A 43,037-nucleotide genomic window follows, 5' to 3' on the forward strand; every position below is an offset into this window, starting at 1 on the left:
GGGCGGGATCATTTATTTTTTTTGGGGCCGCGTTAATATCCCCGGGGGCGCCCCGTGGGGGGCCACCCCTGACCCCAATCTACAAATAACCACCCTTGTAGGAGCGAGGCTTGCCCGCGAAGGCGTCCTCCCCGGCGACACAGAATTCGGAACCTCCAACGCAAATGAAACATAAAAAATCCCAACTGCCCTGGCACGTCCTGACCGTTCTCGTGCTCATCGGCCTGGCCGGCGCGTTGTATTACGCCACCTCGCTGATGTCGTACGAATGGCGCTGGAACCGTGTGCCGCAATACTTCGCCTACCATGCCGAAGAATCCCAGCGCGCCGCCGACATCTCCACGGTCAGCGAACTGGTGCGCCAGGGCGAGAAGGCCGACGTCACCCTGCGCAATGACGCCGGTGATGAACAACACCTGACCGTCGACGAAAACAGCCTGCAAGTTGCTCAGGGCGATGACGTGGCGGAAGGCGACGTGATCGGTGTCACCCGGCATTGGGCGGCCGGACCGCTGCTGTGGGGCCTGTGGACCACGTTGTGGCTGTCCGTGGTGTCTGGCGTGCTCGGGCTGTTGATCGGTCTGGCCACCGGCCTGTGCCGGCTGTCGAACAACCCGACCTTGCGTGACCTCTCGACCATTTACGTCGAACTGGTGCGCGGTACGCCGTTGCTGGTGCAGATCTTCATTTTCTACTTCTTCATCGGCACGGTGATGAACCTGTCCCGGGAGTTCGCCGGGATCGCCGCGTTGTCGCTGTTCACTGGCGCCTATGTGGCAGAGATCATCCGTTCCGGCGTGCAGTCGATTGCCCGTGGCCAGAACGAAGCGGCGCGCTCCCTGGGTTTGAGTGCCGGCCAATCCATGCGCCACGTGGTTCTGCCGCAAGCGTTGAAACGCGTGCTGCCGCCGCTGGCCGGGCAGTTCATCAGTCTGGTGAAAGACACCTCGTTGGTGTCGGTGATCGCGATTACCGAGCTGCTGAAAAGCGGCCGCGAAGTCATCACCACTTCGTTCTCGCCGTTCGAAATCCTGTTCTGCGTGGCCGGGCTGTACCTGTTGATCAACCTGCCGCTGTCGAAAATCGCCAGCCGGCTTGAGCGGAGGCTCGCGCAAAGTGATTGAAGTCCGCGATCTGGTAAAAGTCTTCGACACCCGTGGCCAGGTGGTGCGCGCGGTGGATAACGTGTCCACGACCGTGGCCAAGGGCGAAGTGCTGGTGGTGATCGGCCCGTCGGGCTCCGGCAAATCGACCTTCCTGCGCTGCCTGAATGGCCTGGAAGAATTCGATTCGGGCTCGGTGAGCATCGACGGCTTGCAACTGGCCGACCCGAAAACCGACGTGAATGCCTATCGCCGGGAAGTCGGCATGGTGTTCCAGCACTTCAACCTGTTCCCGCACATGACCGTGCTGGAAAACCTCTGCCTGGCCCAGAAAGTCGTGCGCAAACGTGGCAAGAAAGAGCGCGAGGCCAAGGCCATGGAACTGCTGAAAAAGGTCGGTATCGCGCAGAAGGCCAACGAGTTTCCGTCACGCCTGTCCGGCGGCCAGCAACAGCGTGTTGCCATCGCGCGGGCATTGGCGATGGAGCCGAAGGTCATGTTGTTCGATGAGCCGACCTCGGCGCTGGACCCGGAGATGGTCGGTGAAGTGCTGGACGTGATGAAAACCCTGGCCGTGGAAGGCATGACCATGGTCTGCGTCACCCACGAAATGGGCTTTGCCCGGGAAGTGGCGGATCGGGTGCTGTTCTTCGATCACGGCAAATTGCTGGAAGACGCCTCGCCGGCCGAATTCTTCGATACGCCGAAGGATCCTCGGGCGCAGGCTTTCTTGCGGCAGGTTTTGTAGCTTCGGCGCCTGTTCGGACGCTTTCGCGGGCAAGCCTCGCTCCTACAGATTTGAGGTGTTACGCAATTACGCGGCACACACAACCCTGTAGGAGCGAGGCTTGCCCGCGAATGGGCCGACTCGGTCTTAAACCTTGAACCGCCCAACCAACATCTGCAAATGCGTGCCCAACCGCGCCAGCTCAACGCTGGACGCCGCGGTCTCTTCACTCGCCGCCGAGGTCTGCTCGGATACATCGCGCACGTTCAGCACGCTGCGGTTGATCTCTTCAGCCACTGCACTCTGTTGCTCAGCCGCCGCAGCGATCTGCTGGTTCATCGACTGAATCGCCGACACCGTGCGGGTAATGCTTGCCAGCGAACCACCGGCGCGGCGGGTCAGTTCGACGCTGCTGTCGGTCAGGCTGCGGCTGTTGTCCATGATGGTCGCGACTTGCTGGGTGCCGGTTTGCAGGCCGACAATCAGCTCTTCGATTTCTTCGGTGGACTTCTGGGTGCGTTGCGCGAGGCTGCGAACTTCGTCGGCGACCACCGCAAAGCCACGTCCGGCCTCACCGGCACGCGCGGCTTCGATGGCGGCGTTGAGCGCCAGCAGGTTGGTCTGTTGCGCCACGGACTTGATCACGTCGAGCACGCTGCCGATCTTGTCGCTTTCGCGCTTCAGGTCACTCATGGCGACGGTAGAGTTGCCGACTTCGAGGGCCAGGCGTTCGATCTGGGCGATGGCTTCACCGACAACCTTGTCGCCTTCGCGAGCCTGTTGATCGGCGGCGACCGCAGCTTCGGAAGCTTCTTCGGCGTTACGCGCGACTTCCTGCACGGTGGCGGTCATCTCGTGCATGGCGGTCGCGACCTGATCGGTTTCCACCTTCTGGCTGTTGACCCCGGCGCTGGTTTGCTCGGTGACGGCGGACAGTTCTTCGGCGGCGCTGGCGATCTGCGTGACGCCGTCGCTGATTCCGCCGATCAACTCGCGCAGGCCCAGGGTCATGCTTTGCATGGCGCGCTGGAGCTGGCCCAGTTCGTCCTGGCGTTCGGAGATCAGGTTGTGAGTCAGGTCACCAGCGGCCACGCGTTCGGCGACTTTCAGGGTCTGGCTCAGCGGGATGACGATCTGGCGGGTGATCGCCCAGGCCGCGAGCAAGCCAAACGCCAGGGCGAGAAGGCTGGCCATCAACAGCAGGTTCTTGGCGTGGGCCGCATCGGTGTCACGCACGACGGTTTGCGACACGGTCAGCTTCTTGCTCACGTCGGCCAGGATCTCACCCTGTTCGGTCATACGCTTGAGGGCAGCGGTGCTGGCCACCTGGGAGTCGCGGTACTGGCTGACGGCGGCGCGATAAGCCTTGAGGGATTCGGTGGCCTGTTGCAGGTTGGCGGCGAATTGTTCCGGCACTTTGCCCGGCAGGCTTTCGAGGTTTTTCAGGGCGTTGTCGATGGCGTCCAGTGCAGGCTGTTCGGCCTCGGTCTTGGCGCTGTAGGTGTAGCCGCGCACCTGGAAGCGCGCTTGCTGGATCAGTTTGCTCAGGTCGACCACATTGTTGAACTGGGCAACGCTGTCGCCTTGCAGCAGGGCTTTCTCCACTTCCGATACCTTGGCCACGGCGTTGTCGGCAGTGGCGCCGAGTTTGCTGCGCGCGTCTTCGCGATTGGCGCCGGCCTGGGTCATGGCGATGAAGGCTTGCTTGTACTGGCTGACCGCGGCCAGTTGCTGATCGATCATCGCGATGTCCGCGGGTTGTTCGATCAACTTGCGTGCGGTTTGCAGGCCGGCGTCGAGCTGGCCCAACAAGTCGTTGACCGCGCCGGGGCCTTGCTCGCCACGGCGCATTTCGTAGTCCAGGCGCGCCAGGCGCAAGTCTTTGGTCAGGTCATTCAGGCTGGCGATGAACCCGAGCTTGTCGCCACGGCTCATCACACCCGTCAGGCCAGTCCAGCCGGTGAAGGTGATCAATAGGGTCAGGAGCAGGACGAGACCGAAGCCGACACCCAGTTTGCGATTAACGCTTACGTTTCCCAGTTTCTCGGCTAGCCAACGGTGCATGCTGCTACTCCCCTGAACCACAATTTGGTTTTATGGGGACTTTATCGGCTGAGAAATGGGGATCTGTAGGCGTAAACGTTGGTCGGGACGACGAAATTTCCTGTGGGAGCGGGCTTGCTCGCGATGGCGGTGGGTCAGTCAACACATGAGTTAACTGGCAGTCCGCTATCGCGAGCAAGCTCGCTCCCACAGGTATTGTGTATCGCAGGAGGGTGTCTGGGGTTAGAAGAGGCGGGCGAGCAGGGCAGTAACGGCGGTTTCGACCCGCAGGATTCGATCGCCCAACTGCACCGGTTGCAGGCCAGACTTGCCCAGCAATTCGATTTCGTAAGGAATCCAGCCACCTTCAGGGCCAATCGCCAGGGTCACCGGTTCGTCCAGGCCACGGGGGCAGGGCGGGTAATTCCCGGGATGGCCAACCAGACCGAGTGTGCCTTCAGTAATAGCCGGCAATCGGTCTTCAACGAACGGCTTGAAGCGTTTCTCGATGACGACTTCTGGCAACACGCTGTCCCGGGCCTGCTCCAGACCAAGGATCAATTGCTCGCGAATCGCCTCGGGCTCCAGGAATGGCGTTTGCCAGAAGCTCTTCTCGACGCGATAGCTGTTCACCAGCACTATGCGCGGCACACCCATGGCGGCCACGGTCTGAAACACCCTGCGCAGCATTTTCGGGCGTGGCAGGGCCAGCACCAGGGTCAGTGGCAGCTTGGTCGGTGGTGGTTGATCGAGAACGACGCGCAATTCAGCTTCACCGGCGTCCAGGCGCAGCACCTCGGCTGAGCCCATCAACCCACCGATCCGGCCAACGCGCATGCTGTCGCCGACTTCGCAGCGATGGACTTCCTGCATATGCGTCAACCGCCGATCACGCAGGATCACCCGGTCAGCCGCAATGAAATCGGCTTCTTCGAGCAGCAGCAGATTCACGGCTGGGTCGCTGGCGGCTGGTCGTTGTGATCGTCAGCAGGCTGGTCGTCCGGGTGTTCGCCGCGCTTGCTGACCAGACCACCGAAGAGGATGCCGATCTCGAACAGCAGCCACATCGGTACGGCCAGCAGCGTCTGGGAGAAGATGTCCGGCGGGGTCAGGATCATGCCGACCACGAAACAGCCGATGACCACGTACGGACGGATCTTCTTCAGGTATTTGACGTCGACCACGCCGATCCACACCAGCAGCACCACGGCTACCGGGATCTCGAACGCCACGCCGAAGGCGAAGAACAGCGTCATGACGAAATCGAGGTAGCTGGTGATGTCGGTCATCATTTCCACGCCGGCCGGGGTGGCGGCGGCGAAGAATTTGAAGATCAGCGGGAACACCAGGTAATAGGCGAACGCCATGCCGGTGTAGAACAGCATGATGCTGGAGATCAGCAGCGGCACCGCGATGCGCTTCTCATGCTTGTACAGGCCCGGCGCGATAAAGCCCCAGATCTGGTGCAGGATCACCGGGATCGCCAGGAACAGCGAGACCATCATCGTCAGCTTCAACGGCGTCAGGAACGGCGACGACACGTCGGTGGCGATCATCGTTGCGCCGGCGGGCAAGTAAGCCCGCAGCGGCGTCGAGACGAAGGTGTAGATCTGCTGGGTGAACGCGAACAGCCCGGCGAAGATGATGAAAATCGCCGCTACACAGCGCAGCAGGCGGGTACGCAACTCGGTGAGGTGCGAAACCAGCGGCATGTGCTGGTCGTTTTCAGGAAGTTCGCTCATGGGGCTCGCGGCGGCAGTGTTGGGTCGTGAGGAGCCGGCGTTGTCGGCGCGGCGGCAGGCGCAACAGGTTCTACGGGCGTCGGTGTGGGGATCACAGGCGCGGGCTCGACACCGCCCATGGTCGGCACGGATTCGGTGCCCGGCGCATGAATTGTCGGCTCGGCCCCCGGTTGAACCGGTGGCACCGGCGTGGGCTCCTGCTGGGTCGGCGTGAAAATCTTCCGCGCCTCCTGCTCCAGCGACAGAATGTGCTCGTTGTGCAGTTGCCGACGAATTTCGTCGGCACCGATTTCACGTTCAACTTCCTGTTTGATCGCGTTGAAGCTGCGCTTCAGCCGTCCGATCCACAGACCGGCGGTGCGCGCAGCGCCCGGCAAACGCTCGGGGCCCAGCACCAGCAGGGCAACGAGGCCGACGAGCAGCAGTTCAGAGAAGCTGATACCAAACATTAGTCAGTGCTCACACGTCTTTGCGGATCGGCTCTTCGACTTTCTGTGCCTGCACGTCGATGGTGTGCGGCTGGTTCAGTGGCGAGGTCGTGGTTGGTTGAGCAGGTGGCACCGGTTGGGCCGGGGTCACGGTTGGATCGGCCGGTTTTTCATCATCGTTCATGGCTTTGCGAAAGCCCTTGATCGACTCGCCGACGTCAGTGCCGAGGTTTTTCAGTTTCTTGGTGCCGAACACCAGCACCACGACAACCAGGATGACGATCCAGTGTTTCCAGTCAAAAATGCCCATGTTACTGCTCCTCTCAAATAGTTATTCAGGCGGACGGACGCGAGGCTTTCTCGGCGTGTCCGGACAGACCGAAGCGACGGTCCAGTTCATCGAGCACAGCCTGTGGATGCTGCCCCAGTTGGGCGAGCATGACCATGCTGTGGAACCACAAATCGGCGGTCTCGTAGATCACGTCGCTGCAGTCACCGCTGATGGCGGCGTCCTTGGCGGCAATGATGGTCTCGACCGATTCTTCGCCGACTTTTTCCAGAATCTTGTTCAAGCCCTTGTGGTACAGGCTGGCGACATACGAACTGTCGGCAGCGGCGCCTTTGCGCTCTTCCAGCACTTGAGCCAGACGGGTCAGAGTGTCACTCATGTGTGTGTCCTGCGGAATAGATGGCGTGCGGATCTTTCAGGACCGGGTCGACGGTTTTCCAGTCGCCGTTCTCGAAGACGCGGTAGAAGCAGCTCTGGCGGCCGGTATGGCAGGCGATGTCGCCGATCTGCTCGACCATCAGGATGATCACGTCGGCGTCGCAGTCCAGGCGCATCTCATGCAGGGTCTGTACGTGGCCGGACTCTTCGCCCTTGCGCCACAACTTGCCACGCGAACGCGACCAGTAAATGGCGCGGTTCTCGGCAGCGCTCAGTTCCAGCGCTTCGCGGTTCATCCAGGCCATCATCAGGACGCGCCCGGTCTTGTGGTCCTGGGCAATCGCCGGCACCAGGCCGTCAGCACCCCACTTGATCTCGTCCAGCCAGTTTTTCATCTTCGACTCCGACAGCGGGCCCGACACTTCATTAGTCGGGCAGGCGTTGAAACAGTGTGCCAGCGTGCGATGGCTCTGGCTATCGGCGAACGACCAGATACAAACCGACAATCATCATGATCCCGGCCGGCCAATGCCCCAGTTCATTCAGTGGGCCACCGGCGGCGAGTACCGCGCCACCGCCCAGGTGCGCGCAACCGAGCAGGCGCAGGAACCAGTCGTCCTTGCGTCGATGCCACGGTGGCGGCGGGTCATAGGCGTGAGGTTGGGACATGCGTTCCAGCAGGTCACGGGCCATGTTGGCCAGGTGCGGCAGTTGTTCGAATTGGCTCTGCACGTTGCCGATCAAGGCTTTCGGGCTGACGCGCTCGCGCATCCAGCGTTCGAGGAACGGCTGGGCGGTGTTCCACAGATCCAGGTCCGGGTACAGCTGACGGCCGAGGCCTTCGATGTTCAACAGGGTTTTTTGCAGCAGCACGAGTTGCGGCTGCACTTCCATATTGAAGCGTCGAGCGGTCTGGAACAGGCGCATCAGCACCTGGCCGAAGGAAATATCTTTTAACGGTTTTTCGAAAATCGGTTCGCAAACGGTACGAATCGCCGCTTCGAATTCGTTGAGTTTGGTTTCCGCCGGCACCCAGCCCGAATCGATGTGCAGTTGCGCCACACGCCGGTAGTCACGCTTGAAGAAGGCGAACAGGTTGCGCGCCAGGTAATCCTGGTCTTCCGGGGTCAGGCTGCCGACGATGCCGCAGTCGATCGCAATGTACTGCGGGCTCCACGGGTTCACGGTGCTGACGAAGATGTTGCCCGGGTGCATGTCGGCGTGGAAGAAACTGTCGCGGAACACTTGGGTGAAGAAAATCTCCACGCCGCGTTCGGCGAGCATTTTCATGTCGGTGCGCTGGTCGGCCAGGGTCGCGAGGTCGGTGACCTGGATCCCGTAGATGCGCTCCATCACCAGCACTTTCGGCCGGCACCAGTCCCAATAGACTTGCGGTACGTAAAGTAGGTCTGAACCTTCGAAGTTGCGCTTCAACTGGCTGGCGTTGGCCGCTTCCCGCAACAGGTCGAGTTCGTCGTAGATGGTTTTTTCGTAGTCCTGAACCACGTCCACTGGATGCAGCAGACGCGCATCGGCTGAGAGTTTTTCAGCAGCGCGGGCGAGGATGAACAGCCACGCCAGATCCTGGGCGATGATCGGTTTGAGTCCCGGGCGGATCACCTTGACGACGACTTCTTCGCCGGTTTTCAGTTGCGCGGCATGCACCTGCGCCACCGAGGCCGAGGCCAGCGGCTCAACGTCGAAACGGCTGAACACTTCGCTGATCTTTTTGCCGAGCTGCTCTTCGATCAGTTTGATCGACACCTGCGAGTCGAATGGCGGCACCCGGTCCTGCAGTTTCATCAGCTCATCGGCGATGTCTTCCGGCAGCAGGTCGCGGCGGGTGGACAGGATTTGCCCGAACTTGATGAAAATCGGCCCCAGGTCCTGCAAGGCCAGGCGCAATCGCGCGCCACGGCTCAGGTCCAGGGTCTTGCGCGGGAACCAGCGCCACGGCAAGGCATAGCGCAGCGCCAGCAGAAACCAGGGCAGCGGCAGGGCGAACAGCAGGTCATCGAGGCGGTAGCGGATCACGACGCGCTGGATGCGCAACAAACGGCGGACGGCAAGCAGCTTCATGCGTTATCGCTTGGGTCGAGGGATCGGGAAAGGCGCTCGAAACGCGCCTCGAGACGTTCCAGATCGAGTTTGATCTGGTCCAGTTCACTGAAACGGGCTTCGGCTTCGCGCTGCCCGACGAGGGTGCGCGATTCTTCGGCCAGGTATTCGCCAAGGTTCTGGTTCAGGCTGGCGAACCCTTGCTGATAAAAACGCGCGCGGCTGCGCAGGTGACCGCCGACCAGTTGCGTGGCCACCGGTCCGAGCCAGCGCGAGAGTTCGTACTCCCAGTCCAGCTCAAGGTCTTGCAGGATTGCCGCCAGCTCCAGCAGCACGCCGCTTTCGCCGTCGAGCTCGACTTCCGGGCCGTGCAGCACGGAGGTCTTGTCCTTGCTCAGCGCCAGTTTCAACAGGCTCGAGGCCGGTGCACGCAAGGTGCAATCGGCGCCGGTTTCCCACTGGGAGGCGAGCATCAGGCCTTCATCACTGGGCAGGATGAACAGCTGTAACGCCGGGCTGCGGCAATCGACGGCAATCACCCGGCCGCTCAAATGCGCCAGCCGCGGCAGTGCCGTGCTGTCGAGACGCAGCACCCGGTTCAGACCGAGTTCAACGCTGGCGAGCAGGCCGGCCAGCAACATCAGGGTTTGATGCCGCGGTGCAGGGCGACGATGCCTGCGGTCATGTTGTGGTAGGTCACGCGGTCGAAACCGGCCTCGACCATCATCGACTTCAGGGTTTCCTGATTCGGGTGCATGCGGATCGATTCGGCCAGGTAGCGATAGCTTTCCGAGTCGTTGGTGATCAGCTTGCCCATCAACGGCATGAAGGCGAACGAGTAGGCGTCGTAGGCTTTGGACATCAGCGCGTTGGTTGGCTTGGAGAATTCCAGCACCAGCAAACGGCCGCCCGGTTTCAGCACACGCAGCATCGAGCGCAGGGCGTCTTCTTTATGCGTAACGTTGCGCAGACCAAAAGCGATGGTCACGCAGTCGAAATGGTTATCCGGGAACGGCAGCTTTTCCGCGTCGGCCTGGACGAATTCGACGTTGCCGGCGACACCGAGGTCCAGCAGGCGGTCACGACCGACCTTGAGCATGGATTCGTTGATATCGGCCAACACCACCTGGCCGGTCGGGCCCACGAGGTGCGAGAACTTCTTGGTCAGGTCGCCGGTACCGCCGGCGATGTCCAGCACGCGGTTACCGGTGCGAACGCCCGACAGTTCGATCGCGAAACGCTTCCACAGACGGTGCATGCCGCCCGACAGGAGGTCGTTCATCAAGTCGTACTTGGCGGCTACCGAGTGGAAAACCTCAGCGACTTTTTCCGCTTTTTGGCTTTCCGGAACGTTTTTGAAACCGAAGTGAGTGGTGGGTTCGGCATCGCTGCCTTTGCGCTGATCAGTCATATCGCTGTCACCAGAAGAGAATGCGGGACATTCTAATCCCGGTGGCCTGCTTTGTCTTGGCAACACTGAAGGTAAGATAGGCAACCGCCGGGACGTTTTGCCGCAGAGACGGTCAAGATGCTTCAGGAAAGTATCCATAAAGCAGGAGTCATTCGATGGCCCGAATTAGTGTTGAACGTGCCCACGGCCTGGGCAAGGAAGCAGCCCGCGAGAAGGCCAATCTGTTGGCGCAGAAACTGTCCGAGCAATATGGCATGGAGCCGTCGTGGTCCGGCGACACCTTGAACCTCAAGCGTTCGGGAGTGAAAGGCGCGGTGTTGGTGGGCGAGGATTCGATCAAGATCGATGTCGAGCTGGGCCTGTTGATGTCGGCCATGAGCGGCACGATCAAATCGGAAATCGAAAAGGCGCTGGATAAAGCGTTGGTGTGATTAATACCTGTAGGAGCGAAGCTTGCTCGCGAAGAGGCCGGTACATTCACTGCTTTTTCTTTGGCAGGAACTCCGCCTTCGCGGGCAAGCCTCGCTCCTACAGGTTTCATGGCACGCAAATGTTGCGGTTGTTAGGGTGCCGTTTCTAATTTTTCTGCCTACTTTGTGCATGAGCCCGACACTTTCGCGGGCAGTTCCTCAAACCTTCTGCGCGTGAGGTGCACCATGGCCAAAGTTATTTTGAAGAAAAAAATCGACGCATCGACCACTGCTCTGGGCGACGTCAAATCCTATGCCCGCAAGATCTGGCTGGCAGGCCTGGGGGCCTACACCAAGGTCGGCCAAGAGGGCAGCGAGTACTTTCAAGAGTTGATCAAGGCTGGTCAAGCTGTTGAAACCAAAGGCAAAAAAGCAGTTGCCGAGAAACTTGAAGCCGCTAACTCAGAGATCGAAGAAGCCAAGAGTGAAGTGAGCACTTTCAAAGGCAAGGTCGAAGTTCAACTCGACAAGGTCGAGAAGGCTTTTGACTCGCGTGTCGCAAGTGCCTTGAATCGTATCGGCATTCCGTCTAAACATGACGTTGAGACACTCTCTGCTAAGCTCGATGAGCTGACGGCATTGCTCGAACGCGTCGCGCGTAAATCTTAAGGAGAACGGGATGGCTGGTAAAAAGAACACCGAAAAAGAAGGCAGCTCGTGGATCGGGAAAGTCGAAGACTACTCCCGCAAAATCTGGCTGGCTGGTTTAGGCGTGTACTCGAAGATCGACACTGACGGCAGCAAGCTCTTCGATACATTGGTTAAAGACGGCGAGAAAGCCGAGAAGCTCACCAAGAGCGCTGTCGGCAAGAAAGTCGATGACGTCAAGGATTCCGCTTCGTCGGCCAAGTCGCGCATCAGCGGCGTGAAAGATCGCGCACTGGGCAAGTGGGATGAGCTGGAAGGTGCTTTCGACAAGCGTCTGAACAGCGCCATTTCGCGCCTCGGTGTTCCGAGCCGCAACGAAGTCAAAGCGCTGCACAGCAAGGTCGATACCCTGACCAAGCAAATCGAAAAACTCACCGGCGCCAAGGTTGCGCCTGTTGCGGCGAAAACCGCGGCGGCCAAACCTGCTGCTAAAACTGCGGCCGCCAAACCGGCAGCCAAAACCGCTGCCAAGCCACTGGTGAAGGCCGCTGCTAAAGCAGTTGCCAAGCCTGCGGCTAAAGTCGCTGCCGCTAAACCGGCTGCCAAGGCCGCTGTCAAAGCAGCCGCCAAACCGGTCGCCGCCGCCAAGGCCGCAGCCAAACCTGCGGCTAAACCGGCTGCCAAAACCGCAGCAGCCAAACCAGCAGCCAAGCCAGCGGCAAAACCTGCCGCCGCTAAAAAGCCTGCTGTGAAAAAACCGGCCGCTCCAAAAGCAGCCGCTCCAAAAGCAGCCGCACCAAAACCAGCAGTGGCTGCCGCCAAACCGGCAACCCCGGCCACAGCAGCGAACTCCGCTGCAGCGCCGACCCCTGCTGTGACCCCGACTGCCGCGCCAGCTCCATCGACGCCAACCAGTCAGTCCTGATTCTCAGGGCTCAAGAAAACGCCCGGCCTGCAAAGGTCGGGCGTTTTTTTATGCGCGATTCCATGAACACCGCAGATTCCCATGTGGGAGCGAGCCTGCTCGCGAAAGCGGTGTGTCAGTCGGCATCACTATTGAAAGAAAAACCGCATTCGCGAGCAGGCTCGCTCCCACAAGGGGTTAGTCGTGCTCCTCTAGATACTGCAACGCCAGCTGCTCAGTCGCAGCCTTGATCTGCGGCAGCAGATGCGGCGCCACCAGCATCATGATCTGGTACACCACCAATCTCACTTCCCCCTCGCGATCCAGAATCCGCTGATAGTCCAGCGAGAACAGCAACGTCATGGTGATCTGTTCCACCAGTTGCCCCAAGGCCTGGGTGTCGCTGACCAACTGCCCCTGAGCCTGGAGCCGCGCCAACAATGACGCCAGTGTGCGCTTCAAGGCATTGAGCAAATTGCGGATGCCCTTGGCCAGTTTCGGCAGGCGCCCGGCCAGGTTCGACAGGTCCTGGAACAGGAACCGGTAATGCGCCAGGCGTTCGACGATCAGGTGCAGGAACAACCAGTAATCTTCAGGGCCCAGTTCCACGTCGGAGGGTGGATCAAGCAGCGGCGCCAGCTCATTCTGGAAGCGTTCGAACAACCCCAGAATCAGCGGTTCCTTGCCGTGGAAGTGGTAGTAGAGGTTGCCGGGGCTGATCCCCATTTCATTGGCAACTTCCATGGTGGAAACGTTCGGTTCGCCCTTGCAGTTGAACAATTGCAGGGCACATTCGAGGATCCGGTCGCGGGTTTTCATCCAGTCTTCTTAATGGTCGGGTCATGCCACGGCCGACGTAGGCCGTGGTTGGTTGAGCGTCAGCGCACGCGAACGTAAGTGCCGGGTGCGGCTTCCATCGGTGGATAGTTCGGGTTGCCGAGGGCCATGTGGGTTTCTTTCTGTGCGCCGGAGCGTTCCTGAATCCAGGTCAGCCATTGGGTCCACCAACTGCCATCGGTTTGCTTGGCATCGTAATACCAGGCCCGTGGGTCGCTGCTCAGTTTCGGGCTTTCGACGAAGTTGGCTTTCGGGTTGGAAGGCGGGTTGAGGATGCTCTGCACATGACCGCTGTTGGACAGCACGAAGCGCCGCTCGCCACCCAGCAGCAGGGTCGAGCGATACACCGCGTCCCACGGAGTGATGTGATCGTTGATGCCGGCCACGCTGAAACTGTCGACCGTGACTTTCTGCAAATCGATCGGTGTGCCGCACACTTCCAGGCCGCCCGGATGGCTCAGCGGGTTGTGCTTGAAGAAGTCCAGCAGGTCGCCATGGAACGCCGCGGGCAGGCGCGTGTTGTCGTTGTTCCAGTAGAGAATGTCGAACGCCGGCGGCTCCTTGCCGAGCAGGTAGTTATTGACGAAATAACTCCAGATCAAATCGTTGGGACGCATCCAGGCGAACACCTTGGCCATGTCGCGACCGTCCAGCACGCCCCTCTGATAAGAGCGGCGCTTGGCTGCTTCCAAAGTCTGCTCGTCGGCGAACAACGTGGCCGGGCTGTCCATCTGGCTATCGAGCAGGCTCACCAGGTAAGTCGCGCTCGACACTCTTCGCAGTTGTCGCTTGGCCTGCAGATGCCCCTGCAACGCGGCAATCGTCAGCCCGCCAGCGCAGGCGCCCATCAGGTTCACTTCCCGCGCGCCAGTGATTGCCCGGCACACGTCCATCGCTTCCTCAACCGCTTCAACGTAGGTCGACAGACCCCATTCGCGATGGCGCACATCCGGGTTGCGCCAGCTGATCATGAAGGTTTGCAGGCCGTTCTTCAGGGCGAACTGGACGAAACTGTTGTGCGGGCTCAGGTCGAAAATGTAGTACTTGTTGATCTGCGGTGGCACCACCAGCAGCGGCTTGGAATACTGTTTTTCGCTCATCGGTTTGTACTGGATCAGCTCCAGCAACTCGTTGCGAAACACCACGGAACCGGTGGTGGTAGCGACGGTTTTGCCGACCTCAAAGGCTTGCTTGGTAACCTGCCGGGGCAGCCCATCGTTGTGCAGGAAATCATCGATCAGATGCCCGACACCGCGCACCAGGCTGTGGCCGCCGGAGTTGAATATCTCCTTGATCGCCAGCGGATTGAGCAAGGTGTTGGACGGCGACACCGCATCGTTGAGCAGGGCGAAAGCGAAGTGAGCGCGGGCGCGATCGTCCGGGCTCATGTTGCTCTCGTCGATCCAGCTTTTGACCTGTTTCTGCCAGCTCAGGTACGCCTGCAAACTGCGTCGGTAAAACGGGTTGAGGCTCCATGACGGGTCGGCAAAGCGACCGTCCTGCGGGTTGGTCGGATGCAGGGTTTCGCCCAGCAACACACGGCCCAACTGGCCACCCAGTTTCAAGGCGTGCCGGGCACTGTGCACCGGGTTGCGCAAACCGTGGGCGGCCACGCTCCGCAGGGTCGAAAACAGATCCCGACCGCGTAGACCGGTAATCGCACTCTGTGCGTTGATGAACGCGGCGGGAGTGGGTAAAAAATCCCTCGCTGGCTTTTCGCGCATGAATCAACACTCCTTCGTCTTCAGGCCAAAAACAAACACACCGAACCAGAACACCATAGACGCTGTTGCGGGTTGTTGCGCGGAACGGCGTCCTGCCGTCCGACATTGGGTTGATTAGCTGCCCAATGGTGACGGCTGCGGATGCATCACTGCCCGCTGACGCTCTTCCTCGAGGAATTTCATGATGATCGGTGCCACCGCCTCGGCGCGGGTGATCAGGAACAGATGCCCGTCATCGATGATGTGCAACTGGGCGTTGGGGATTCGCCAGGCAAGCATGCGCATGTTGATCAGCGGGATCAGCGGATCGTCATCGCCGGCTAGCACCAGGGTCGGCTGGTGAATCTTGTGCAGCCAGTGAATGCTGGTCCAGCCGAGGCCGGCGAACAGCTGCCAGTAGTAACCGAGCTTGCCCGCCGAACGCACCTTCGCCGCGTGGCTGGCGGCCAGCGTCGGGTCACGACGGAATGAGCCGCCGTAGATCATCGGCGCAATCCGAATCACGTGGGATGGCTGAATGTAGCGTCGGGGACTGGCCATCATCCACAGCACTTTCGGCTTGCCCGGCACCATCACCGCACCGGCGGCCGTGGCGGCGAGCACCAGTTTTTTGCAGCGCTCGGGGTAGTCGTAGGCGAATTGCTGCGCCAGCGCGCCGCCCCACGACACGCCGATCACGTTGACCTGTCCATAGTCCAGATAGTCGAGCATCCGTGCCGTCAGTTTCGCCAATCCCGGAAAGCGATAGGGCCGATTCGGCGTCGACGAACCGCCGACACCGGGAACGTCGAAGGCAATGACCTCCAGGTCCGGGTCCAGCGCCGCGACGAACGGAAACACCAGCTCAAGGTTGGCGCCGATGCCGTTGAAAATCAGCAAGGGCGTCAAGTGAGGCTTGCCGGGGCGTACCGCGGTGCGGAGGGTCTGGCCATCCAGGTCGACGGTACGAAAAATGAACGGTTGCGGCATGCTTCAGGCCCTGTGGGTTAATTCATCCCCAATCCCATGTGGGAGCGGGCCTGTGGCGAGGGGGCTTGCCCCCGTTGGGGTGCGAAGCGCACCTAAAACCAGTCAGCACGATCTATGGTCAGAAAGTGAAGACTGGTTTACGACTGCTTCGCAATCGAACGGGGGCAAGCCCCCTCGCCACACAAGCCCGCTCCCACAGGGGTGATGGGGTGTGTCAGTTACCGCTCATGCACGTAGGTACCCGGCGCAGCTTCGCCCGCCGTGTAGGTTTTGTTGCCCAGTACGGTCGGGGATTTCTTCAGCTTGCCCGAACGCTCGGCTTGCCATGCCTGCCAGTGTAGCCACCAGGAATCCGTGTGTTTGGTGGAGTTCTCTTGCCAGTCCTCGGCCTTAACCGGCATCTCGGTGCTGGTCATATAGCGTGACTTCGGATTACCTGGCGGGTTCAGAATGCTTTGGATGTGCCCGCTGCTGGACAGCACGAACTCAACCTTGCCGCCAAACAGCTGCGCCGACTTGTAGCAAGACTTCCACGGCGTGATGTGGTCGTTGGTGCCGGCGAGGGAAAAGATATCGGCGGTGACCTGCTTCAGGTCAATTGCTGTGCCGCACACTTCGAGGGCGTTGGGGCGGATCAGTGGATTGCTTTTGAACATCTCGATCAGGTCGCCGTGGAACGCCGCCGGCAACCGTGTGGTGTCGTTGTTCCAGAACAGGATGTCGAACACCGGCGGCTCGTTGCCCAGCAGGTAGTTGTTGACCCAGTAGTTCCAGATCAGGTCGTTGGGGCGCATCCAGGCGAAGACTTTCGCCATGTCGCGGCCTTCCAGCACACCCGCCTGGTAGGAATGGCGCTTGGCGGCTTCGAGGGTCTGCTCGTCGACGAACAGAGCCACGTCGCTGTCCAGAGTGGTGTCCAGCACGCTCACCAGCAAGGTCAGGGCGTTGACCTTCTTCTCGCCGATCGCGGCGTAGTGGCCCAGCAGGGCGGTGCAGGTGATGCCACCGGAGCAGGCACCGAGCATGTTCACGTCTTTGCTGCCAGTGATCGCCATGACCACATCGACCGCTTCCTTGAGCGCCTCGATGTAAGTGGACAGGCCCCACTCGCGTTGTTCCTTGGTCGGGTTACGCCAACTGACGATGAAGGTCTGCACATTGTTGCGCAGGCAGAAGCGCGCCAGGCTCTTGTCCGGGCTCAAGTCGAATACGTAGAACTTGTTGATCTGCGGCGGCACCACCAGCAATGGGCGCTCGTGCACCTGCTCGGTGATCGGCCGGTACTGGATCAGCTCCAGCACGTCGTTGCGAAACACTACAGCGCCTTCGGTCACGCCTAGGCTCTTGCCGACTTCGAACGCGCCCATGTTGACCTGGCTCGGCATGCCGCCGTTGTGCACGATGTCCTTGGCCAGGTGAGAGAGACCGTCGAGCAGGCTCTTGCCGCCGGTTTCGAAGAAGCGTTTGACTGCCGCAGGGTTGGCCGCACTGTTGGTCGGGGCCATGGCTTCGGTCATGAGGTTGATCACGAAGTGCCCGCGGGCGACGTCTTTGGGCGACAGGCTGCTGTCGTCGATCCAGTCGTGGAGTTCCTTGCGCCACGCCAGGTAAGTTTGCAGATAACGTTTGTAGAGCGGGTTCTGGCTCCAGGCCGGATCGTTGAAGCGACGGTCATCGCCCGGCGGTTGCAGCTCGGATTTGCCGAACAGCACGTTCTTGAGTTCGAGGCCGAAATGAGCGACATGCTTGACGCTGTGAATCGGTTGTTTGATGGCCTGCCTGAGCACCATCCGAGCAGACGCCAGTAGATCCTTGCCACGCAGTCCAACAACAGGATTAAGCCCCAGGGTGTTTTCCGAGGCTTGATACTTCAGGTCATCGTTGTTCTTGTTACTCATCTACGACGCTCCATTGTCCTGAGACGAGTACCCGGGCCCAGCCGTGTAGTCACACAACCAATACCAGGTACTGCTGCTCGGGTGACCGTTAATACTGCATCGCTGCTTTTTCAACACAACGAGCACTGCAGGGAACTTGCCAGTTCCATTGGTTACCCGAGTTTAATTTTTTTCGCAAGCGGGCCGATCCTCGACGCCGCAGCGGAGCATTCAAACAGATGAAATTAGAAAATGCCCTCTAAAGAGCAAGAGGCCTGACCTAGAGCATCAGCTTGACGACGGACTGGCTCGGATCGCGGGTTTTGCCAGCCGCTTTCAGCTCGGCAAGATAATCGTTCCAGAGATCCTCTTGGCGCACCGCCAACTGATAGAGATATTCCCAAGTGAACAGGCCGCTGTCGTGGCCGTCGTCGAAGGTCAATTTCAGTGCGTACTGACCGGCCGGTTCTACCTTGCTCAGGCCGACGGCGATCTTGCCAAATTGCAGGATAGGTTTGCCGTGGCCCTGGACCTCGGCGGAAGGAGAGTGCACGCGCAGGAACTCGGCGGGCAGGTGAAATTCCTCGCCGGACGCATATTTCAGCGACAGGGTTTTCGAGGCTTTGTGCAGCTTGATGTCGGTGGGGAGTTGGGTCATGGAGCCAGCCTACAAGCTTCAAGCTTAAAGCTGCAAGCGGTAGGTGACCGACTTGCAGCTTGTGGCTTGTAACTTGTCGCTCTACAGAATGTAGCGGGACAGGTCTTCGTTCTGCGCCAATTCGCCGAGGTGGCTGTTGACGTAGTCGGCGTCGATCAGGATCACCTTGTCGTCGTGGGCGCTGGCCAGATCACCGGCGCTGAACGACACCTCTTCCAGCAGACGCTCAAGCAGCGTGTGCAGGCGACGGGCGCCGATGTTTTCGGTTTTCTCGTTGACCTGCCAGGCGATCTCGGCGATGCGCTTGATCCCGTCCGGCTGGAATTCGATCGCCAGGCCTTCGGTTTTCAGCAGCGCGCAATATTGCTCGGTGAGCGACGCATGCGGTTCGCTGAGAATGCGCTCGAAGTCTTCCGGGGTCAGCGCCTTCAGTTCAACGCGGATCGGCAGGCGACCTTGCAGCTCAGGCACCAGGTCGCTCGGCTTGCTCAAGTGGAACGCACCGGAAGCGATGAACAGGATGTGGTCGGTCTTGACCATGCCCAGCTTGGTGTTGACGGTGCAGCCTTCGATCAGCGGCAGCAAGTCACGCTGCACACCTTCACGGGACACGTCGACACCGCCGGAGTTGCCGCGCTTGGCGACCTTGTCGATTTCGTCGATGAACACGATGCCGTGCTGCTCGACCGCTTCCAGGGCCTTGGCCTTCAACTCTTCTTCATTGACCAGACGCCCGGCTTCTTCGTCACGCACCAGTTTCAGCGCTTCCTTGACCTTGAGCTTGCGAGATTTTTTCTTGCCCTTGCCCATGTTGGCAAACAGGCTCTGCAACTGGTTGGTCATCTCTTCCATGCCCGGCGGCGCGGAGATATCGACACCCGCCACTTCGGCGATTTCGATTTCGATCTCTTTGTCATCCAGCTGCCCTTCACGCAGGCGCTTGCGGAACAGCTGACGGGTGTTGGAGTCGGACGCGGAGGCCGAGTCCTCGTTGCTGAAACCCATGCGTGGCGGTGGCAGCAGCGCGTCGAGGATACGGTCTTCGGCGGCGTCTTCGGCGCGGTGGCGAACCTTGGTCATTTCCTGTTCGCGCAGCAGCTTGATCGCGGCGTCGGCGAGGTCACGAATGATCGATTCGACGTCACGGCCGACATAGCCGACTTCGGTGAACTTGGTCGCTTCGACCTTGATGAACGGCGCGTTGGCCAGTTTTGCCAGGCGACGGGCGATCTCGGTTTTACCGACACCGGTCGGGCCGATCATCAGGATGTTCTTTGGCGTTACTTCAACACGCAGCTCTTCCGGCAGCTGCATCCGGCGCCAGCGGTTACGCAGCGCGATGGCGACGGCGCGCTTGGCATCGTCCTGGCCGATGATATGGCGATTGAGTTCGTGGACGATTTCACGGGGAGTCATGGACATAGTAATTGGCGGTCCTCTGGCAAAAGTGAGCCGTGGCGCTAGGCCGAAACAGGCTTACTCGGCGAGGTCCTGCTCCTCAATGGTGAAGGTGTGGTTGGTGAATACACAGATGTCGCCGGCGATGCCGAGCGCGGTTTCGACGATTTCCCGGGCCGACAGATCGGTCTTCTTCAGCAAGGCGCTGGCTGCCGCTTGAGCGTAGCCGCCGCCGGAACCCATGGCGATCAGGCCTTCTTCGGGTTCGACCACGTCACCGTTGCCGGTGATGATCAAGGAGGCGTCTTTGTTGGCGACCGCGAGCATGGCTTCGAGGCGGCTCAGGGAGCGGTCGGTGCGCCATTCTTTGGCGAGTTCGACAGCGGCGCGAACCAGGTGCCCCTGATGTTTTTCGAGCTGGCCTTCAAAACGCTCGAACAGGGTGAAGGCGTCGGCGGTGGCCCCGGCAAAACCGGCGATGACCTGACCGTGGTACAGGCGACGAACTTTCTTCGCGTTGCCTTTCATCACGGTATTGCCGAGAGAAACCTGGCCGTCGCCGCCCATGACGACTTTGCCGTGGCGGCGAACTGAAACGATGGTGGTCAAGGGAGAGTCTCCACGCAGCGGGGCGAAAATGCCTTATGCCAACTCATATGGGGGTGGTGGAGAATTTTTCAACTGCGGGGCGCGAGAGGGGACGAGCGGTGTTATGCGGGGAAGGATGTGTTGTTAGTGCTGGCGCCTTCGCGGGCAAGCCTCGCTCCTACAGGGAATGCATCGTGTGGACGACGTAAACCTGTAGGAGCGAGGCTTGCCCGCGAAGAACGATAACGCGGTACCACTGACGAAATCAGCGGCTCTGGCGTTGTTGTAACAACAGGTTGCTGAAACCGCTGCCAGCCAGTTGTTTCTGCGCCGTGGTCAGTTGTTCGCGGTTGCTGAACGGCCCGACCAATACGCGATACCAGGTCTCATCCTTGACCATGCCGGACTCAACCGCCACCGCCTGACCGAGCAGGATAATCTGCGCACGTACCTTGTCGGCATCGGCTTCCTTGCGGAACGAACCGGCCTGCAAGAAGAACTTGGTCACTGGCGCCGCTTTGGATACCGGTGGCGGTGGTGGCGGTGTAATCCCCGCCAGCGCAGCCTGGGCCCGCGCGGTGTCGATTTTCGCCGCCTGCTCCGGCGTCACCGGGGTCGTCGGCACGGTCGGCACTTGTGGTGTCGGCAGGGTTTTCTCCGGCACCGCGTCTGGCGGCACGATCACTTCCGATTCCGGCAGCAAGGTGTAGAAGTCGTACTTCGGCTTCACCGGTTGCGTTGGGCTCGGCGGGGTCTTGTTGGCCTCGGCGATCTTGGTGGCTTTCTGCTGTTCGATCTTCTCGCGCTTGACGCTTTCGCTGCCCTTGCCCGGCTCCAGCTTCATCAGGAACACGATAAACGCGCCGACCGTCAGGCCGATGGCCATCCACAACCAGCCCGGGATCGGCTGCTTGGCAGGAGCGGTGTAACGACTGGCGCCGCGCTTGGGTGCAGGTTTTTTCTTGGCAGCCAACTTACATACGCTCCAGAGTTTCCAGACCCAAGAGTTCCAGGCCTTGCTTGAGTGTGCGACCGGTCAGCGCGGCAAGGCGCAGACGGCTCTGCATTTGCGCCGGGGTGTCGGCAGTGAGGATCGGGCAGTTCTCGTAGAAGCTGGAGAACAGGCCGGCGACATCGTACAGGTAGGTGCACAGGATGTGCGGCGTTCCTTTGTCGGAAACGTTGTTCAGCACTTCGCCGAACTGCGCCAGTTTGGCCGCCAGTTCATGTTCGTGCGCGGCTTCGAGAACGATCTGGCCTTCGACTTCGCTGAAGTCCTTGCCGAGCTTGCGGAACACACCGGCTACGCGGGTGTAGGCGTACAGCAGGTACGGCGCGGTGTTGCCTTCGAAGTTCAGCATCAGGTCGAAGTTGAAGCTGTAGTCGCTGGTGCGGTGCTTCGACAGGTCGGCGTATTTCACCGCACCGATGCCCACGACCTTGGCGATGTTGCGCAAATCGTCTTCGGCCAGCTCCGGGTTCTTCTCTTTCACCAGGGTGTAGGCGCGGTCCTTGGCTTCGTTCAGCAGGTCCACCAGTTTCACGGTGCCGCCATCACGGGTCTTGAACGGACGGCCATCGGCACCGTTCATCGTGCCGAAGCCCATGTGCTCCATTTCCATCGGGTGCGTGACGAAACCGGCCAGGCGCGCGACCTGGAACACTTGCTGGAAGTGCAGGGCCTGACGCTGGTCGACGAAGTACAGCGCGCGATCAGCCTTCAGTTTGCCACTGCGGTAACGCACAGCCGCCAAGTCGGTGGTGGCGTAGAGGTAGCCGCCATCAGCCTTGACGATGATCACCGGCAGCGGGTCGCCGTCGGCGTTCTTGAATTCGTCGAGGAACACGCACTGGGCGCCGTTGCTCTCGACCAGCAGGCCGGCAGCCTTGAGGTCGTTGACCACGTTGATCAGGTCATCGTTGTAGGCGCTTTCGCCCATCACGTCGGCCATGGTCAGTTTGACGTTCAGTTGTTCGTAGATCGCCTGGCAGTGGGACAGCGAGATATCGCGGAAGCGCGACCACAGCGCCAGGCACTCGGCGTCACCGGCCTGCAGCTTGACCACCAGGCCACGGGCGCGGTCGGCGAACTCTTCGGAGCCGTCGAAGCGCTGCTTGGCGGCGCGGTAGAAGTTTTCCAGGTCCGACAGCTCGTCGCTGGTGATCGGGTTTTCTTGCAGGTAAGCCATCAGCATGCCGAACTGGGTGCCCCAGTCGCCGACGTGGTTCTGGCGGATCACGGTGTCGCCGAGGAACTCCAGCACTCGGGCCACGCCGTCGCCGATGATGGTCGAGCGCAAGTGGCCGACGTGCATCTCTTTGGCCAGGTTGGGTGCCGACAGGTCAACCACGGTGCGCTGCACCGGGCCAGCCTTGCGCACACCGACGTGGTCGTCGGCCAGGGCGGCGTCCAGACGCGCGGCCAGGGCTTGGGTGTTCTGGAAGAAGTTCAGGAAGCCCGGGCCGGCGATTTCGGTCTTGGTGACGTTTTCGTCAGCCGGCAGGGCAGCGATGATTTTCTCGGCCAGGTCGCGGGGCTTCATGCCCGCCGGTTTGGCCAGCATCATCGCGATATTGCTGGCGAAGTCGCCGTTCTTCTTGTCGCGGGAGTTTTCCACCTGGATCGCCGGCGACAGGCCTTCAGGCAACACACCTTCGTTGACGAGTTGGGTGATGGCTTGTTGGATCAGCTGGCGAATGGTGTCTTTCATGGTGTTCTCTTTCGACCGCAAGCGCGGCGGCGCCTGGATGCGCTAGTGGAAAAACTGGGCATTATCCGTGGCATAGACGTGCTTGCCAACTATAGCGGGCAGGTTATGGATATGTGGTGACAATTAGGCCGCCATCGCGTGTAGGAGCGAGGCTTGCCCGCGATGGCAATCTCAAGGGCCCTATCGCGGGCAAGCCTCGCTCCTACACGCGGTGGCGATCTTTCAATATAAATCCACAGGATCCACATCAAGCGACCAGCGCACCGCCCGCCCGCTCGGCATCTGCTCCAGCGCCAGCAACCAACTGCTCAGCAATCGATGCAGCGGCGCCCGTGCCGCCGCCTGCAACAACAACTGCGCGCGATAGCGCCCGGCCCGACGCTCCATCGGTGCCGGCACCGGCCCGAGCAACTCGATACCGCTCAGATTCTGCTCAGCCAGCAATCGTTCCGCCTCGCTGCACGCTTCATCGAGAAAACCTTCGGCTTGCCCCGGCTTGTGCGCTTCGGCCCGTAGCAGCGCCAGATGCGCAAACGGCGGCAAACCGGCGGCGCGACGCTCGCTCAAAGCCTGTTCGGCAAAGGCGAAGTAACCCTGTTCGGTCAGTTGCACCAGCAATGGATGGTCGGCCAGGTGGGTCTGGATGATCACTCGACCCGGCTCTTCGGCCCGGCCCGCGCGGCCTGCGACCTGGACGATCAGCTGCGCCATGCGCTCGCTGGCGCGGAAGTCGCCGGAGAACAGCCCGCCGTCGGCATCCAGAATCGACACCAGCGTCACCCGAGGGAAGTGGTGTCCTTTGGCAAGCATCTGCGTGCCGACCAGAATGCACGGCTGACCTTTCTGAATCGTCGCGAACAGCTGATTCATCGCGTCCTTGCGCGAGGTGCTGTCGCGGTCAACCCGCAGCACTGGCACATCCGGGAACAGGATTGCCAAGCGTTCCTCGGCGCGCTCGGTGCCCGCGCCCACAGGTCGCAAATCGACCTTGCCGCATTTCGGGCAATGCCGGGGCACGCGCTCGACGTAGCCGCAATGGTGGCAGCGCAATTCGCCGGAGCGCTGGTGCACGGTCATCCGCGCATCGCAGCGCTGGCATTCGGACATCCAGCCGCAATCGTGGCAAAGCAAGGTCGGCGCGAAGCCACGGCGGTTCAGGAACACCAGGACTTGCTGGCCGGCCGCCAGGGTCTGGCCGATGGCTTGCTGCATCGGCCCGGAAATGCCGCTGTCCAGCGGACGACTTTTCACATCCAGACGCAGGAAACGCGGCTGCTTGGCGCCACCCGCGCGCTCATTCAGGCGTAGGAGGCCGTAACGACCTGTGTACGCGTTGTGCAGGCTTTCCAGCGAAGGCGTGGCGGATCCGAGCACGATCGGGATGTTTTCCTGCCGCGCGCGGACCAGCGCCAGGTCTCGGGCGTGATAGCGCAAGCCTTCCTGCTGCTTATAGGAGCCGTCGTGCTCTTCGTCGATGATGATCAGGCCGGGGTTTTTCATCGGCGTGAACAGCGCCGAACGGGTGCCGATAATAATGTCGGCGTCACCGTCACGGGCGGCGAGCCAGGCTTCCAGGCGCTCGCGATCGTTGACTGCCGAGTGAATCAGGGCGATGCGCGCGTTGAAACGCTGCTCGAAGCGCGCCAGGGTTTGCGGGCCGAGGTTGATCTCCGGGATCAGCACCAGCGCTTGCTTGCCGGCCTCCAGGGTTTCGCGGATCAGCTGTAAATAGACTTCGGTCTTGCCGCTGCCGGTGACGCCCGCGAGCAGGAACGCGTGATAACTGTCGAACCCGGCGCGGATCGCTTCATATGCGGCGCGTTGTTCCGGATTGAGCGGCAACTCCGGTTGGGCCAGCCAATGCTCATGGCGGGCGTCGGGTGCGTGCTTGCGGATTTCGACTTGCACCAGATCTTTGGCCAGCAGCAGGTCGAGGCTGTCTTTGCTCAGCATCAGTTTGCTCAGCAACTGATGAGCTACGCCGTGGGGGTGCTGCGCCAATGTCGCCAGGGCTTCACGTTGGCGCGGGGCGCGGGCGATGCGCGGATCATCCAGGCTGGCGCCGGGCGCTGCCGACCAGAACCGTTCCTGGCGCGCTTCGGCCAGTTCACCTTGGCGCAACAACACCGGCAGCGCCCAGCTCAAGGTGTCGCCGAGGCTATGTTGGTAATACTGGGACGTCCACAGGCACAGCTTGAACAGCGCGGGCGGCAGCGGCGGTGTGGCATCGAGCAGGGCCAGGGCTGGTTTGAGCTTTTCCACCGGGACTTCGCTGGTGTCGGTGACTTCTACCAGAATCCCGATCATCTCCCGCCGACCGAACGGCACTCGCAGGCGCATGCCCGGTTGCAACTGGGCGCGCAGGACCCCGGCCGGGGCACGGTAATCGAACAGGCGGCGCAGCGGCGAGGGCAGGGCGAGGCGCAAAATGGCGTCGGGCACGCGGGGGGATCTCGATAAACGGAAAAATTAACAGCAGAGCCATGACCTGTGGGAGCGAGCCTGCTCGCGAAAAGGGAGTGTCAGTCAGCATTTATGGTGTCTGATACAACGCTTTCGCGAGCAGGCTCGCTCCCACAAGGGCGGCGATTTGGTCGGGAGCCTAGCAGACGGTCGGTAGAAGGGACAGCTTGCGTGATTGTCATTGTCTGGTAGAATCCGCGGCCTAATTACGTGCGGTATTCAACAATAGTGTTGAGTGGCGGCACGCTAGCCCGAGGAATACACCATGAAAGCCGATATCCATCCAACATACGAAGTCACCGCAGTTACCTGCAGCTGTGGCAACAAGTTCGAAACTCGTTCGAACCTGGCCAAGCCTCTGGCGATCGACGTATGCAATGAGTGCCACCCGTTCTACACCGGTAAGCAGAAGACTCTGGATACTGGCGGCCGTGTACAGCGCTTCGCAGACCGTTTCGGTGCCTTCGGCAAGAAACCTGCTGCAGCAGCAGAGTAAGGTTCCCAAGCCCTATGGGCTTTACCTTGCTAACGAAAAAGGCGTCCCTTGCGGGCGCCTTTTTTGTGTCCGCGATTTGGCTTTCTGGCGCCCAGGCCTTTTGCCCGGCGCCGAGTGGTTTGACGCCGGCCACCGTGCAGCGGGTAGTGGACGGTGACACCCTGCGCCTGAGCGATGGCCGCAGTGTGCGCATGATCGGCTTGAACACCCCGGAACTGGGCCGACAGGGTCGCACCGACGAGCCGTTCGCCGTGGCGGCGCGCAAACGCCTCGAAGCGCTGGTGGCTGCCAGTGATGGCCGGGTGGGTTTGTTGCCGGGTAAAGAGACCAAGGATCGCTACGGCCGCACCTTGGCGCATGTCTATAGCGCCAATGGCGCCAACCTGGAAGCGCAGATGCTCGCCGAAGGCCTCGGTTTTCAGGTCGCGATGGCGCCGAATATTGATTTGGTCAGTTGCCAGCAATCAGCGGAACGCGCGGCTCGACAGGCCGGCCTCGGGCTGTGGCGCCAGTCACCTGTGCTGAAAGCGGATCAGATCAAGGTCTCCGGTTTTGCTGTGCTCGGCGGTCGTGTGAGCAAGGTTCAACGCAATCGCGGCGGGGTTTGGGTCGAGTTGCAGGACTCGGTTGTATTGCGCGTTGCACCCAATGTGCTCGGGCGGTTCGATGTCAGATCGCTGGAACGGCTGAAGGGCAAGCAAATCGAGGCTCGTGGCTGGGTGCTGGACCGTTCGCGCCGTGGTGCACTGGATGACGGTCAGGCACGCTGGCTGCTCCCGCTAAGCGACCCTTCGATGCTTCAAGCAGGGCAGCGATAAAAAGTTGTAGACATTTTTTAGATGGATTGTGAACAGTCTAGCCCTTGTGTTCCGTGGCTCTTGGCCCAAAGTCGTAGGGCAGGGCGCTTGACAGGGGTGACCGGTCAGTCTTGTAGGGACTTTACGACACGCGTATCCTCGGCGGTCCGTCTGTCCAACAGTAAAAAGCGGAATGCCCACATGTCTGATTTGAAAACTGCCGCTCTCGAATATCACGCCCATCCTCGTCCAGGGAAGCTGAGTGTCGAGCTCACCAAGGCCACCGCTACCGCCCGCGATCTGTCGCTGGCCTACAGCCCCGGCGTAGCCGAACCAGTACGCGAAATCGCCCGCGATCCTGAACTGGCCTACAAATACACCGGTAAAGGCAACCTGGTTGCAGTCATTTCCGATGGCACCGCGATTCTCGGCCTGGGTAACCTCGGCCCATTGGCTTCCAAGCCAGTGATGGAAGGTAAAGGCGTGCTGTTCAAGCGCTTTGCCGGCATCGACGTTTTCGACATCGAAGTTGACTCCGAAAGCCCGCAAGCCTTCATCGACACCGTCAAGCGTATCTCCATCACCTTCGGTGGTATCAACCTGGAAGACATCAAGGCACCTGAGTGCTTTGAGATCGAACGTGCTCTGATCGAGCAGTGCGACATTCCGGTATTCCACGATGACCAGCACGGCACCGCGATCGTTACTGCGGCCGGCATGATCAACGCCCTGGAAATCGCTGGCAAAACCCTGGCTGACGCCAAGATCGTCTGCCTGGGTGCCGGTGCGGCCGCCATCTCCTGCATGAAATTGCTGGTGAGCATGGGCGCCAACATCGAAAACATCTTCATGGTTGACCGTACCGGCGTGATCCACTCCGGCCGTGACGACCTGAACCAGTACAAGGCTGTGTTCGCTCACGCGACTGAAAAACGCACCCTGGCTGACGCCCTGACCGGTGCAGACGTGTTCGTCGGCCTGTCCGGCCCGAACCTGCTCAGCGCCGAAGGCCTGAAGTCCATGGCGGCCAACCCGATCGTGTTCGCGTGCTCCAACCCGGATCCGGAAATCTCCCCGGAACTGGCTCACGCCACCCGTGACGACGTGATCATGGCTACCGGCCGTTCGGACTACCCGAACCAGGTCAACAACGTACTGGGCTTCCCGTTCATCTTCCGTGGTGCACTGGACGTTCGCGCCAAGCGCATCAACGAAGAAATGAAAGTGGCCGCGGCCAACGCCCTGCGCGAACTGGCCAAGCTGCCGGTTCCTCAGGAAGTGTGCGACGCCTACGGCGGTATCAAACTGGAATTCGGTCGTGAGTACATCATCCCGAAACCAATGGATGCCCGCCTGATCACCGTGATCTCCGATGCCGTGGCCAAGGCCGCCATCGAGACTGGTGTGGCGACCCTGCCGTATCCGAAGAACTACCCGCTGAAAAGCGTGGATGACGTGTTCAACGGCTAAGTCGTTGTAGCGCTTCAACCGAAAAGCCCCGGCTCTTGTGAGTCGGGGCTTTTTTATGTCTGAGGGGTTCTGGGGTGTTTGTGATGGCCTCTTCGCGGGCAAGCCTCGCTCCTACGGTTATGCGTCGTTCGGGATATTGCGTACGACGCAAACCCTGTAGGAGCGAGGCTTGCCCGCGAAGAGGCCGGCCCAGGAAATCACGGATGTAAAAAAAGCCCCGCACTTCTCTCGAAGGCGGGGCTTTTTGTTGCGTCAGCCGATCAGAACAAATCGATCGGTGCCGCTTCATCCGCTGGCAATGGGCTGCCCGGTGCAGTGCCGTTGCCCAGTTCGTTCACCGACGGTGGCGTGTCTTCGGCCTTGAACAGCTCGAAGTAGGCCCCAGGCGTGCTTGGCGTGGCCGCACGGCCGCTGACCGGGTCAACCCGCAAGCTGAGGATGCCTTCCGGCTCCGCTTGCGTATGTGGCGGCTTGCCTTTGAGCGCGGCGGCCATGTAGTTCATCCAGATCGGCAGCGCGACGGTGCCGCCGAATTCCTTGCGACCCAGGCTCTCTGGCTGGTCGAAACCGGTCCAGACCGTGGTCACGTAATCGGCGTTGTAGCCGGAGAACCAGGCGTCCTTGGATTCGTTTGTCGTACCGGTTTTGCCCGCGATATCGGGACGGCCCAAGGCCAGCGCGCGGCGGCCGGTGCCGAGCTTGATCACGTCCTCGAGCATGCTGTTGAGGATGAACGTGGTGCGGCCATCGACAATCCGCTCGGCCAGGGCCGGGGTTTGCGGCAGCGTGCCAGGTGCGGCCGGTGCTTCGCCCGGGGTCGCGTTGACCGTGAACGGTTGCGCGGCCGGTGCGGCCAGGCCAGCGGTCGCCGTGTCGCCCTGAGGCACGCTCGGCGGGTTGGCGACGAACAGCGTGTCACCGTTGCGGCTTTCGATCTTGTCGATGATGTACGGGGTGATCTTGTAGCCGCCGTTGGCGAAGGTGCTCCAACCGGTGGCGATCTCCATTGGCGTCAGGGTCGCGGTGCCCAGCGCCAGGGACAGGTTGCGCGGCAAGTCCTGCTTGTTGAAGCCGAACTTGCTGATGTAGTCAATGGTGCGATCAACGCCCAGCGCCTGCACCAACCGGATCGATACCAGGTTACGCGACTTGTACAAGCCTTCACGCAAGCGGATCGGGCCGAGGAAGGTGTTGGTGTCGTTCTTCGGACGCCATACCTTGTCCAGGTACTCGTCGACAAACACGATCGGCGCGTCGTTCACCAGGGTCGCGGCGGTGTAGCCGTTATCCAGGGCGGCGCTGTAGACGAACGGCTTGAAGCTCGAACCCGGCTGACGCTTGGCCTGCAGGGCCCGGTTGTAATTGCTCTGCTCGAACGCGAAGCCGCCGACCAGCGAACGGATCGCACCGTTCTGCGGATCCAGGGAGACCAATGCGCCCTGGGCCTGAGGAATCTGGCTGAACTTCAGCGAGTTGTCCGGCTGGCGTTGTACGCGAATCAGGTCGCCGACCTGGGCCACATCCGCCGGCTGCTTCGGATTGGCGCCCATGCTGTTGGTATTCAGGAATGGCCGCGCCCATTTCATAGTGTCCCAGCCAACGTGTTCGTCGCCGGTGCGGGTCATCACTTGCAGGCCGTTCTTGTCGACCTGAGTAACGATGGCCGGCTCAAGGCTGCTGATGGTGCGCTGCTTGGTCAGTTCGGTGGCCCAGGCTTCACGGGTCTTGCCCGGCAGGCGCGACTCAGGACCGCGATAGCCGTGACGCTGGTCGTAGGTCATCAAGCCTTCGTGGACCGCGGTGTTGGCCATTTCCTGCAGATTGCTCGGCACGGTCGTGGTGACGCGGAAACCTTCGGTGTAGGCGTCGCTGCCATAACGACCGACCATTTCGGCACGGGCCATTTCAGCGATGTACGGCGCGTTCACTTCCGGGGTCGGCACGTGATAGCTGGCGTTCAGCGGTTCGTTGATCGCGGTGGTGTAGTCGGCTTCGGTGATTTTCCCGAGCTTGTACATGCGCCCCAGGATCCAGTCGCGACGTTCCTTGCTGCGGGCCGGGTTGGCCAGCGGATTGAAGCGCGACGGGGCCTTCGGCAGGCCGGCGATCATCGCCATCTGCGCCAGGCTCACATCTCGAATCGATTTGCCGTAGTAGACCTGCGCCGCTGCCTCGATGCCGTAGGCGCGGTTACCCAGGTAGATCTTGTTGACGTACAGCTCAAGGATTTCGTCCTTGGTCAGCTGTCGTTCGATCTGCAGGGCCAGAAGAATTTCGGTGGTTTTGCGCGAGAAGCTGCGTTCGCTGGTCAGGAAGAAGTTCTTCGCCACCTGCATGGTGATGGTGCTGCCGCCGGACTGGATGTGGCCGCTTTTGACCAGTTGGGTCGCGGCACGCATCAGGCTGCTCGGATCGACGCCATAGTGGTTGGCGAAGTTATCGTCTTCAGCACTTAGTAACGCATTGATGAAATTGGGCGGAATGTCGGCGAAACGGATCGGAGTCCGGCGCATTTCGCCAAATTCTGCGATCAACTTGTTATCGCTGCTGTAGACCCGCAGAGGAATCTGCAACTGAATGCTTCTCAGCGCCTCCACGGACGGCAATCCCGGACTAAGGTAAAGATAGGCGCCACTGAGACCTAAAAGCAGTCCGCAGAAAACGGCGACGATGGACCAACCGAAAAATTTCAGCAGACGAATCAAGGCGTTTGAACATCCAGGGTAAAGAATGAATTTGGCGTCAGGGTCCCGATTACACAGAGAACGACCCGCGCTGGCAGTAAAAGCGGAAAAAAACGCTGGGCATTATAAGCATTTTTCCGTGATGGGCGTCATTTGCGCTTCTGTCAAGACGGGGTGATTGAACGCAATGCACATTACAGAGTCCGTAACTCACGGATAGTCATAGGGAATTGGTAGTGCTAGGACTCTTCAATAAAAAGACCAGAACGCTTCTGGGGATCGACATCAGCTCCACGTCGGTGAAGCTTCTGGAGCTCAGCCGCCAGGGCGACCGCTACCGGGTCGAGGCCTACGCGGTCGAACCGCTGCCGGCCAGCGCGGTCATCGAGAAGAACATCGCCGAGCTCGAAGGTGTGGGCCAGGCGTTGTCACGCGTGCTTCTCAAGGCTCGGACCGGTATCCGGAACGTCGCGGTTGCGGTGGCCGGTTCGGCGGTGATTACCAAGACCATCGAGATGGACGCCGGGCTGTCCGACGAAGAGATGGAAAACCAGCTCAAGATCGAAGCCGACCAATACATTCCTTATCCATTGGACGAAGTCGCCATCGATTTCGAAGTCCAGGGTGTATCGGTGCGCAACCCCGAACGGGTCCATGTGCTGCTGGCCGCCTGTCGGAAAGAAAACGTCGAAGTTCGCGAGGCGGCGCTGGCGCTCGCCGGGCTGACCGCCAAGGTGGTGGACGTCGAAGCTTATGCCCTGGAACGCTCCTTTGGCCTGTTGGCTACCCAACTGGCCTCCAATCAAGAGCGCCCGACCGTCGCGGTGGTGGACATCGGCGCGACCATGACCACCCTGAGCGTGCTGCATAACGGCCGGATCATCTACACCCGCGAACAATTGTTCGGTGGTCGCCAACTCACTGAAGAAATCCAGCGCCGCTATGGCCTGACCACTGAGCAGGCCGGGCTGGCAAAGAAGCAGGGCGGTTTGCCGGACGACTATGTCAGCGAGGTGTTGCAGCCGTTCCGTGAAGCCCTTGTGCAGCAGGTCTCTCGCTCATTGCAGTTTTTCTTTGCGTCCGGCCAATACAACGCGGTCGACCATATCCTGCTGGCCGGCGGCACCGCCTCGGTGCCCGGGCTTGATCGATTGATCGAGCAGCGGCTGGGCACGCCGACCCAGGTCGCCAACCCATTCGCTGACATGGCGCTGAGCAGCAAGGTCAACGCCGGCGCCCTCGCCAGCGATGCCCCGGCCTTGATGATTGCCTGCGGTCTGGCCCTCAGGAGTTTCGACTGATGGCGCGGATCAACCTTTTACCCTGGCGTGAAGAACTGCGCGAAGAGCGTCGCAAGCGCTTTCTGCTGGTGTTGGTGGGTGTGCTGGTCGGTTCGGTGGGCTTGGTGCTGATTGGCGACCAGGTCATCAGCGGCGCCATCAGCCAGCAAGTGGCCCGCAACGATTACCTTGGCAAACAGATTGCCGTCGTCGATGAGCGCATCAAGCAAATTAGCGAGCTCAAGGCCCGGCGCCAGCAACTGGTGGAGCGCATGCGCATCATCCAGGACCTGCAAGGCAACCGGCAGATCAGCGGGCGAATCTTCGACCAGTTGGCGCGTACCCTGCCGGACGGGGTGTATTTCACCGAAGTGAAAATGCAGGGCAAGACCCTGGCGATCACCGGGGCGGCAGAGTCGAACAACAAGGTGTCTGAGTTGATGCGCAATCTCGATGCCTCGGACTGGTTCGACGCGCCAAGCCTGACCGAGGTCAAGGCGACGACTGCTGGTCAACTGGATCAGGCCAACGTGTTTCAGCTGACCGTTCGTCAGACTCAGCCCGCCACCCTGGAGGTCGCTAAATGAGGCCGTCCGAATGGTTCGAAGGGCTGCGCAAGATCGACATCAATGATCTGGACACCAACAACATTGGCTCCTGGCCCCCGGCAATCAAGGCTTTGGCGGGCATTCTGCTGATGGTTCTGGTGCTGGGGCTGGGCTACAACTTTTTCATCAGCGACATGCAGAACGAACTCGACCTCAAGCGTGCGGAAGAATCGACGCTCAAGGATCAGTTCGCCAGCAAGGCCGGCATGGCGGCGAACCTGGAGCTCTACACCCAGCAGATGAAAGAGATGGAGAACTCCTTCGGCGTGCTGTTGCGGCAATTGCCCAGCGACACCGAAGTGCCCGGCCTGCTGGAAGACATCACCCGCACCGGCCTGGGCAGCGGCCTGGAATTCGAAGAGATCAAATTGCTGCCGGAAGTCACCCAGCAGTTCTACATCGAGTTGCCGATCCAGATCACCGTCACCGGTGCCTATCACGACCTGGCGACCTTCGTCAGTGGCGTGGCCGGGCTGCCGCGCATCGTCACCCTGCATGACTTCGACCTCGCGCCGGCCAACCCCGACGGCGGTACGAAGCTGCGCATGAGCATCCTCGCCAAGACCTACCGCTACAACGACAAGGGGTTGCAGAAATGACCCCGATTCGTTGTTTACCCATGGTCGTGTTGTTGGCCGGTCTGGGCGGTTGCGGCGGCGACAATGGCTTCGGCGATCTGGACGCTTACCTGAACGAAGTGCGCCTGCGTCCACCGGGCAAGATTGAACCAACGCCGACATTCCGGTCTTACCCAACATTCACCTACAGCGCCGCGAACCTGCGCAGCCCGTTTTCCCGACAAGTCAGGAACGACGTGGCCGGCCGGAAGCATGGCTCGCGCAACGTCAAGCCCGACCCTAGTCGGGTCAAGCAGTACCTCGAAGGTTTCAACATCGAGCAGTTTGAAATGGTCGGCACGATCTCCAATGCTTCCGGTTCCTTTGCGCTGCTGCGCGGGGCGGGCGGGGTGCACCGGTTGAAAGTCGGCGATTACCTGGGGCGTAACGATGGGCGGATCGTCGCCATCAGCGGCTCGCAAGTCGATGTGGTCGAAATCGTTCCCGACGGCGAAGGCGCCTGGCTGGAACGGCCGCGGACCATCCCTTTGAAAGAGCACTCATAGTGGAACTCGAATAATGAACAGGATTTTCTCAACCCTCGGTATTTCGCTATGGATAGCGCTGCTGTCGCCGATGGTACAAGCGGCCACCCTTAACGCGCTGGATGTCGCCGCGCTGCCGGGTGATCGCGTCGAGTTGAAGTTGACCTTCGATGGGCCACCGCCGCCGCCCCACGGTTACACCACCGAATCACCGGCGCGCATTGCGCTGGATCTGCCGGGCGTGGTCAGCAAACTGGCCAACAAAAACCGTGACCTCGGTGGCGGCAATGCTCGCAGCGCCACAGTGGTCGAAGCCAAGGACCGCACGCGGCTGATCATCAACCTGACTCAACTGACGCCTTACAGCTCCAGAGTTGAGGGCAACAATCTGTTCGTGGTCGTTGGGCAAGGCGCGAAAGGCACGGCGGCCAAACCGGTTGCCAGCGCGCCGCGCGCGGCTAGCGCAAAACCGGCGCCCGCCAAGGCCTATGCGCCCGTAGGCAAGGCCATTCGCGGCGTGGATTTTCAGCGCGGCACCCAAGGTGAAGGCAATGTGGTGATCGACTTGTCGGATCCATCCATTGCACCGGATATTCAGGAGCGCGAGGGCAAGATCATCCTTGGTTTCGCCAGGACCCAATTGCCCGACCCGTTGCGGGTGCGCCTGGACGTCAAGGATTTCGCGACTCCGGTGCAGTTCGTCAACGCCAGTGCCTCCGGCGACCGCGCGGTGATCAGCATCGAGCCAAGCGGCGCTTTCGAATACTCGACCTACCAGACCGACAACAAGCTGACCGTCAGCATCCGTCCGATGACCGTCGATGACTTGCAGAAGCGCAACGCCGAGCGCTTTGCCTACACCGGCGAAAAGCTTTCGCTGAACTTCCAGGACATCGATGTGCGCTCGGTGCTGCAACTGATCGCCGACTTCACCAACCTGAATTTGGTGGCCAGTGACACGGTGCAGGGCGGCATCACCTTGCGTTTGCAGAACGTGCCGTGGGACCAGGCGCTGGACCTGGTACTGAAAACCAAAGGCCTGGACAAGCGCAAGATCGGCAACGTCCTGCTGGTCGCGCCGGCGGATGAGATCGCCGCCCGTGAGCGTCAGGAACTGGAGTCGCAAAAACAGATTGCCGAACTGGCGCCGCTGCGGCGGGAGCTGTTGCAGGTCAACTACGCCAAGGCCGCCGACATCGCCAAGCTGTTCACTTCGGTGACCAGTGCCGAGGCGAAAATCGATGAGCGGGGTTCGATCACCGTCGACGAGCGCACTAACAACATCATCGCCTACCAGACCCAGGATCGCCTCGACGAGCTTCGGCGCATCGTCGCGCAGCTTGATATCCCGGTGCGCCAGGTGATGATCGAAGCGCGGATCGTCGAAGCCAACGTCGATTACGACAAGAGTCTCGGCGTGCGCTGGGGCGGCTCGATCCAGAACAAGGGCAACTGGAACACCTCGGGTGTCAGTAATGGCGCCAACGCTTCGAACACCATCGGCACGCCCGGCAGCACCAGCACCAACTCGCCGTTCGTCGACATGGGCACCGCGGCCAACACCTCGGGGCTCGGCATCGCTTTCATCACCGACAACGTGCTGCTGGATCTTGAGCTGACGGCCATGGAAAAAACCGGCAACGGCGAAATCGTCTCGCAGCCCAAAGTGGTCACGTCCGACAAGGAAACTGCGAAAATCCTCAAGGGCACCGAGATTCCGTATCAGGAAGCCAGCTCCAGTGGTGCGACATCGGTGTCGTTCAAAGAGGCTTCGCTGTCCCTGGAAGTAACGCCGCAAATCACCCCGGATAACCGCATCATCATGGAGGTCAAGGTCACCAAGGACGAACCGGACTACCTCAACAAAGTGCAGGATGTACCGCCGATCAAGAAAAACGAGGTCAACGCCAAGGTGCTGGTTAACGACGGCGAGACCATCGTCATTGGCGGGGTTTTCTCAAATACTCAGAGCAAGGTTGTAGATAAGGTGCCATTTCTCGGCGATGTGCCGTATCTTGGCCGCCTTTTCCGGCGTGACGTGGTTTCGGAGAAAAAATCCGAGCTGCTGGTATTTCTCACTCCGCGTATCATGAATAACCAGGCGATTGCTGTGAGTCGTTGATTCTGTGCGAAATTTGATTCTTGTTGGACCGATGGGGGCTGGAAAAAGCACCATCGGCCGTTTGCTGGCCAAAGAGCTGCGCCTGCCGTTCAAAGATTCCGACAAGGAAATTGAATTGCGCACGGGCGCCAATATCCCGTGGATCTTCGATAAGGAAGGCGAGCCCGGCTTTCGTGATCGCGAGCAAGCGATGATCGAAGAGCTGTGCGGCTGCGACGGCGTGGTGCTGGCGACTGGTGGCGGTGCAGTGATGCGCGAAGCCAATCGTCGGGCCCTGCATGCCGGGGGGCGCGTGGTGTATCTGCACGCGTCTGTCGAGCAGCAAGTCGGCCGCACTTCCCGTGACCGCAATCGTCCGTTGTTGCGCACCGCCGATCCGGCCAAGACCCTGCGGGATCTGCTGGCGATCCGTGATCCGCTTTATCGGGAAATCGCCGATCTAGTGGTGGAAACCGATGAGCGGCCGCCACGAATGGTGGTGCTCGACATTCTCGAACGCTTGCAGCAGCTTCCTCCCCGTTAAAGCGCAGCGCGAAATGCGCTATCCTCGGCGTCCTGTCATGGCCGCTCAAGGTTATGGCGGATGGCTATCAAACGGCGTCACACCAGCAGGCGCCGCGCACCTTCGTTAACTCAAGGCAGGACGCCTGATTCCATCTTCACTGTGGGGACACATGCAGACACTCAAGGTCGATCTAGGCGAGCGCAGCTACCCGATTCATATTGGCGAAGGTTTGTTGGATCAGCCCGAGTTGCTGGCCCCGCATATTCGCGGGCGGCAAGTGGCAATCATCTCCAACGAGACCGTTGCGCCGCTCTATCTCGAGCGTCTGACCAAAAGCCTCGCTCAGTTCTCGGTTGTCTCCGTGGTGCTGCCCGACGGCGAAGCCTTCAAGACCTGGGAAACCCTGCAACTGATTTTCGACGGTCTGCTGACCGCCCGCCACGATCGCCGCACCACGGTGATCGCCCTCGGCGGCGGCGTGATTGGTGACATGGCCGGTTTTGCCGCTGCCTGTTACCAGCGCGGCGTTGATTTCATCCAGGTGCCGACCACGTTGCTGTCGCAAGTCGACTCTTCGGTGGGCGGCAAGACCGGGATCAATCATCCGCTGGGCAAGAACATGGTCGGCGCCTTCTATCAGCCGAATGTGGTGCTGATCGATACCGCCACCCTGAATACGCTGCCGGCTCGCGAACTGTCTGCGGGCCTGGCTGAAGTCATCAAGTACGGGCTGATCTGCGACGAGCCGTTCCTCACCTGGCTCGAAGAAAACGTCGATCGCCTGCGCGCTCTCGATCAGGTCGCCCTGACGTACGCTATCAAGCGCTCCTGCGAGGCCAAGGCTGAAGTGGTGGGCGCCGATGAAAAAGAAACCGGCGTGCGCGCCACGCTGAACCTGGGGCACACCTTCGGCCACGCCATCGAAACCCACATGGGCTATGGTGTGTGGCTACATGGTGAAGCGGTCGCTGCTGGCACCGTAATGGCGCTGGAAATGTCCGCACGCCTGGGCTGGATCAGCGAGCAGGAGCGCGATCGCGGCATTCGCCTGTTCCAGCGTGCCGGCCTGCCGGTCGTGCCGCCTGAAGAGATGACGGAAGCCGATTTTCTCGAACACATGGCAATTGACAAGAAAGTGATCGACGGTCGTTTGCGCCTGGTGCTGCTGCGCCACATGGGCGAAGCGGTGGTGACCGACGATTATCCGAAAGAGGTTCTACAGGCCACGCTGGGAGCGGATTACCGCGCCCTGGCTCAGCTTAAAGGTTAATAAGATCCCGATGACTAGTTTGCATGCCGACGAGGCTTTCCTCGGCCATTTCCAGTTAAGTCATGACCCTTTTGCTCCACGGGTGCCTGGCTTCAAATTTTTCCCGGCCCAGCGCAAACCGGTGCTGGGGCAACTGCATCACCTGGCGCGCTACAGCCAGTTGCTGCTGGTAGTCACTGGCCCGCAAGGCAGCGGCAAGACCCTGTTGCGTCAGGCCCTGGTGGCCAGCACCAACAAGCAATCCGTGCAAAGCGTGGTGGTTTCCGCCCGTGGCGCCGGCGATGCCGCCGGCGTGCTGCGTCAAGTCGCCCAGGCGCTGAACGTGGCCCAGGCCGAGATCAACGCGATTCTGGCCCAAGTGGTGCAGCTCGCGCTGACCGGGCAGGAAGTCTATTTGCTGGTGGACGACGCCGAGCAACTCGACGAATCCGCCCTCGAAGCCTTGATGGCTTTGGCGGCCGGTGCACCGGAGGGTCGCCCGCATGTGTTCCTGTTCGGCGAGTCGTCGCTGATTGCGCAACTGGAGGCGCTGAGCCTCGAGGAAGAGCGCTTCCACGTCATCGAATTGCAGCCGTACACCGAAGAAGAAACCCGCGAATACCTGGACCAGCGTCTCGAAGGCGCCGGTCGGGGTATCGAACTTTTTACCGCGGATCAGATCTCTGATATTCACGAAAGCTCCGACGGCTGGCCTGGCAACATCAACCAGGTCGCCCGCGATGCGATGATCGAAGCCATGATTGCCAGCCGCACAGCGGTGAAGCGTCCAAGTATGGGGTTCAACATGCCGAAGAAACACGTATTGGCGATTTCCGCCGTAGTCGTGGTCGCGGTAGCCGCCGCCTGGTTGATGCCGGGCCGCAGCAAGACACCGACCACCGGCGCACCGGCCAACGAACAAGCCCAACTGCCACTGGGCACGCCAAAACCTAACGCTGCCGGGGGCGCTCCTTCGGTAGAGTTCGCTGGCAACACGCAACCGATGCCATTGCCGCTGGTCGGCCAATCGCAACCGGTCATGCGCAGCCCGTTGGCCGAAGCGGCCGGTGGTATTACTGAAGGCGACGACGGCGTGCCGGTCGAAGGCTCCAGCGCTACACCGCCAACCGTGACCACGGTTGCGCCGCCTGCCGGCATCCAGCCTGGCCCTGCGCCAACACCAACGCCAGCCGCCAAACCTGCGCCAGCACCGACTCAGGTCGCTACCGCCAAGCCAGCGCCTGCACCAGTGGCCAAGCCGGCCCCAGCGCCAGCCAAGCCTGTTGTCGCCGCCAAACCGGCCGAGAAACCGGTGACCGTCGCCAAAGCCGCCGGTGGCAGCTGGTATGCCGGGCAAGCACCGGGCAACTACGTGGTGCAGATCCTCGGCACCAGCTCCGAAGCCGCCGCGCAAACCTTCGTCAAGGAGCAGGGCGGCGAGTACCGTTATTTCAAGAAAGTCCTCAACGGCAAACCGCTTTTCGTCATCACCTACGGCAGCTTTGCTAACCGCGATGCAGCCGTTAGCGCCATCAAGGCCTTGCCAGCGAAGGTTCAGGCTGGTAAACCTTGGCCTCGCTCCGTCGCCAGCGTCCAACAGGAACTGGCAACAGCTCGCTGAAGATTCGGCGGCCTTACCCAGGCCGCCTCTCTCGGCACCTCAAAATTTCTACAAGCGCATGCCGCCTCTACAGGCCGCGTGCCTTGTGGTGTCTGCGTCATAGTGGTCTTTGAGTCGTTGCGGTCAAAATTAAAAAAGTTTTGACTAGCACAGCATATCGCTTTAAACCTTTCACAAATGCGACATAGATTTGCGACATTTCGTCGTCAAATTTGTGAGCGTAAGTGTCGGTGTGTACAATGACCTCCCTTTTGCCCCCGCAAAGCCGACGTACGTTCGGCGTGGATGGCAAGTGGTTGAATTGAAAAGAAATTTGCCTCGATAAGAGGCAGCCTGGTGAGAAAGTGTCTATGAAAGCAGGTCTGTACCAACCAGATGAATTCAAGGATAACTGCGGTTTTGGCCTGATAGCCCATATGCAGGGCGAGCCCAGTCATACCCTTTTGCAAACGGCCATTGAGGCCCTGACCTGCATGACCCACCGCGGTGGGATCAACGCCGACGGCAAGACCGGTGACGGTTGCGGCTTGCTGATTCAAAAGCCGGATGTGTTCCTGCGAGCCATTGCCCAGGAAACCTTCGGCGTTGCACTGCCCAAGCAATATGCCGTGGGCATGGTCTTCTTCAACCAGGACCCGGTCAAAGCTGAAGCTGCTCGCGAGAACATGAACCGCGAGATCCTCGCTGCCGGCCTGCAACTCGTCGGCTGGCGCAAAGTGCCAATCGACACCAGCGTCCTCGGTCGCCTGGCCCTTGAGCGCCTGCCGCAGATCGAACAGGTGTACATCGGCGGTGAAGGCCTGAGCGATCAGGACATGGCGATCAAGCTGTTCACTTCGCGTCGTCGCTCGTCCGTGGCCAATGCCGCCGACGTCGATCACTACATCTGCAGCTTTTCGCACAAAACCATCATTTATAAAGGCCTGATGATGCCGGCGGATTTGACCGCCTTCTATCCAGACCTCAGCGACCAGCGCCTACAAACCTCGATCTGCGTGTTCCACCAGCGCTTCTCGACCAACACCCTGCCGAAATGGCCGTTGGCGCAGCCGTTCCGCTTCCTCGCCCACAACGGCGAGATCAACACCATCACCGGTAACCGTAACTGGGCCGTGGCCCGTCGCACCAAGTTCACCAACGACTTGATGGACCTGGAAGAACTCGGCCCATTGGTGAACCGCGTGGGTTCCGACTCCTCCAGCATGGACAACATGCTCGAGCTGATGGTCACCGGCGGCATCGACCTGTTCCGTGGCGTGCGGATGATCATTCCGCCTGCGTGGCAGAACGTCGAAACCATGGACCCGGATCTGCGGGCGTTCTACGAATACAACTCGATGCACATGGAACCGTGGGACGGCCCGGCCGGCGTGGTAATGACCGACGGTCGCTACGCGGTGTGCCTGCTCGACCGTAACGGTCTGCGTCCGGCGCGTTGGGTCACCACCAAGAATGGCTTCATCACCCTGGCCTCGGAAATCGGTGTCTGGAACTACCAGCCTGAAGACGTGATCGCCAAGGGCCGCGTGGGGCCGGGTCAGATCTTTGCCGTGGACACCGAAACCGGTCAGATCCTCGACACCGACGCGATCGACAACCGCTTGAAGTCCCGTCATCCGTACAAGCAATGGCTGCGCAAGAATGCCCTGCGCATCCAGGCGACCATGGAAGACAACGACCACGGTTCGGCTTTCTATGACGTCGACCAACTCAAGCAGTACATGAAGATGTACCAGGTCACGTTCGAAGAGCGCGACCAAGTGCTGCGTCCGCTCGGCGAGCAAGGCTACGAAGCCGTTGGTTCGATGGGCGACGATACGCCGATGGCCGTGCTGTCCCAGCGCGTGCGCACGCCGTACGACTATTTCCGCCAGCAGTTCGCGCAGGTTACTAACCCGCCGATCGACCCGCTGCGTGAAGCCATCGTCATGTCGCTGGAGATCTGCCTCGGTGCCGAGCGCAACATCTTCCAGGAGTCGCCGGAACACGCCTCGCGCGTGATCCTCAGCTCGCCGGTCATTTCCCCGGCCAAGTGGCGCTCGCTGATGAACCTCGATCGTCCAGGCTTCGAGCGCGCGATCATCGACCTCAACTACGACGAAAGCGTCGGCCTCGAAGCGGCAATCCGCAACGTTGCTGATCAGGCTGAAGAAGCCGTGCGCTCCGGTCGTACCCAGGTTGTATTGAGTGACCGTCACATTGCCCCGGGCAAGTTGCCGATCCATGCTTCGTTGGCTACCGGCGCGGTGCACCACCGCCTGACCGAAAAAGGCCTGCGTTGCGACTCCAACATTCTGGTTGAAACCGCCACCGCCCGCGACCCGCATCACTTTGCGGTGTTGATCGGTTTCGGCGCCTCGGCGGTTTATCCGTTCCTGGCCTACGAAGTGCTGGGCGACCTGATCCGTACCGGTGAAGTGCTGGGCGACCTCTATGAGGTGTTCAAGAACTACCGCAAAGGCATCACCAAAGGCCTGCTGAAGATCCTGTCGAAGATGGGCATCTCGACCATTACTTCGTACCGCGGTGCGCAGTTGTTCGAAGCCATCGGCCTGTCCGAAGAAGTTTGCGAACTGAGCTTCCGTGGCGTGCCGAGCCGCATCAAGGGCGCGCGTTTCGTCGACATCGAAGCCGAACAGAAAGCCCTCGCCGCCGAAGCCTGGAGCCCGCGCAAGCCAATCCAGCAGGGCGGTTTGCTGAAGTTCGTCCACGGTGGTGAATATCACGCCTACAACCCGGACGTGGTCAGCACCCTGCAAGCCGCTGTGCAGCAGGGCGACTACAGCAAGTTCAAGGAATACACGGCGCTGGTGGACAACCGTCCGGTGTCGATGATCCGCGACCTGTTCAAAGTGAAAACCCTGGACACCGCGCTGGACATCAGCGAGATCGAACCGCTGGAATCGGTGCTCAAGCGCTTCGACTCTGCGGGCATCTCCCTCGGCGCTTTGTCGCCGGAAGCTCACGAAGCCCTGGCCGAAGCCATGAACCGCCTCGGTGCGCGTTCCAACTCCGGCGAAGGCGGCGAAGACCCTGCGCGCTACGGCACCATCAAGAGCTCGAAAATCAAGCAAGTCGCGACTGGCCGTTTCGGTGTAACCCCGGAATACCTGGTCAACGCTGAAGTGCTGCAGATCAAAGTCGCTCAGGGCGCGAAGCCCGGCGAAGGTGGTCAACTGCCAGGTGGCAAGGTCAACGGTCTGATCGCCAAGCTGCGTTACGCAGTGCCGGGCGTGACCCTGATTTCGCCGCCGCCGCACCACGACATCTATTCGATCGAAGACTTGTCGCAGCTGATTTTCGACCTGAAACAAGTGAACCCGAAGGCCCTGGTCTCGGTGAAACTCGTTGCAGAAGCCGGCGTTGGCACCATCGCTGCCGGTGTGGCCAAGGCCTACGCGGACTTGATCACCATCTCCGGCTACGACGGCGGCACCGGCGCATCGCCGCTGACCTCGATCAAATACGCGGGCGCACCGTGGGAACTCGGCCTGGCCGAAACCCACCAGACCCTGCGTGGCAACGACCTGCGCGGCAAAGTCCGGGTACAAACCGACGGCGGCCTGAAAACCGGCCTCGACGTGATCAAGGCTGCGATCCTCGGCGCTGAAAGCTTCGGCTTCGGCACCGCGCCAATGATCGCCCTGGGCTGCAAATACCTGCGCATCTGCCACCTGAACAACTGCGCCACCGGCGTCGCAACTCAGAACGAGAAGCTGCGCAAGGATCAATACATC

Annotated in this window: 38 protein-coding genes and 1 pseudogene; 17 read left to right on the forward strand and 22 right to left on the reverse strand. The window is 60.7% G+C overall.

The window, feature by feature from the left end; genetic code table 11:
- Positions 1–164 precede the first annotated feature (164 nt).
- On the forward strand, positions 165–1,124 hold the full coding sequence (locus ACIOYV_RS22275; RefSeq protein ID WP_290025974.1) for an amino acid ABC transporter permease: 960 nt from the start codon (positions 165–167) through the stop codon (positions 1,122–1,124).
- Positions 1,117–1,851 carry an amino acid ABC transporter ATP-binding protein gene (locus tag ACIOYV_RS22280; protein ID WP_290025973.1) on the forward strand — a complete coding sequence of 245 codons (735 nt, stop codon included), beginning with the start codon at positions 1,117–1,119 and terminating at the stop codon, positions 1,849–1,851. Before ACIOYV_RS22275 ends, ACIOYV_RS22280 begins: the two co-directional genes overlap by 8 nt.
- A 126-nt stretch (positions 1,852–1,977) precedes the next feature.
- Here ACIOYV_RS22280 and ACIOYV_RS22285 read toward each other — a convergent pair whose 3' ends face one another.
- From ACIOYV_RS22285 to ubiE, 11 genes and pseudogenes are all read right to left on the reverse strand, one after another.
- Positions 1,978–2,850, reverse strand: coding sequence for a methyl-accepting chemotaxis protein (locus ACIOYV_RS22285; RefSeq protein WP_401327194.1), 873 nt, complete (start codon positions 2,848–2,850; stop codon positions 1,978–1,980).
- Positions 2,836–3,894, reverse strand: a pseudogene (locus tag ACIOYV_RS22290) (methyl-accepting chemotaxis protein); the annotation flags it as partial. The pseudogene ACIOYV_RS22290 and the gene ACIOYV_RS22285, both read right to left, overlap by 15 nt.
- Positions 3,895–4,116: 222 nt before the next feature.
- A complete protein-coding gene (locus ACIOYV_RS22295) occupies positions 4,117–4,824 on the reverse strand; it encodes a 16S rRNA (uracil(1498)-N(3))-methyltransferase (protein ID WP_054616470.1) in 708 nt (235 codons plus the stop codon).
- Positions 4,821–5,615, reverse strand: coding sequence for a twin-arginine translocase subunit TatC (gene tatC / locus ACIOYV_RS22300; protein WP_054054650.1), 795 nt, complete (start codon positions 5,613–5,615; stop codon positions 4,821–4,823). The genes ACIOYV_RS22295 and tatC overlap by 4 nt, the downstream gene beginning before the upstream one ends.
- Positions 5,612–6,064 (reverse strand): Sec-independent protein translocase protein TatB, encoded by a 453-nt coding sequence (gene tatB, locus ACIOYV_RS22305; protein WP_401327072.1) that lies wholly within the window; start codon positions 6,062–6,064, stop codon positions 5,612–5,614. The genes tatC and tatB overlap by 4 nt, the downstream gene beginning before the upstream one ends.
- Positions 6,065–6,074: 10 nt before the next feature.
- The gene (locus ACIOYV_RS22310) at positions 6,075–6,353 is read right to left on the reverse strand and encodes a twin-arginine translocase TatA/TatE family subunit (RefSeq protein WP_054054647.1); all 279 of its coding nucleotides are present in this window, start codon (positions 6,351–6,353) and stop codon (positions 6,075–6,077) included.
- A gap of 25 nt (positions 6,354–6,378) precedes the next feature.
- Positions 6,379–6,711: a phosphoribosyl-ATP diphosphatase gene (locus ACIOYV_RS22315; RefSeq protein WP_007899279.1), complete on the reverse strand. Its 333-nt coding sequence runs from the start codon at positions 6,709–6,711 to the stop codon at positions 6,379–6,381.
- Complete coding sequence (hisI, locus tag ACIOYV_RS22320) at positions 6,704–7,105, reverse strand: phosphoribosyl-AMP cyclohydrolase (RefSeq protein WP_401327076.1); 402 nt, start codon at positions 7,103–7,105, stop codon at positions 6,704–6,706. Before hisI ends, ACIOYV_RS22315 begins: the two co-directional genes overlap by 8 nt.
- Positions 7,106–7,184: 79 nt before the next feature.
- Positions 7,185–8,789: a ubiquinone biosynthesis regulatory protein kinase UbiB gene (gene ubiB / locus ACIOYV_RS22325; protein WP_054054643.1), complete on the reverse strand. Its 1,605-nt coding sequence runs from the start codon at positions 8,787–8,789 to the stop codon at positions 7,185–7,187.
- Entirely contained in the window at positions 8,786–9,409 is a 624-nt protein-coding gene (locus ACIOYV_RS22330) for an SCP2 domain-containing protein (RefSeq protein ID WP_401327079.1), read from the reverse strand. Before ACIOYV_RS22330 ends, ubiB begins: the two co-directional genes overlap by 4 nt.
- Positions 9,409–10,179 carry a bifunctional demethylmenaquinone methyltransferase/2-methoxy-6-polyprenyl-1,4-benzoquinol methylase UbiE gene (ubiE, locus tag ACIOYV_RS22335; RefSeq protein WP_007948968.1) on the reverse strand — a complete coding sequence of 257 codons (771 nt, stop codon included), beginning with the start codon at positions 10,177–10,179 and terminating at the stop codon, positions 9,409–9,411. The genes ACIOYV_RS22330 and ubiE overlap by 1 nt, the downstream gene beginning before the upstream one ends.
- 155 nt (positions 10,180–10,334) lie before the next feature.
- Here ubiE and ACIOYV_RS22340 point away from each other — a divergent pair, with 155 nt between their 5' ends.
- The 3 genes from ACIOYV_RS22340 (at position 10,335) to ACIOYV_RS22350 (ending at position 12,162) form a co-directional block, all read left to right on the forward strand.
- Positions 10,335–10,610: a polyhydroxyalkanoic acid system family protein gene (locus ACIOYV_RS22340; protein ID WP_401327083.1), complete on the forward strand. Its 276-nt coding sequence runs from the start codon at positions 10,335–10,337 to the stop codon at positions 10,608–10,610.
- Positions 10,611–10,835: 225 nt separating this feature from the next.
- The gene (locus ACIOYV_RS22345; protein ID WP_401327085.1) at positions 10,836–11,258 is read left to right on the forward strand and encodes a phasin family protein; all 423 of its coding nucleotides are present in this window, start codon (positions 10,836–10,838) and stop codon (positions 11,256–11,258) included.
- A gap of 10 nt (positions 11,259–11,268) precedes the next feature.
- The gene (locus ACIOYV_RS22350; protein ID WP_401327088.1) at positions 11,269–12,162 is read left to right on the forward strand and encodes a phasin family protein; all 894 of its coding nucleotides are present in this window, start codon (positions 11,269–11,271) and stop codon (positions 12,160–12,162) included.
- 177 nt (positions 12,163–12,339) lie between these two features.
- On the opposite strand, the gene ACIOYV_RS22355 is transcribed toward ACIOYV_RS22350, so the two are convergent.
- From ACIOYV_RS22355 to ACIOYV_RS22400, 10 genes are all read right to left on the reverse strand, one after another.
- Positions 12,340–12,960, reverse strand: a complete 621-nt coding sequence (locus tag ACIOYV_RS22355; RefSeq protein WP_401327091.1) for a TetR/AcrR family transcriptional regulator — start codon at positions 12,958–12,960, stop codon at positions 12,340–12,342.
- A gap of 59 nt (positions 12,961–13,019) precedes the next feature.
- The gene (gene phaC / locus ACIOYV_RS22360; RefSeq protein WP_401327093.1) at positions 13,020–14,702 is read right to left on the reverse strand and encodes a class II poly(R)-hydroxyalkanoic acid synthase; all 1,683 of its coding nucleotides are present in this window, start codon (positions 14,700–14,702) and stop codon (positions 13,020–13,022) included.
- A gap of 114 nt (positions 14,703–14,816) precedes the next feature.
- A complete protein-coding gene (gene phaZ / locus ACIOYV_RS22365; protein WP_054054631.1) occupies positions 14,817–15,671 on the reverse strand; it encodes a poly(3-hydroxyalkanoate) depolymerase in 855 nt (284 codons plus the stop codon).
- A 218-nt stretch (positions 15,672–15,889) separates the two neighbouring features.
- Positions 15,890–17,569, reverse strand: coding sequence for a class II poly(R)-hydroxyalkanoic acid synthase (gene phaC, locus ACIOYV_RS22370; protein WP_054054629.1), 1,680 nt, complete (start codon positions 17,567–17,569; stop codon positions 15,890–15,892).
- A 259-nt stretch (positions 17,570–17,828) separates the two neighbouring features.
- Entirely contained in the window at positions 17,829–18,206 is a 378-nt protein-coding gene (locus tag ACIOYV_RS22375) for a gamma-butyrobetaine hydroxylase-like domain-containing protein (protein ID WP_054054627.1), read from the reverse strand.
- An 81-nt stretch (positions 18,207–18,287) separates the two neighbouring features.
- On the reverse strand, positions 18,288–19,628 hold the full coding sequence (hslU, locus tag ACIOYV_RS22380; protein ID WP_054616464.1) for an ATP-dependent protease ATPase subunit HslU: 1,341 nt from the start codon (positions 19,626–19,628) through the stop codon (positions 18,288–18,290).
- 54 nt (positions 19,629–19,682) lie between these two features.
- Complete coding sequence (gene hslV / locus ACIOYV_RS22385; protein ID WP_007899242.1) at positions 19,683–20,213, reverse strand: ATP-dependent protease subunit HslV; 531 nt, start codon at positions 20,211–20,213, stop codon at positions 19,683–19,685.
- Between the two features lie 244 nt (positions 20,214–20,457).
- The gene (locus tag ACIOYV_RS22390; protein WP_054054622.1) at positions 20,458–21,165 is read right to left on the reverse strand and encodes an SPOR domain-containing protein; all 708 of its coding nucleotides are present in this window, start codon (positions 21,163–21,165) and stop codon (positions 20,458–20,460) included.
- 1 nt (position 21,166) lies between these two features.
- Positions 21,167–22,903 (reverse strand): arginine--tRNA ligase, encoded by a 1,737-nt coding sequence (argS, locus tag ACIOYV_RS22395; RefSeq protein WP_163907862.1) that lies wholly within the window; start codon positions 22,901–22,903, stop codon positions 21,167–21,169.
- A gap of 222 nt (positions 22,904–23,125) precedes the next feature.
- The gene (locus ACIOYV_RS22400; RefSeq protein WP_401327100.1) at positions 23,126–25,345 is read right to left on the reverse strand and encodes a primosomal protein N'; all 2,220 of its coding nucleotides are present in this window, start codon (positions 25,343–25,345) and stop codon (positions 23,126–23,128) included.
- Between the two features lie 286 nt (positions 25,346–25,631).
- Here ACIOYV_RS22400 and rpmE point away from each other — a divergent pair, with 286 nt between their 5' ends.
- The 3 genes from rpmE to ACIOYV_RS22415 all read left to right on the forward strand — a co-directional run bounded on the left by rpmE (position 25,632) and on the right by ACIOYV_RS22415 (position 28,129).
- Positions 25,632–25,862, forward strand: a complete 231-nt coding sequence (gene rpmE, locus ACIOYV_RS22405; protein WP_054054615.1) for a 50S ribosomal protein L31 — start codon at positions 25,632–25,634, stop codon at positions 25,860–25,862.
- Between the two features lie 14 nt (positions 25,863–25,876).
- Positions 25,877–26,680, forward strand: a complete 804-nt coding sequence (locus ACIOYV_RS22410) for a thermonuclease family protein (protein ID WP_401327104.1) — start codon at positions 25,877–25,879, stop codon at positions 26,678–26,680.
- A gap of 180 nt (positions 26,681–26,860) precedes the next feature.
- Complete coding sequence (locus ACIOYV_RS22415) at positions 26,861–28,129, forward strand: malic enzyme-like NAD(P)-binding protein (protein WP_163907866.1); 1,269 nt, start codon at positions 26,861–26,863, stop codon at positions 28,127–28,129.
- A gap of 260 nt (positions 28,130–28,389) precedes the next feature.
- Here the strand turns inward: ACIOYV_RS22415 and ACIOYV_RS22420 are convergent, their stop codons facing one another.
- Positions 28,390–30,831, reverse strand: a complete 2,442-nt coding sequence (locus ACIOYV_RS22420) for a penicillin-binding protein 1A (RefSeq protein WP_401327197.1) — start codon at positions 30,829–30,831, stop codon at positions 28,390–28,392.
- A 218-nt stretch (positions 30,832–31,049) separates the two neighbouring features.
- Here ACIOYV_RS22420 and ACIOYV_RS22425 point away from each other — a divergent pair, with 218 nt between their 5' ends.
- The 9 genes from ACIOYV_RS22425 to gltB all read left to right on the forward strand — a co-directional run.
- Entirely contained in the window at positions 31,050–32,114 is a 1,065-nt protein-coding gene (locus ACIOYV_RS22425) for a pilus assembly protein PilM (RefSeq protein WP_401327107.1), read from the forward strand.
- Positions 32,114–32,680, forward strand: coding sequence for a PilN domain-containing protein (locus ACIOYV_RS22430; protein ID WP_290025952.1), 567 nt, complete (start codon positions 32,114–32,116; stop codon positions 32,678–32,680). The genes ACIOYV_RS22425 and ACIOYV_RS22430 overlap by 1 nt, the downstream gene beginning before the upstream one ends.
- Positions 32,677–33,300 carry a type 4a pilus biogenesis protein PilO gene (pilO, locus tag ACIOYV_RS22435; protein ID WP_163907874.1) on the forward strand — a complete coding sequence of 208 codons (624 nt, stop codon included), beginning with the start codon at positions 32,677–32,679 and terminating at the stop codon, positions 33,298–33,300. The genes ACIOYV_RS22430 and pilO overlap by 4 nt, the downstream gene beginning before the upstream one ends.
- Positions 33,297–33,824 carry a pilus assembly protein PilP gene (locus ACIOYV_RS22440; RefSeq protein ID WP_401327111.1) on the forward strand — a complete coding sequence of 176 codons (528 nt, stop codon included), beginning with the start codon at positions 33,297–33,299 and terminating at the stop codon, positions 33,822–33,824. The genes pilO and ACIOYV_RS22440 overlap by 4 nt, the downstream gene beginning before the upstream one ends.
- 13 nt (positions 33,825–33,837) lie before the next feature.
- The gene (gene pilQ, locus ACIOYV_RS22445; RefSeq protein WP_401327114.1) at positions 33,838–35,925 is read left to right on the forward strand and encodes a type IV pilus secretin PilQ; all 2,088 of its coding nucleotides are present in this window, start codon (positions 33,838–33,840) and stop codon (positions 35,923–35,925) included.
- A gap of 4 nt (positions 35,926–35,929) precedes the next feature.
- Positions 35,930–36,448 carry a shikimate kinase AroK gene (gene aroK / locus ACIOYV_RS22450; protein WP_054054596.1) on the forward strand — a complete coding sequence of 173 codons (519 nt, stop codon included), beginning with the start codon at positions 35,930–35,932 and terminating at the stop codon, positions 36,446–36,448.
- A 151-nt stretch (positions 36,449–36,599) separates the two neighbouring features.
- On the forward strand, positions 36,600–37,700 hold the full coding sequence (gene aroB / locus ACIOYV_RS22455; protein ID WP_265042635.1) for a 3-dehydroquinate synthase: 1,101 nt from the start codon (positions 36,600–36,602) through the stop codon (positions 37,698–37,700).
- A 10-nt stretch (positions 37,701–37,710) separates the two neighbouring features.
- Entirely contained in the window at positions 37,711–39,300 is a 1,590-nt protein-coding gene (locus ACIOYV_RS22460; RefSeq protein WP_054054592.1) for an AAA family ATPase, read from the forward strand.
- Between the two features lie 350 nt (positions 39,301–39,650).
- Positions 39,651–43,037, forward strand: a 3,387-nt coding sequence (gene gltB / locus ACIOYV_RS22465) for a glutamate synthase large subunit (protein ID WP_401327117.1), incomplete at its 3' end; no start/stop codon positions are given.

It is taken from the genome of Pseudomonas sp. NPDC087342 (genome assembly GCF_044744265.1).
Classification (GTDB): Bacteria; Pseudomonadota; Gammaproteobacteria; order Pseudomonadales; family Pseudomonadaceae; genus Aquipseudomonas; species Aquipseudomonas nunensis.

Excerpts from the sequence above, each read along its gene's own strand:
- ACIOYV_RS22275 (WP_290025974.1), top strand. The coding sequence starts at position 165 with ATGAAACATAAAAAATCCCAACTGCCCTGGCACGTCCTGACCGTTCTC.
- ACIOYV_RS22285 (WP_401327194.1), bottom strand. The coding sequence starts at position 2,850 with ATGCAAAGCATGACCCTGGGCCTGCGCGAGTTGATCGGCGGAATCAGC.
- tatC (WP_054054650.1), bottom strand. The coding sequence starts at position 5,615 with ATGAGCGAACTTCCTGAAAACGACCAGCACATGCCGCTGGTTTCGCAC.
- tatB (WP_401327072.1), bottom strand. The coding sequence starts at position 6,064 with ATGTTTGGTATCAGCTTCTCTGAACTGCTGCTCGTCGGCCTCGTTGCC.
- ACIOYV_RS22310 (WP_054054647.1), bottom strand. The coding sequence starts at position 6,353 with ATGGGCATTTTTGACTGGAAACACTGGATCGTCATCCTGGTTGTCGTG.
- ACIOYV_RS22315 (WP_007899279.1), bottom strand. The coding sequence starts at position 6,711 with ATGAGTGACACTCTGACCCGTCTGGCTCAAGTGCTGGAAGAGCGCAAA.
- hisI (WP_401327076.1), bottom strand. The coding sequence starts at position 7,105 with ATGAAAAACTGGCTGGACGAGATCAAGTGGGGTGCTGACGGCCTGGTG.
- ubiB (WP_054054643.1), bottom strand. The coding sequence starts at position 8,789 with ATGAAGCTGCTTGCCGTCCGCCGTTTGTTGCGCATCCAGCGCGTCGTG.
- ACIOYV_RS22330 (WP_401327079.1), bottom strand. The coding sequence starts at position 9,409 with ATGTTGCTGGCCGGCCTGCTCGCCAGCGTTGAACTCGGTCTGAACCGG.
- ubiE (WP_007948968.1), bottom strand. The coding sequence starts at position 10,179 with ATGACTGATCAGCGCAAAGGCAGCGATGCCGAACCCACCACTCACTTC.
- ACIOYV_RS22340 (WP_401327083.1), top strand. The coding sequence starts at position 10,335 with ATGGCCCGAATTAGTGTTGAACGTGCCCACGGCCTGGGCAAGGAAGCA.
- ACIOYV_RS22345 (WP_401327085.1), top strand. The coding sequence starts at position 10,836 with ATGGCCAAAGTTATTTTGAAGAAAAAAATCGACGCATCGACCACTGCT.
- ACIOYV_RS22350 (WP_401327088.1), top strand. The coding sequence starts at position 11,269 with ATGGCTGGTAAAAAGAACACCGAAAAAGAAGGCAGCTCGTGGATCGGG.
- ACIOYV_RS22355 (WP_401327091.1), bottom strand. The coding sequence starts at position 12,960 with ATGAAAACCCGCGACCGGATCCTCGAATGTGCCCTGCAATTGTTCAAC.
- phaC (WP_401327093.1), bottom strand. The coding sequence starts at position 14,702 with ATGCGCGAAAAGCCAGCGAGGGATTTTTTACCCACTCCCGCCGCGTTC.
- phaZ (WP_054054631.1), bottom strand. The coding sequence starts at position 15,671 with ATGCCGCAACCGTTCATTTTTCGTACCGTCGACCTGGATGGCCAGACC.
- phaC (WP_054054629.1), bottom strand. The coding sequence starts at position 17,569 with ATGAGTAACAAGAACAACGATGACCTGAAGTATCAAGCCTCGGAAAAC.
- ACIOYV_RS22375 (WP_054054627.1), bottom strand. The coding sequence starts at position 18,206 with ATGACCCAACTCCCCACCGACATCAAGCTGCACAAAGCCTCGAAAACC.
- hslU (WP_054616464.1), bottom strand. The coding sequence starts at position 19,628 with ATGTCCATGACTCCCCGTGAAATCGTCCACGAACTCAATCGCCATATC.
- argS (WP_163907862.1), bottom strand. The coding sequence starts at position 22,903 with ATGAAAGACACCATTCGCCAGCTGATCCAACAAGCCATCACCCAACTC.
- rpmE (WP_054054615.1), top strand. The coding sequence starts at position 25,632 with ATGAAAGCCGATATCCATCCAACATACGAAGTCACCGCAGTTACCTGC.
- ACIOYV_RS22410 (WP_401327104.1), top strand. The coding sequence starts at position 25,877 with ATGGGCTTTACCTTGCTAACGAAAAAGGCGTCCCTTGCGGGCGCCTTT.
- ACIOYV_RS22415 (WP_163907866.1), top strand. The coding sequence starts at position 26,861 with ATGTCTGATTTGAAAACTGCCGCTCTCGAATATCACGCCCATCCTCGT.
- ACIOYV_RS22430 (WP_290025952.1), top strand. The coding sequence starts at position 32,114 with ATGGCGCGGATCAACCTTTTACCCTGGCGTGAAGAACTGCGCGAAGAG.
- pilO (WP_163907874.1), top strand. The coding sequence starts at position 32,677 with ATGAGGCCGTCCGAATGGTTCGAAGGGCTGCGCAAGATCGACATCAAT.
- ACIOYV_RS22440 (WP_401327111.1), top strand. The coding sequence starts at position 33,297 with ATGACCCCGATTCGTTGTTTACCCATGGTCGTGTTGTTGGCCGGTCTG.
- pilQ (WP_401327114.1), top strand. The coding sequence starts at position 33,838 with ATGAACAGGATTTTCTCAACCCTCGGTATTTCGCTATGGATAGCGCTG.
- aroB (WP_265042635.1), top strand. The coding sequence starts at position 36,600 with ATGCAGACACTCAAGGTCGATCTAGGCGAGCGCAGCTACCCGATTCAT.
- ACIOYV_RS22460 (WP_054054592.1), top strand. The coding sequence starts at position 37,711 with ATGACTAGTTTGCATGCCGACGAGGCTTTCCTCGGCCATTTCCAGTTA.